The organism is Pseudomonadota bacterium (assembly GCA_016195085.1).
Lineage (GTDB): Bacteria > Pseudomonadota > Alphaproteobacteria > SHVZ01 > SHVZ01 > JACQAG01.
On sequence record JACQAG010000003.1, the window covers coordinates 56,483 to 112,281 of the forward strand.

Sequence of the window (55,799 nt, forward strand, 5' to 3'; positions counted from 1 at the left end):
CCGGCTGCCGCGGGCCACACCGGCCCGCGGCAGAGCCCCGAACAAGGCGGCGGTGTAAGGGTGGCCGCGCCGCTCGTAGAGCTCGACCGTGGGGCCGCTCTCGACGACGCGGCCGGCATACATGACCAGCACCCGGTCGGTCACGTCATAGATGACGCCGAGATCGTGGCTGATGAGGATGAGGGCCATGCCCGAATCCTCAACGAGGTCGTGAATGAGGTCGAGGATCTGCGCCTGCACGGTCACATCAAGGGCCGTGGTCGGCTCATCGGCGATGAGGATGTCCGGAGCGCAGGCGAGGGCGATCGCGATCATCACCCGCTGGCGCTGTCCGCCGGAGAGCTGGTGCGGGTATTGGGCGAGCCTGGAGCGCGGCTCCGGCAGGCGCACGCGGTCGATGAGGCGCTCGGCTTCGGCCAAGGCCGCACTCTCGGCCATGCCGCGATGCAGGACCAGGCTCTCGGCGATCTGCGCGCCCACGGTCTGCACCGGATTGAGCGCCGTCATCGGCTCCTGGAAGACCATGGCGATGCGGTCGCCGCGGAGGCGGCAGAGCCGCTCCTCGCTGGCGGCCAGCAAATCCTCGCCTTCGAAACGGACACGACCGGAGGCAACCGCGCGCTCCGGCAGCAAGCCCATGATGGCGAGCGCGGTCAGGCTCTTGCCGCTGCCGGACTCGCCGACGATGCCCAGGATGTCGCCGCGCTCGAGCGTGAAGTCGACCTCCCGCACCAGCGACACGAGCCCACGGCTCGCGGGGATGCGGACCGCCAGCGTCTCGACCGTGAGCAGGGGATTCGCGGCCATCAGCGTCGCCGCATCAGCCTGGGATCGAGGGCATCGCGGAGCCCGTCGCCCAGGAGGTTGAGGCCGAGCACGACCGTTACGATGGCGAGGCCTGGATAAACCGCCAGCATCGGCGCACGGAACATGAAGCTCTGGGCCTCGTTCAGCATCCGCCCCCAGCTCGCCTCGGGAGGCTGGGTCCCAAGCCCGAGATAGCTCAAGCCGGCTTCGGCCAGCACCGCCAGCGCGAACTGGATGGTCGCCTGCACGATCAGCACATTGGCGATGTTCGGCAAGACATGCTCGAGGGTGATCTTGAGCTTGCCCTTGCCGGCGGCGCGCGCCGCCAGGATGAAATCCCGGGCCCAGATCGCATTGGCCGCACCGCGGGTGACGAAGGCGAAGACCGGGATGTTGAAGATGCCGATCGCCAGCATGGAATTGATCATGCCGGGGCCGAGGATGGCGGTGATCAGGATCGCCGACAGAATCGCGGGAAAGGCGAAGGTGAAGTCGGAGGCGCGCATGATCGCGTCCTCGATCCAGCCGCGGATGGCCGAGGCGGCGAGGCCCAGCATGACGCCGGCGGCGATGCCGATGCCGACCGCGACCACGCCGACCAGGATCGAGTTGCGCGAGCCAATGAGGATCATCGAAAAGACGTCGCGGCCGAAATGATCCGTGCCGAACCAGTGAGCCGCCGAGGAAGCGGCCAGGCGCTGGGTCACGTTGACGGCGAGCGGCGGGTAGGGAGTCCAGAGGAGCGAGAGCGCGGCCGCCGCCAGCACCAGCCCGCTCAGCACGGCGCCGATGAGGAAGTTGCGCTGGCCGAGGCAGCGCCGCATCAGGCTCGGCTGGCTCACGACCGGCCCCTGAGCCTGGGGTCGATCGCGGCATAGAGGAGGTCGACCACGAAATTGATGGTCACCACCATGGTGGCCAGCAGCACCACCACGTCCTTGACCACGATGAGATCGCGCTGGTTGATCGACTGGAAGATGAGCCGGCCGAGCCCGGGAAGCGTGAACACGTTCTCGATGACGATGGTGCCGGCGAGAAGATTGGCGAATTGCAGGCCCATGATGGTGACGACCGGAATGAAGGCGTTGCGGAGCACGTGGCGCCTCAAGGTCTGGCTCTTGGAGAGGCCCTTGGCCCGGGCGGTGCGCACGAAGTCCTCGCGCAGGATCTCCAGGACCGCCGATCGCGTCACCCGCGCCAGGATCGCCGCCTGCACCACGGCCAAGGCCACGGCCGGCAGGACCAGCGATTTCAGCGCCGGCAAGAGGCCGGCAGACCAGCCCGGAAAGCCGCCGGCCGGCAGCCATCCCAGGCCGACGGCGAAGAACAGGATCATGAGGATGGCGAACCAGAAGTTCGGCACGGCGATGCCGATCTGGGTCGCGACCATGATGCCGTAGTCGCCGATGGTGTTGTGGCGGGCGGCGGCGTAGAGGCCGAGGCTGAGCGCGATCGCGGTGGTGAGCGCCATGGCAATCAGCGCCAAGGGCAAGGTCACGACCAGCCGCTCGCCGATGAGCTCGGCCACGGCCGAGCCATAGGTGTAGCTGGTGCCGAGCTTGAAGGTGACGAGGCTGCCGACCCAGTCGAGGTAGCGCTCGACCGGCGGACGATCGAGACCGAGGCGGTCGCGGAGCGCGTGCAAGGCATCGGCCGGCGCGTCGGGGCCGAGCATCACCAAGGCCGGATCCCCCGGCAGCACCTCGAGCACGAGGAAGACCACGAGCGAGGCTGCGACCAAGGTGGCGAAGAACGTCAGCAGGCGGCGAATGAGGAAGGCGGTCATATCGAAGTAATTTGGGTATGGCGCCGGCTGGCCTGCAATTGCCTAGCGCAGGCCCCCACCCCGACCCTCCCCCGCGGTCGCGGGGGAGGGGGGATGACTTGGCTCATTGCTCCCTCCCCCACGTCTCCGTGGGGGAGGGGTGGGGTGGGGGCCTCTGGAACATTGAGGGCTCGGCTAAAGCTGCCGTACTTCGAAGCGGGCGGATCCGCTACTGCGTCCACGCCACCTCGGTCAGATCGTTGGCCTGGACCGGGCTGTTTTCCCATAGGCCGGTCAGATTGGCGTTCCACACGCCGATCTTCGGCAGCATGAACAGGAACACGCAGACGGAATCGTCGGCCAGCATGCGCTGGGCGTCCTGGAGCGCCTTGTTGCGCCCTTCGTCGGTCGGCGCCACCAGCGCCTGGTCGATCAGCGCCTTGAATTCCGGCTTGCCGTACTGGAAGTAGTAGTTCGGGTCGGCGTAGATGTTGATGTCGAAGGCCTCGGTGTGGGAGATGATGGTCAGGTCGTATTGCTTGCCCTTGAAGACCTGCTCCAGCCATTGCGGGAACTGGATCGACTCGATCGTGGTCTTGACGCCGACCTGGCTCAGCATCGCCTGGATGAGCTCGCCCGAGCGCTGGGCATAGGCCGGCGGCGGCAGCCGGAGGCTCAGGGACAGGTTGCTCTGCCCGGCCTCCTTCAAGAGCGCCTTCGCCTTCTCCGGGTTGTAGGGATATGTCCCGGTCAGATCGATGTAGGCCGGGTGGTTCGGGGAAAAATGGCTGCCGATCGGCGTGCCGAATCCCGACATAGCGCCCTGGATGACCGCGTTGCGGTCGATGGCGTGGGCCAAGGCGCGCCGCACGCGGACGTCGTCGAAGGGCGGCTTCTTGTTGTTGATGGAGACGATGGTCTTACCTTCGGTGTTGCCGATGGCCACCTTCAGCTTCGGCTCGCGCTTCAGCCGGTCGATGGCATCGGTGCCGCCGATATTGGGAAAGGCATCGATGTCGCCGGCGAGCATCGCGGCGATCGCCGCCTGCTGATCAGGCACGAAGCGGAACGTCGCCTTGTTGAGCTTGATGTTGGCCGCGTTCCAATGCGCGGGGTTCTTCTCCACCTCGATCCTGTCGCCCTTGTTCCAGCGGACGAACTTGAACGGGCCGGTGCCCACCGCCTGGTTCTTGGCTTCCGGAATGATGCCGGGCGCCATCACCACGGTCTCGCCGAGGCCGAGGAGATAGGGCACCAGGCCCAGGGGGTGAGCGAGCTTGACGACGACGGTGTTGGGATCGGGTGTCTCCACCTTCATCCCGGCGTCGGTCAGCATCGATTTCTTGGGATTACTGCTCTCGGCGGAGACGGCGCGGGCAAGCGAGGTCGCGACCGCGGCCGAGGTGAGCTCGGTGCCGTCATGGAACTTGACCCCGCGGCGGAGCTTGAAGGTGTAGGCGAGGCCGTCGGCCGACAGGTTCCACTCGCTCGCCAGGCTCGGCACCACGCGGCTGGCGCGGTCGATCCGGGTCAGCCCCTCATAGACATTGGTGTAGAGAACTTCCTTGATCGCGGCGGCCGGGCTCAGCATGAGGTCGAGATGCGGCGGCTCGAGCACCATGCCGAGCACGATCGCGTCCTTCTCAGCCCGGGCGCCCACGGCGGTCATGACCGTCGTCGCCAGCGCCGCCGTGAACAGCATCGTCCGCTTCATCATTGTCTCCGCTCCTCGTCAGACCGACGGCACGCTTGCGGCCGGGGCGGCGGCAAGGTGCAAAAGAAGGTGGGACGCGATGGTCGCCGATCCATCCGGTCCTGTCTAGCGGCCGCGATTCGAGCCAGGAGCAAGCTTGCCCGGACGGGATGGCAGAGGGCGTCGCCATCGCGTAACCTCTGGTCGTCAAGAGACGTGTCATCGACCTTACCAGCCCCTTGAGCGAGCCCCCTTTGACTCTGCTTCACGACCTCGCCGCCCGCGATCTCCTGGAAGCCTATCGCCAGAAAACGCTCTCGCCTTTCGAGGCGGTCCGGGCCGTGCTGGACCGGATCCAGCGATGGGAGCCGTCGCTGAACGCCACCTACAAGCTCGATCCCGATCAGGCGCTATCCGGCGCCAAGGCGGCCGAAGCGCGCTGGCAGAAGGGTGAAGCCGTGGGGCCGCTCGACGGCGTGCCGGTGATGATCAAGGAGAACATCGCAACCAAAGGCGTGCCGGTGCCGCTTGGAACCGCCGCCAGCGAGCTCAAGCCCGCAGCCCAGGATGCGCCGCCTGCCGCCCGGCTGAGAGAGGCCGGCGCCATCATCCTCGGCAAGACGACGATGCCCGATTACGGCATGTTGTCGTCGGGCCTGTCGAGCTTTCATCCGCTGACCCGCAATCCCTGGGACTTAACCCGGAACCCCGGCGGCTCCAGCGCCGGTGCGGGTGCAGGTGCCGCCGCCGGCTACGGCCCCTTGCATCTCGGCACCGATATCGGCGGCTCGGTTCGGCTCCCGGCCGGCTGGTGCGGCATCTTCACCTTGAAGCCGAGCCTCGGCCGGATTCCGATCGATCCGCCCTATATCGGCCGCGTCGCCGGACCGATGACGCGGAGTGTGGGCGATTCCGCGCTGATGATGAGCGTGCTGTCGCTGCCCGACGCAAGCGACCATATGAGCCTCCCCTATCAGAAGCAGGACTGGCTGAAGCTCGACCGGGATCTCAGCGGGCTCAAGCTCGGCCTCCTCATGGATGCGGGCTGCGGCTTTCCCCCCGAGCCGGAGGTGCGCCAGGCGGTCGAAGCCGCCGCCAGGAGCTTCGAGGCGGCGGGTGCGGTGGTCGAGCCGATGCGGCCCTTCCTCTCCAAGGCGATGCTGGACGGGCTCGACAATTTCTGGCGCATGCGCGCCTGGTTGGATCTGTCGGCGCTGGCACCGGATCGGCGGGCGAAGGTCCTGCCGTTCATCGCCGATTGGGCGGGAGCGGCGGCATCGCTCACCGGCGTCGAGGTATTCACGGGCTTCAGCCAGATCATGGTCATGCGCCAAGCCGCCAACGCCGCCTGCCGGCCTTACGATTACGTGCTGTCGCCGACCGCGCCGATGCCTGCCTATGCAGCCGAGCTGCCGTCGCCCACCAACGACTCCAAGCGGCCCTTCGAGCACATCGGCTTCACCGTTTCCTTCAACATGTCCGAGCAGCCGGCCGCGTCGATCAATTGCGGCTACACCGAGTCGGGACTGCCGATCGGGCTGCAGATCGTGGGCAGGCGCTTCGATGATCTGGGCGTTCTGCAGATCGCGCGGGCCTACGAGAAGATCCGCTCCGAGCAGCGCCCCTGGCCGGAACCGCCGAACGCCAGACATGGTTGAGACGGCGATGAAGCGCGAAGAGCTGATCATGGTCTGCACCTGCGACATCGCCGGGCAGGTCCGCGGCAAAGGCTTTCCGGCGAAGGCCTTGCCGGGGCGGCGCGCGCGAGGCGTCGGTTGGGTTCCCACCAACAGCATGATCAGCACTTTCGGCCCGATCGGCGATACGCCCTTCGGCGCCTTGGGCGATCTCATGCTGGTGCCGGACCCGGCCACCGAGGTCAGGGTCGATTTCGGCGACGAGAGCGCCGTCGAGCATTTCTTCCTGGGCGACATCAACGAGACCGACGGCCGGCCCTGGTCGTGCTGCCCGAGGCACTTCCTCAAACGCGGGTTGGATGCCTTGGACCGGGCGGTGGGCGTGCGCCTCTTCGCCGCGTTCGAGCAGGAGTTCGCCTACACCGGGGTCGAGGACCGTCCAGGATCGGCCTATAGCCTCGATGCCGTGCGTCGCCAGGGCCGGTTCGGGGAGGTGTTCCTCAGGGCGCTCCGCGCCGCCGGGGTCGAGCCGGATACGTTCATGGCCGAATACGGGCCGCGGCAATTCGAGGTGACCTGCGAGCCTTCGACTGGCGTCACCGCGGCCGATCACGCCGTCGTGGTGAGAGAGATGGCGCGCGCCACTGCGCACCGCCTGGGCCACCGGGCGAGCTTCACCCCGATCGCGCACCCCGAAGCGGTCGGCAACGGCGTCCACATCCACATGAGCCTTCGCGACCGCCTCGGGCGGCCGGTCACCTATGACCCGAAGCGCGCCTATGGCCTGACACAAACGGCCGAGCATTTCATGGCCGGCGTTATCCATCATATGGCCGCACTTTGCGCGGTGACCGCACCCAGCCTCATCTCCTACATCCGCCTCACGCCCAACCGCTGGGCTCCGACCTTCGCCAACATCGCGATCGGCGACCGGGAAGCGAGCATCCGGGTCTGCCCGATCTTCGCCGGCGGGTCGGAGGCGGCGAAGCAGTTCAATCTCGAATTTCGTCCCGCCGATGCCGCCGCCAGCCCGTACCTGGCCTTGGGTGCGGTGGTGCATGCCGGGGTCGATGGCATCGCCAAGAAGCGGAGGCTGCCGAAGCCAGCGGCGAAGGGACCCGCCAAGATGACGAAGCGCCAGCTCAAGGCCGCCGGCATCAAGCCGTTGCCGGGCTCGCTCGCCGCCGCTCTCGATGCGCTCGAGGCAACACCGGAGGCGGCCGATTGGTTCGGACCGGTGTTCCTCGATCTGTATCTCAGGCATAAGCGCTCGGAGATCAAGCTCCTGGACGGCACCGATGCGGCCGAGCAGTGCCGCCGCTACGCCGAGGTCTACTGAGGAGGCGATGGCTCAAGGCATCGCCGAAGGGAGCGATCGGCTCCTCGCCGCCGACGAACCGCCCGCAGTGACCATCCTGCGCGAGGACGGAGGCTCGCCCTTCTTCCTTACCGCCGATCATGCCGGCAAGACTCTGCCGCGGCGCATGGGCGGGCTCGGGCTGCCGGAAGGCGAGCTCGAGCGGCACATCGCCTGGGATATCGGCATTGCCGGCACCTCGCGCCTTCTGGCCGATAGGCTCGACGCCTTCCTCATCCTGCAGACCTATTCGCGGCTGGTGATCGACTGCAACCGCGCGCCGGGCGTGCCGACCTCGATCCCGGTGCTGAGCGAGCTTACCCGGATCCCGGGCAACGAGCAGCTGACCGCCGCCGACGCGGCGGCGCGGGTGCGGGAGATCTTCGAGCCCTACCACGGGCGCATCGTCCGGGAGCTGGATGCGCGCCGCGATACCGGGCGGCCGACCGTGCTCATCGCCATGCACAGCTTCACGCCGGTGTTCAAGGATTTTGCCCGACCGTGGCACGTGGGCGTGCTCTACAACCGCGACCCCCGGCTCGCGCGCATCATGCTTAAGCTGCTCGGGACGGAAGGGGATCTGGTAGTCGGCGACAATGAGCCCTATGCGATCAGCGATGAGAGCGACTACACGATCCCGGTGCATGGCGAGAGACGCGGCATCCCCCATGTCGAAATCGAGATCCGCCAGGACCTGATCGCCGATGCGAAGGGCCAAGCCGCCTGGGCGGATCGGCTCGCCCGGCTCTTGGAGGAAGCTTACCGCCAGTTGGGAGAGGTTCGGCCATGACGGAGTCCCTGAGCCGCGAGGTGCCGGTCAAGCCGGCGGAGACCGCGCTCCTGTTGATCGATGTGCAGAATTACTGCGCCTCGCGCCAGGGCGGTGAATTCAAGGATGTTCCGCCGGCTTCATTCGAGGAAAAGCTCGGCTACTACTTCTCTTCGCTGGAGCAGATGGCGGTGCCCAACATGCAGCGCCTGCAGCTTGCCTGCCGCGCCGCCAGGATCGAGGTCATGTACACCATGATCCAGAGCCTGACCCAGGACGGCCGCGATCGGAGCCTGGATTACAAGATCACCGGCTTCAATGTGCCGCCCGGCTCCTGGGACGCCCGGATGCTGGATGCCATCAAGCCGGCGGAGGACGAGATCGTCATTCCGAAGACCTCCTCCAGCGTCTTCGTCTCCACCAACATAGACTATGTGCTGCGCAATCTCGGTGTGCGCTATCTGGTGATCGCCGGGATCGTGACCGATCAATGCATCGAGTCCGCGGTGAGAGATGCCTGCGATCTGGGTTATCTGGTGACGCTCGTGACGGACGCCTGCACCACCTACACCAAGGAGCGCCATGACTGGGCGCTGAGGGCGATCAAGGGCTATTGCCGACAACGGAGCACGCGCGAGTTCCTGAAGGAGCTCGAGGCGCTGAATTGAAGTTTGCCCGGGGGCGCGGAAGATGAGCCAGAGATGGTTGCGCCGTGTGCGGCGGTGGCTCAGGGCCAAGCGGCGCTCGGCGATCCCGCAGGGGCTCATGGAGACCATCCAGCAAGGCACCATTCACTACGCCTACAAAGGCATCCCCGCGCTCAAGAGCCCGTTCGACATGGCGCTCTATCAGCTGCTGCTGTGGGAGCTGAAGCCGGCAACGGTCCTGGAGATCGGCTCGCACCGCGGCGGCAGCGCGCTGTGGCTCGCCGATACGCTCCGCGCCATGGACCTCGATTGCCCGGTGCATTCCGTCGATCTCAACCCCGTCGAGGGTGTGGCGGCACCGGGCTTGACCTTTCATGTGGGTGACGCCCGCGCGCTGGCGGAGGTCTTCACCGCGGATTTCTTGCGATCGCTCCCGCACCCCTTGCTGGTCATCGAAGACGCCGATCACCAGGCCGATACCACGCTGGCCGTGCTGCGGTTCTTCGCGCCCTGGCTGACACCGGGCGACTACATGGTGATCGAGGACGGCATGGTGGGCGATATCGGCCTCGGCCATCGCTATGGCGGCGGACCGTGCGTCGCCATCGAGCGGTTTCTGGCCGAGGAGGACGGACGCTACGAGGTCGATCGCCGCTACTGCGACTGGTACGGACGCAACGTCACCTGGAACGTCAACGGCTATCTCCGCCGCACCGGCGCGGCGCCAAAGGTCGCCTAGGCAGGCCCGCTCCGAGCCGGTGTCCCAGGGTGCGCGAGTGCCCGGGACTGGGACGGCGGGACAAAACACCGGTTTTCATGTAACATATTGTTTTATAACTGTAATTCCAGCCCAGGGCGTTTGCGCCGACTGGGTTCAGGTGGCGCTTGGTTGGGACGCTTGCGGAGCGCGGATTTCGCGGGAAATCGAGCCCGACCGCAATCTGATTTTGCTATGACCCTCACCCCCGCCCTCTCCCGCGGTGCGGGAGAGGGGGGAAAGAACTCTGCGACGGCTCTCTCTCCCGCACCGCGGGAGAGGGCGGGGGTGAGGGTATCGCAATTCTCTAGCAGGGAAGTTCGAGCCTGACCCCATTTAGCGCATTTGGCGGCCGCACGCGCTCAGGCGAGCGAGCGGTACCCGGGAAAACGGCCGAGGGTCTCGGCCTCATAGACGCCGCGGCAGATGGCGCGCGCCAGGCAGTCGGCGGCGAGGCTGCCGATCCTGGCCAACATCAGCGCATCGACCAGCGGCACGCGGCCGGTTGCGATCGCAAAGACCGTATCGCCGTCGAAGGGCGTGTGCGCCGGTCGGATCGCCCGGGCGAGCCCGTCCTGGGCCATGATCGCCACGCGCTCCGCCTCGGCCTTGCCGAGGGTGGCGTTGGTGGCGATGACCGCGATCGTCGTGTTGACGGCGGGCGAGGCGACCGAGGCCGCGGGCAAGGGCATCTCCAGGGCCAGCGGAATTGCACTCTTGGGCGGGCCGATTCCGCCGAACTCGCCGTCCTGCTCCAGGGCCCAGGCCCAGAAGTGCTTGCTGTCGCCGATGGTGACCGGCCCGTAGCTGTTGACGGCGACCAGCGCGCCGACTTCGATTCCATCCGACGTCACCGCCGAGGCGCTGCCGAGCCCGCCCTTCAGCCGATGCGCCTTGGCGCCGTAACCAGCGCCGACATTGCCCAGGAGAAAATCCTGAGCGGCGGCGGCAACCGCGTCCATCCCGAGCCGGCGATAGGGCGGCGTCTCGCCCCAGCTCTTGTCGCCGCCATTCACCAGATCAAAGAGGATCGCCGCGGGCACGATCGGAATCACGGCACTCCTAAGCACGAAGCCGCGGCCGTCGGCGGCGAGCCGGGCGACCACGCCCGAGGCCGCCTCCAGTCCGAACACCGAGCCGCCGCTCAAGACCACCGCGTCGGCGCGATCAACGAGGCAGCTCGGATCCAGCGCATGGATCTCTCTCGTGCCAGGCGCGCCGCCGCGGACATCGGCCGCCATCACCGCGCGCTGATCGGGCAAGACCACGCTGACCCCGGTCCAGGCGCGCGCATCCACCGCATTGCCGACGCGGATGCCGGCGACGTCGGTGATCAAATTGCGCGGGCCCGGACGCGCCGAGGGCTGCGAGGCGTCCGGCACGGGCTAGGGCTTCTTGTCGCGGCTTGCCCCCACCCCGACCCTCCCCCGCTTCCGCGGAGGAGGGGGCAGGAGGCGATGCGTTCCGTTCCCTCCCCCACCTCGGGTGGGGGAGGGTGAGGGTGGGGGCATCGTGGGATCGGAATTCCTATGGCGATGTCCGCGCATCAGCGGGTCAGGCTCGGCCGCGGCATGCGGCCGCGGACGGGCGGCAGCGGCGCCGGCGCCCGGTCCTCGGGCTCGTCGTCCTTCAGCTCCATCTCCGCGGTGACTTTCGCGGCTTCGGCGTCGGCGACCTCGTCATTGCCGTAGCTCATGCCCACCAGCATGAAGGCGACGGCGAGGCCGGAGGCGGACAGGGCCGCCACCCCGCCCCAGATCCAGCCGAAATTGTAGCCGACATTGGCGATGCCGATCCAAAAGGCGGCAAAGGCCAGCGCGGTGGACATCAGGAGAAAGGCGATGCGCCCCATGATCCTGAGGAGCCGGCTGGTCTTGACCAGCTCGCGCATGGAGGTCTTGACCTCGGCCTCGCGGATCGCCGCCGCGATCTCCTTGCGCGCCAGCTTCTGCCAGTCGCTGAGCCGCATGCCCGACACGCCTTCCAGGCGCTCGAACACATCCTCCGGCTCCGGATTCTCGATCGCCTCGCGCAGTTCGGCGACGATCTCGTTGGCGCGTTCCTCAGCGGTCTTGCGCTTCGCCACGGTTCAGCGATTTCCCGAGCCGTCGTTGAGCCAGCGTCGCATGGCCTCACCCACCGCTTCCGGGTGGCGCTCCAACAGCTCGGCGAATTTCTTGAGCGAGGCGGCCTTGATCCGTCCTTCGACCCGGCGGACGTCGATGAGCGCATCGACCATGTCGTCGGGTTCCGGCGGCGGCGGCGGCGGCGGCGCCATGCCCAAGGCCCGCGCCGCCGGACGGCGCGCCGACAATCCCGGTCCCTGGGTCAAACGCCGGGGCTCCGTCGCGGTCGGCAGGAAGGCAAGAGGGCCAAACGCGGGGGGCGCCCCGGTCGGGTGTCCGGGCGCGTGGGCCTGCCCGCCGCCGAAGCCGCGGGCCAGCACCGGCAGCACCACCAGCCCGCCGATGAAGAGGATTGCAATGAGGATGACGGCAAACCCGCCCACGGCCGTTCCTTGAGCCCCCAGTGTCTCTATCCTATCTAAGCCCGATTGCGGCGCGGCTCAACCCGTCCGGCACGGCCGATCACCCCCAGCGCTTTCGGCTGGCGAATTCGCCCATCAGCCGCCTGGGCTCATCGCTGTCCCAGGCGCCGGCGAACACCTTGATTCCGGCTTCGATCGCCTGGGAGACCGGCAGCTCCTCCCAGGCGCTTATGAGCGCTTTTTGCAGGCGAATGGCCCGGGGGCCGGCCTTGAGGAGAGCGTCGATCGCGCTCTCGACCGCGACCTCGAGGTCGCTCGCCCGCACGACGCGCTCGACCAGCCCCCAGCCGAGGGCGGTTTCGGCGAAAATGGTCTCGCCGAAGAGCAGGAGCTCGCGGGTGCGCCCCCAACCGATGAGTTGCGGCAATAAAGCGGCCTCGACGACCGAGGGGATGCCGACGCGGACCTCGGGCATGCCGAAGCTCGAGCGCGAGGAGGCGATGCGAATGTCCGCTGCCGCCGCGATCTCGAGCCCGGCTCCCAGCGCATAGCCGTCGATCCGCGCGATGACCGGAACCGGGAGTGCCCGCAACGAGCGGCAGGTCTCATGAACGAGGCTGATGAAGCGCCGCGCGCCCGCGGCGTCCAGCCGGGCCATCTCCAGGATGTCGGCGCCGCCGATGAAGGCCTTCTCCCCGGCGCCGGTCAGCACCAGGCCGCGAAGTGCCTCCATGGGCGCCAGGCGATCGACCGTGGCGATGAACTCCGTCATCAGCGCGCTGCCCAATGTGTTGAGCTTGGCGCGGTTGTCGACGGTCACAGTGGCGATGGTTCCCTCTTTGCGGACATCGAGGCGAAGATCGATGCGCGGCGTCTGCGTGTCGGGCATGGACGGACTCCTCGTCGGCGGGCTTGGGCATCGGCGCGGCTTCCGCGATTGCGGTCCCGGCGCCGCCAGTCCACTCTAGCCTGATCAACGCAAGGCCCCGAGACAGGGGTCGGGAAGAGGAGGCGCCGATGATCGGTCTTGGCCGTCGAATTGCATTCGCGACCCTGGCGATCGGGGTCATCGCCGGGCTCGAAGGGGCCTGGGCTGAGGAGCCGAAGCGCGGCGGCATCCTCAACGTCGCCGTCACCGCCGAGCCGCCGACCACGGACTGCCATGCTTCGGGCACCTTCGCCACCATCCATCACGTGGCGCCGCACTATTCGACCCTGCTCAAGGTCGATGCCGAGCGCTATCCCGAAATCGTCGGCGACGTGGCGCAGTCCTGGGAGGTTGCAGCCGACGGCCTCACCTACGTCTTCAAGCTCCGGCCGAATGTGGTGTTCCATGATGGGACCCCATTCACCTCGGCCGACGTCAGGGCGAGCTGGGAGCGGCTCAAGAACCCGCCGGAAGGGATCGCCTCGCTCCGCAAGGAGACCTTCTCCAACATTCGCGCCATCGAGGTGCCGGATGCCGGCACCGTCGTCATCCGGGTCACGGAGAAGGACCAGTCCATGCCGGCGATCTTCGCCAGCCCGTGGAACTGCCTTTACAGCGCTGCCAAGCTCAAATCCGACCCGCGCTATCCCGAGAAGACGGTGATGGGCACTGGTCCGTTCCGCTTCGTCGAGCGGGTGCCGGGCTCGCATTGGGTGGGCGAGCGCTTCGAGAAATACTTCGTGCCCGGCCAACCCTATCTCGACGGCTTCCGCAATGTGCTGTTGAGCTCGTCTGCGCTCATCAACTCGCTCCAGGGCGGGCAGGTCGACGTGGAGTTCCGCGGCGTGACCCCGGCCGAGCGGGATCGGCTGGTGCAGGCTCTTGGGCCTAAGATCAAGGCCGAGGAGAGCCCGTTCCTGATCATGCTGCTGCTCGCCTTCAACACCGAGCGGCCGCCTTTCAACGATGCCCGCGTGCGCCGCGCGCTGTCGCTTGCCATCGACCGCTGGAGCGGCGGCGAGGCGTTGGGGCGCACCACGATCCTCAAACATGTGGGCGGCATGCTCAGGCCCGGCTACGCGCTGGCGCCGGAGCCGGCCGAGCTGGAAAAGCTGCCGGGCTGGGGCCGCTCTCCGGCGGCGAGCCGGGAGGAGGCGCGGCGTCTCTTGAAGGAAGCCGGGATCGGCAATTTGAGCTTCAAGCTCGCCAATCGCAGCATCGCCCAGCCCTATGGGCCGCTCGCGGTCTATCTCATCGATCAATGGCGGCAGATCGGCGTCACCGTCGAACAGGTGTCCTTGGAGACTGCGGCCTATTTCAACACGCTCGCCAATGGCACCTTCGATGTCGCGGTCGAGTTCCAAACCGACTACATCGACGATCCCAGCGTGCAATGGACCAAATACCTTTCCCATGACCGTTCGAATGCCAATTCGGCGCGCTATATCGACCGCGAGGTCGATAGCCTGTTCGACCGCCAACGCCGCGCCGGCGATGCGGCCGAGCGGCGCCAATTGCTGCGGCAGCTCGAGGCGAGAGTGATCGAGCAGGGCTACTGGGCGCCGCTCTTCTGGTATCAGCGCATCGTGATGCATGGCGAGGCGGTCAAGGGCTGGCGGGTGACGCCCAGCTACCTCATCAACCAGGATTACGCGACGATTTGGCTGGCACGGTAGGCACCCTCAGATGAGCGCGCGGCGATTCCTTGCTGCGATCCAACGCCGCGACGATGTCGCTCCTTCCGGGGCGTTTCCCTGGTCGGTGCCGCTCATCCGCGATCTTCAGGCGATTGAGTTTTCAACGCCGGTGACGTTCCTCGTCGGCGAGAACGGCTCGGGCAAATCGACGGTGCTCGAAGGGATCGCGGCGGGCATGTCGGCGGCGGCGGCCGGCAGCCGCGATCTGCAGCGGGACGAGACCCTTGTCGCCGCGCGCGAATTCGCCAAAGGCTTCCGCTTCGTGCGGCAGCGGCATGCGAAGACCCGGATGTTCATGCGCGCCGAGGACGCCTTCGGCTTTGTCCGGCGCTTTGCCGACGAGGTCCGGGTGCAGGAAAGAATGCCGGACAGTCCGGACAAGCAGTCCGAGATTTTATGGGCGAAGGTAAACCAAGCGGCGTTCGAGGTGCGATACGGCGGTGACCTCGATGCGCAATCGCATGGCGAGACGTTTCTGAAGATATTGGCCGAACGGCTGGCGCCGGAAGGGCTCTATTTCCTTGATGAGCCGGAGACGCCCCTCTCGCCGCAGCGCCTCCTGGCTCTCATGGGCCTGATCAAGGACCGGGTCGAGCGGGGATGCCAATTCGTCATCGCCACGCACTCGCCCATTTTGATGGGGCAACCCGATGCGACCATCCTATCGTTTCATGATGGCCGCATCGAACCTGTCGCCTATGACGACATCGAGCACGTCCGCATCACCAGGGCATTCCTGAACGACCGCGAGCGCTTTCTGCGACGCTTGTAGCATCTCGCCTCACCGATACGCCTTCGCCTCGGCAGCGATCGCGGCTGCGTCGAACTTGTTGATGTCGCCGACGAGGTCGTTGGTGACGAGATCGGTCGCCGCCACCTTCTCCTTGATCACGCCCCATTTCAGCATGAACTCGGCATAGGCGGCGTAGTTCTCGACCGAGCTTTCGCCCCAGCGGGTGACGCCGCCGCGCTCCAGACGCCAGTTGCGCGCCCGGGCTTCCAGCGTCTTCACATCGTCGCGGATCGCGGTCGCCTCGTCCTTGCCGGTTGGCTTGGTCTGCGGGAATACCTCGTAGAGGATGCGCACCGCAGCCTCGGGATTGGCCATGGCGAAGACGGTGCCGCGGGCATAGCCCTGGGCGAGCGCCACCGCCTCGGGCCGGCGCTTCTGCAAGGTCGCTTCGAGGGCAATGAAGCCGTTCGAGGGATAGCGGTCGATGTCCTTGGTATCGAGCATGCGCAACTTGACGCCGGCATTCTCGACCATCGCATATTGCGTGTCGAATTGGCTCAAGGCGTCGACCTGCTTCGAGCGCAGCAAAGCTGCGGTCTGCGCCCCCTCGCCGGCGACGACGAGATTCACGTCCTTGTCCGGATCCATGCCGTTGGTCGCCGCCAGCGCGCGGGCGATGATGAGCCCGCCCGAGGCCATCGAGATCAAGCCGATATTCTTGCCCTTGAGATCGGCAAAGCTTTTGACCGGGCTCTCCTCCGGCACGGCGATACCGTAGATGTTGCCTTGATAGGCCGTATAGAAGACCTTGGCCTTGACCCCTTGCGGCCGGATGATGGCCAAGGGCTCGACCGAGGGCAGCGAATAGGGCAGATCGCCGGTCGCCACCAGCTTCACGCAATCGGTCGAGCCCGGCAGCGGCGCCAGCTCGATCTTGAGGCCGTCCTTGGCGAACCAGCCGAGCTTGGTGGCGATCGCGAAGGGGGCCGCGGCCGCGCTCACCGTCCTGGCGCACCAGCCGACCTTGACCAAGGTCTCAGCCTCGGCCGGAACGGGGACGGCGCCGGCAAACGCGGCCGCAAGCACGATGGCAACAGCGTGTTTCACAGTCGTCCTCCCTTTTCCGGCCCTGTCGCGCCGGCGAATTTCTCCGATGGGTCCCAGAATAGAATGCGCCGCCGCAAGAGCTGGATGCAGCGGTTCAGCAGGAGCCCGACGATCGAGAGCACGAACAAGACCGAGAACTGTCCGGCCACGTCCATGGTGAAGTTCATGGCGCTGATGAGCATGCCGAGCCCGGCTTGGGCGCCGATGAATTCCGCGACGATGGCGCCGATGAGGGCGAAGATCATCGAGATCTCGAGACCGGCCATGATGAAGGGCAGCGCATTCGGCAGCCGCAGCATCCAGAAGATCTGGGCATCGCTGGCGGCGAGCGAGCGCATGAGGTTGACCCGGTCCTCGTCCGCCGAGCGCAGGCCCACGATGGTGTTGACCATGAGCGGGAAGAAGGCGACCAAGGCGGCGTTCACCACCTTCGAGGTGAGCCCGAGCCCGAACCAGATGATGATGAGCGGCGCCAGCGCCACCTTCGGCATGGACTGGAACATGACGACATAGGGGTAGAGGAAATACTCGATGGGACGGCTCATCGCAATCACGGTGCCGAGCGCGAAGGCGAGCACCGTGCCCACCGCGAAGCCGAGCAAGGTGGCGCTCAAGGTCGCCCAGAGATGCGGCCAATAGAGCCCGCCGACGAAGCCGCGATAAAGGGCTAGAAACACGTTCGACGGCGCCGGCAGGACGAACATCGGTATTGCCAAGCTACGCACCATCAGCTCCCAGAGCGCCAGACCGACTACCAGGAACAGCGCACTAAGCGCGAGATTGCGGGGCGTGTTCACGCGTCCAGGCCTTTGCTGTTGAAGCAGGCGCGAATGCGTCGCACATGCTCGCCGAATTCGGGCGAGGTCATCACGTCGAGGGCGCGGGGCCGCGGGATCTCGACACGGCAGGTATCCATGATGCGGCCGGGCCTGGGCGTCATCACCAGCACGCGGTCGCCCAGGAACACCGCCTCGGCGATGGAGTGGGTGATGAACAGCACGGTCTTCCGCCGCTCGAGCCAGATGCGCTGCAGCTCGAGGTTCATCTGCTCGCGGGTCATCGCATCGAGCGCGCCGAAGGGCTCGTCCATGAGCAGCATGGCGGGGTCGTGGACCAGCGCCCGGACGATGGCGACCCGCTGCTGCATGCCGCCGGAGAGCTCCCAGGGATAGCGGTCCTCGAAGCCGGCAAGCCCCACCAGATTGAGCAGCTCGGTGGCGACGGTGGTCATCCGCTCGCGTCCGAGGCGCTGAACGTCGGCCGGCAACAAGACGTTGTCGAGGACGTTCCGCCAGGGAAACAGCACCGGCGACTGAAACACCACGCCGATGTCGCGCCGGGGTCCCACGATCGGCGTGCCGCGCAGTGCTGCCTCGCCGGAGGAGGCGGGGATGAGCCCGGCCAAGATCTTGAGCAGCGTCGACTTGCCACAGCCGGACGGGCCGACGATGGAGATGAACTCGCGCTCCTGCACGGCGAAGTCGATGTCGTCCAAGGCCAGGACCGCTCCGCGGCCGGTCTCGTAGCGCTTGCTCAAGCGCCGGACCGCGATCGCCTCACCCAAGGATGTGTCGGGCGCATTCACGCTCGTCGGGCTCCTCCCTAGTGTCCCGCCCCTGAAATTCGTCCGCGAATTTCAGGGATAAGCGGGCCACTAATCTATTGAGTCTAGTGTGATTCAGATTCCGAAGTTCGCGGACGAACTTCGGAATCATCACACTAGCCTGTCGTCCTTCGCGGGCGCCTAGGAATCCCCTTCACCCAGCTTCGGCTCGGCTCGGCTTCGCCTCGCCAAGCCTTAGCAACCCTCTCCCCCACTGGGGGAGAGGGCGATGCCGTGCTCCTGATTGACCCTCGTGACGGTGAGCGCCCCCAGACTGCCGCCGCCGCCAGCATCCAGCACCGTTCCGAAGCCGGCGTCGTGGAGGGTGGCTTCGGTCGAGCGGTCCTTGGACAAAGCCAAGGCGCCGGCATCGATGAGGAGGCGGTTGTCGGCAGGGCGGTGACCGATGACGGAGGCGAGCACCGAAACGGCAATATCGTCTCGGGCGCAGGAGCCGATCTCGGCCTGGAACAGATCGCCGAACATGTAGACGCCGCACCTGACCTCGGTGACCCCGTCATAGCCAGTGCCATGGAGTGCCGTCGGCGTCGAGCCCATGGTCACCACCGGGGCGGGCAGGCCTTCCGCCCTGAGGTGCTCGGCCGCCCGCACCGCGGCCCGGCGCTCCTCTTCGGCCACGCGCTGGGCATCGGCCGGCGATCGGCAGGCATAGGAATGGCCGGCATGGGTCAAGACGCCCATGAGCTTGGCGCCGGGGGAGTTGTGAAGCACGGCGCCGATGTCGAGGAGCGCACGCGACTCGGGCATGACGCCGCTCCGCCGTTCGCCGCAATCGACCTCGATCAGCACCTCGAAGCGGGCGCCGAGCGCCACACCGCAGGCTCCGATCGCCCGCGCGGCCTCGAGATCGTCGGTGAGCACGGTCATGCGTACGCCCCGGCGCATGAGGCCGGCCACCTGCTCCAGCTTCGCCGGAGTGATGCACACGGCATATTGGATGTCGCTGATGCCGTTGCCGGCGAAGTACTCGGCTTCCTTGAGGGTGGAGACGGTGATGCCGCCGAAATTGCCGGCGGTGGCGATGCGGGCGACGTCGATGGACTTGGCGGTCTTCATGTGCGGACGAAGCGCCACGCCGAAGCGCTTGAGACGCTCGGTCACCGCCGCCGTGTTGCGGGCAAGGCGCCGACGGTCGAGGACGAGCGACGGCGTCGAGAGATCGGCGAGCCTCATGGCGCCCCTCCATCGCGCTCGCGGAAGGGCGGCGGCGACCAGACGACGTTTTCGTCGATCGGCAGGACCGGGCGGGGCAGGCGTTGCCAGTCGAAGCGCGACAGCACGGGCGAGGTCAGGCCCGGTAGATCCACTTCGATCACCTGCTCGGGTTTGAAGAACTCATCGAAGCCGGCGCGGAAGTGACCGCGGCTCTTCACCACCACGCTCCGCGCCTTGGCGATATCGAGCCCGAACATCTCGAAGAAGATCGGATCGCAGCACTGAGTCCGTTGCGTGATCACGACGACCGTGATGCCGCCGACCATGATCGCGGCCGAAGGGCCGAGCTCCAGCTTCAGGCCGGCGTTGGTGCCCCGCCGGCCGATGCAGCTGCCGTCGGAGAGCTTCAGCACGCGGGCGTCGGCCGCGAACGGCTTGGAGAATTCGTTGGTTTCATCGCGGTTGAAGCGGGCGCGGAACGCCGCACCTTCCCCGAGCCGGTGCGCCTCGGCGGCAAGTGCCGGGTCGTTGAACACGCCCAGGAGCACGCTCTTGGCCCCAGCCTGGTGCAACGCTTCCAGGAGATAGGTGGTATTGCCGCGGGCACCGCCGCCGGGGTTGTCGGCCACATCGGCGAAAATGAGCGCCGGTCTCGTGGGCTCGCGGCCGGCGGCAAGCGCCATGGCGAGCGCGTCCGCGAGGGCGGTCAGCCGGGTGCGGAAGCGCTCGCGGTTCTTCCAGCCGAGATGCGCGATGTCGACGGCGAGGTCATGGGCGGCCCGCGCATCCTCGCGCGCGGTCACCACTACCGCCAGGCCGTTCTTCGAGGTATCGCCGAAGGCGAAGCCGCCCATGACCGAGACATTCATGATGCGGGCGGTCTTATGCGCCGCGCCATAGTTGATGAGATCGGCATAGGGGCCGCCCGCGGTCAGCATGGTGACGGTGGGCGGAACGATCGGCAGGCGAATGAATGCGCGCTTGGGGCGGGTGCCGGCAAAAAGCTCGCGCATCGCCTCGGCCGCCTCGACGCCGCATTCGCGCATGTCGACATGGGGGTTGGTGCGGTAGCCGATGAAGACGTCGATGAAGTCGACCATCGCGTCGGAGATGTTGGCGTGCAGATCGAGGGTGGCGACGATCGGCACCGTAGGGCCGACGATACGGCGCACCAGACGGAACAGCGTGCCGTCGGGATCCTCGGACTCCGTGGTGATCGCCGCGCCATGGGAGCAGATATAGACGCCGTCCACCGGCAGCGCTGCGCGCAAGCCCGTTTCGATCTCGCCCAGGAACTCCTCGAAGAAGCCATGCTCGATCGGGCCGCCCGGCTCGGTCATCGCAAGCAGGATCGGCACCGGCGTCCAGGGTCCGGATGCATCCATGTCGCTGACGAAGCCGGGCGTCTCCGGCTGCATCACCGGCGCTGCGGCACGGGCATCCTCCATGAGCGCCTCCCCCGACAGATAGGTGCGGGAGAGGAAGTCCGCTTTGGTGGAAGGCGGCGCCCATTTGTTGCACTCGATCGACAGACCGAGGAGTGCGATGCGCTTGCCGGGGGCGGCCATGGGCGGCTCCATCAGACGATATTCGGGCTCGGACCCGCTTGTGTCCGGCCCCTGAAATTCGTCCGCGAATTTCAGGGACAAGCGGGCCACTAGTCAATTAAGTCTAGTGTGATGATTCCGAAGTTCGACGACGAACTTCGGAATCATCACACTAATATCGCTTCCGGCGCTTGGCGCACAAGATCGACCGCACGGAGCTTCGTGCTAAGATCCTGGCAAGCTCCGAGGCAATCGATTTGAGGGTCATGATGAGAAACCGGCTCCGTCTCCTTTTCATCCTCGCGCTGCTGCCGCTGGGGACGATGCGTCCGGTCGCGGCCGCGGATCCGCAGCTCCTGTTCTCCTATGAGGTGACGAGCGCGGTCGGGCTCGAGCTGCCGAAGCTCGCCGGCGCCACCTATGCCGAGCGCGCAACCTTCGCCGGCCAGGTCCTGGACTCCCTGGTGCCCGACGTGCTTCGCGCCGTGGGACTCGATCCGCGCAAAGTCGAGACCCAGATCACGCCAGGCGGCTACAACCTCAAGACCAATGCCTCGCTGCAGTCGAAGGTGGCGCTGGCCGAGGCGGATGCCAATCGGCTGGCCGCCGCTCTCGGCTATGTCTTCCGGCAGTTCAGCGTTCTGGTTTCCGATCTTGCCGACGCCGGCGGCAATACCGGCTATGTCACCGTCAGCATGCCCAAAGGCACGATGAACGCCAGCCTGGCCCAGGCGTTCTTCCTCTATGCGGCGGGGGTCGATCCCGGGCTCGGCGGCGGCTATACCGCTTTCGGCGACGACATGATCTTCCTCAATGTGCGCGACGGCCAGGGCCAGCCTTACAGCAAGCTGGAGGATGAGGCGTTCGCCGCCGCGATGCGCCGAGCCGCCGATGGCTTCACATCGGCCAAGGCCACCGTCAGCGCCACTGGCAAAGCGAAGGCGCGCTTCGTCGGCAATAGCTGGCGAAACAAGCCCGGCGGGGACGATTACGTGGCGCTCTTGGGAGGTGCGGGCACGCCGCTGGTCAATCGCCTCGATGGCTTGCGCCAGCGCCAGGTGACGCTGATCCTGGCCGCGGCCGATCGGTTCCATTGGCGGTGATGCTCCGCGCCTTCCTCATCGCCGCTTCGCTATGGGCCATGCTGGCGCATGGCGGAGCCCGGGCGGAGATCGTCCCCGCCATCGTCTACGCCGTCGGCCAGAAGTTCGATAAGAGCTTCAATGAAGCGGCTTATGCCGGCAGCCAGGCCTTCAAGTCGGAGACCGGCATCGCCGTGCTCGAATTCGAGCCCAGGGCCGCAGCACAGTTCGAGCAGGGGATCGCCGCCTTGGTCCGTCGGGGGGCGACCGACATCGTAGCGGTCGGCTTCTATTACGCAACGCCGCTGGCCGGCCTGGCGCCGCGCTTTCCCAAGCTACGCTTCACTCTCATCGATGCGGTGGCGAAGCAGCCGAACGTGCAGTCGATCGTGTTCAAGGAGCATGAGGGCGCCTACCTTGCCGGCATGCTGGCGGCGATGGTGTCCAAGACCGGCACGGTCGGCTTCATCGGCGCCATGGACATCCCGCTCATCCGCAAATTCGCCGTCGGCTATGGCGAGGGCGTGCAAGCGGGCAAGCCCGATACCCGTCTCATCCTCAACTATATCGGCAACACGCCGGCGGCGTTCAGCGATCCGACGGCCGGCGGCGAGCTCGCTTCCAGCCAGTTCGACCGCGGCGCCGATGTGATCTTCGCCGGCGCCGGCGCCTCCAATTTCGGGGTCTTTCAAAAGGCGGTGGATCGCGGCCGGCTTGCCATCGGCGTCGATGCCAATCAGAACGGGCTCCATCCCGGCACCATCCTGACCTCGCAGCTGAAGCGGGTGGATCTGGCGGTCAAGCGGGCGTTCGCCGGCGCCCGCGACGGATCCTGGCGCGCGGGTGTGATCGAGCTGGGCCTGGAACAGGACGGGGTGGCGCTCGCGTTCGACGACAACAACGCGGCCCTGGTCACGGCCGAGATGCGCCAGCGGCTGGATGGCGCCCGGCGCGACATCATCGCCGGCCGCATCAAGGTCACGGACGCGACGAAGCAGCCTTAGCTGCGGCGATCAAGCGGTCGGCGATATCCTCGGGCTCGAGCCGAAGCCAGGTCTGATTGACCCTGGCCCAGAAGCCGCCATCCTCGTTCTTGGGCAGAACGAGCCCGGCCGCTTCCGCCTCGTTGCGGAACCGCTCCAGCGACTCCGAATCCGCGCCCGGAACGGTCAAGCGGAAGATGTTGGTGCCGTCGGGCACGCGCTCGATGGCAAAGAGTCCGCTGGCGCTCAAGCGCGACAGGGCCGCCTCGCCGATGGCAATGGCACGGCGCCAGCCGTCGAGGTGCCCTTCGAGAAAGTGCCCGGCGATCAGCGCCGACTGCCAGAACTGCATGAGGGCCCCGCCGAAGCGCATGCGCTGCTGGCGGAGATCGTCGATGAGCTGGGCGGGGCCCGCCACCAGGGCGCCGAAAGGCGCATTGAAATACTTGTAGAGTGACACATAGACGGTGTCGAAGGGCTCGGCATAGTCGCGTGGATCCCGCCCGGTAAAGGCAGAGGCGATGAACAGCCGGGCGCCGTCGAGATGGAGACCGATCCCGGCCTCGCGGGCATAGGCGGTGACATCCGCCAGATCGCCGTCGGCGACGCGCCGGCCATGCCAGCGGCGCACCGGGGTCTCAATGGCGATGGCGCCGATCGGGGTGGCGATCCGGTAGCCCTTGCCGCGGGCCACTTCGGCCTCGACCGCCTCGCGGGAGAAGCCGGCCTCGCGGTCCTGGAGCGGCACCAAGGTCAGGCCGGCAATGAGGGCCGCACCGTCGCCGGTATCGGAGAAGATATGGCTGTCGCGCTGCACCAGGACCCGCCTGCCCCGGTCGCGGCAGAGCCCGGCCAAGGCCAGCATCTGGGCCAGGGTGCCGGTCGGCATGACGATGGCCTTCTCCTTGCCCATGCGCAGCGCAAAGCGCTCTTCGAACTCCGGCAGCGGCCCCTCGGTGCCGTAGCGGTCGGGCTTCAAGTCCCGGCCGCGCGTGAGCTCGACCAGGAGCTCGGCGTATTCGGCGGGTCGTAGTTGCAGCCCGTCGGCGGCGAGCGAGACGCGGGGCTGGTTCATCAGTCGATTCCCATGGTCACACGCGAAAGGAGTCTTAGAATGGCAGCCAATGCGCATTTGACCAAATCCGCACCACACGCCGTCCGAGCCTCGAGCCACCCGAAACCCGCCCCAAGGAGATCCGCGCATGGCTTATGAGAACATCGTTGCCGAGACCAACGGCCGGATTGGCATCATCACGCTCAACCGTCCGAAGGCGCTGAATGCCCTGTCGGCTGCGTTGGTGGCCGAGATGGAGAAGGCGCTGGATGCGTTCGAGGCGGATGACGCCGTCAGGGTGATCGTCATCACCGGCAGCGAGAAGGCGTTTGCCGCCGGCGCCGATATCAAGGAAATGAAGGACCGCAGCTTCGTCGATGTCTATAGCAAGGACTTCATCACCGTCTCCTGGGAGCGGGTGACCAAATGCCGCAAGCCGGTCATCGCCGCGGTCGCGGGCTATGCGCTCGGCGGCGGTGCCGAGCTGTCGCTCATGTGCGATCTCATCATCGCCGCCGATACCGCCAAGTTCGGCCAGCCGGAGATCACCATCGGCACCATCCCAGGCGCCGGCGGGACCCAGCGCTGGGCCCGCTGGGTTGGCAAGGCGAAGGCGATGGACATCGTGCTGACCGGGCGCCAGATGGACGCGGCAGAAGCCGAGCGCTCGGGCCTGGTGAGCCGCGTGGTGCCGGCGGCCCAGCTGATGGAAGAGACCCTCAAGGTGGCGAACCGCATCGCCGACATGTCGATGCCGGTGGTGATGATCGCCAAGGAGGCGGTGAACCGCGCCTATGAGACGACCCTGGCCGAGGGCGTCAAGGTCGAGCGTCGGCTGTTCCATTCGACCTTCGCCACCGAGGACCAGAAGGAAGGCATGAACGCCTTCGTCGAGAAGCGGCCGGCGAAGTTCAAGGATCGGTGAGGCCAGGAGCCTGTCTGAGAAATAGACGGGGTCGCGACGCTGCCGATTTTGCCCGAACGCGCGGAGCCGGTGCGACGGCGATGTAGCGCCCGGGGAGGGTTGGGCAGGGGGTGCGCGTCGAGCCGGGTCCCTTCCCGGCTCCGACCCCCTCCCAAAGTCCACCCCTGGCCGAGTGCCGGCGACCAAGTGGATAGAATCAAACGCTTGGTACCCTGTTGAATGCCCGCTCTCGACCCACACCGGACTCTCGCACCAGACCCGTGGTGTTACCCCGCTTCCTTCATGGTAGGCATGCTTCGTTTCGGCATGCCGAACCAGAAGGAGTCAGCCGCAATGAAGTGCCTGCGCATCCATGCCACCCCGGATGGCGAGTCGCATTTCGACGAGGTCGAATTGCCGACGACGAAGAGGTCGGTGCACCCCGATGCCGTGCCGTTCGAGGTTTCGGCCAGTTATCAGGCGTCTCGCGTCCGCCTCACCCGCATCCCAGCGGGCATGCGCGAGGTTGCTTGGCATACGGTCCCAGAGCCGGTGCTTACGGTCAGGCTGGATGGTTCGGTTGAATACGAGACGAGCGACGGAGAGGTGCGCCACGTTCAGGCGGGTAGCTTCGTGTTAGTGGAGGACACACACGGCAAGGGCCATCTGTCACGCCATTCCGCAGAGGCGCAAACTGTCATCTGGATCTCACTACCGAACGGCCTCGATTTGCCGCCCGCATAGTCCGTCTGGGCACGCTGTCGGCGCCGCTGCCGAGAGTCTGCTTTCCACCCTCAGCGGACCTACGCTGGGGGTATCCAGCGTTTGATGTGAACCACTAGCTCAGACTCCGTAGAAGCGGGCGGCGTTGCCGCCGAACAGCTTTGCCTGGTCCTCCGGCGGAAATTGCGCTGCCCAAGCGGAAGCGGCCCCATGCCAGCGCGCATAGCCGCCGGCCCGGTCGACGACGGGCCAGTCGCTGCCCCAGATGAGGCGGTCCCAGCCGAAGGCCTCAAGCAGGTGATCGAGATAGGGACGGAGCTCATCCGGGCGCCACTCCGGCCTCGCCTCGGTCACCAGGCCGGATATCTTGCAATAGGCCGGGCTGTCGCTGCCAAGCGCCGTCATATGGCCCGCCCAGGCGCGGAATCGGGCGTCGCCCGGCTGCCAATGGCCGATATCGGGCTTGGCGCCGTGATCGATGACGGTCGGAAGCTCGGGATAGCGCTCGAGCAGCGTCCTCAAGCGCGGCAGGTGCACGGGCCGGAGCAGGGCATCGAAGGTGAACCCGGCTTCAAGCACGCTCCGGTATGCCGGTGCCAGGCCCGGGCCCAGCATCCAATCGGGGTCGGGGATGTCGTGGATCATCGGGCGGATGCCGCGCACCTTGGGATCGGCCTTGAGTACCTGGATGCGCTCCGGGGCATCATGAGCCGCCATGTCGATCCAGCCGACGATGCCGGCGATGAACGGCGTCTCGCGGGCAAGAAAGCGCATGAAGCGGGTCTCGGCCTCGGTGGGGGCCGCCTGCACCAGGATCGTTGCCGCGATCCCGGTCGTGGCCAGGATCGGGGCGAGATCGTCCGGACCGAAATCGCGGTAGAGCACGGTCAGCTCCGGGGTGAGCCAGCCATAGTCCCGGCGGTCGAGGCGCCAGAAATGCTGATGTGCGTCGATCCTGCGAGTGGTCATTGGCCTGCGAATGGTCATTGGACCGGCGTCGGCGCATCCCGGCGAACGAGCCCGGCGCTTTTGAGATCCCGCCAGAGCGCATCGGGGATCGGCCGGCGCATCAAGGCGAGATTGGCCTTGACCTCCTCCGGCGACCGGGCACCGGGAATGACCGAGACGACCGCGGGATGGAACAGCGGAAATTGCAGCGCCGCCGCCGCGAGCTCGGTGCCATGCGCCTTGCTGATCTCGGCCAGAAGCCGCACGCGTTCGAGCACGGCGGGCGGTGCGGGCGCATAGTTGTAGGTGGCGCCGGCGACCGGACCCATGGCGAGGATGCCGGAGTTGAACGGTCCGCCGATGATGATGCCGATGCCGCGGCGCTCACAGAGCGGCAGGAAGGATTCGAGGGCTTCCTGCTCCAGGAGCGTGTAGCGCCCAGCCAGGAGGAAGCAGTCGAAATCCGCTGCCTCGGCGGCCTGCTGGCAGACTTGCCATTCGTTGACGCCGAGGCCGATCGCGCCGACCGTGCCTTCTTTCCGCAAGCGCGCCAGCGCCGGATAGGCTCCCTCGATCGCCTCGCGGAAACGAGACGGCTGCGCCTCGGCGCCATGGGTGAAGCGATCGATATCGTGGATGAGGAGGATGTCGATCCGGTCGAGGCCAAGACGCGTCAGGCTCGCCTCGACGGAGCGGAGCGCGCCGTCATAGCTGTAGTCGTAGGCGATCGAGAGCGGCGGCACGTCGATGAAGTTGCCGCCCTCCGCCTTGCCGGCGGGCGCGGGAACGAGGAGCCGGCCGACCTTGGTCGAGACAAGGAAGCGCTCCCGGGGCACGGCGGCCAGCACCTTGCCCATGCGCTCCTCGCTGAGACCATGGCCGTAAAGCGGTGCCGTGTCGAAATAGCCGAGCCCGGCGGCGAGCGCCCGCTCCAAGGCCGCGGCCGCCGCTGCGGCGGGAACCCGCTCGAAGAGATTGCCCAAAGGCGCGCCGCCGAAGCCCATTTGCGTCAACGACAAAGACGTCCTGCCGAGCCGGCGTCGAAGCGTCGGATCCATGTCTGCCACTCTTCCTAGTGTCCCGCCCCTGAAATTCGTCCGCGAATTTCAGGGATAAGCGGGCCACTAATCAATTGAATCTAGTGTGATTCAGATTCCGAAGTTCGCCGACGAACTTCGGAATCATCACACTAGTCGGTCGCGATGACGCCCTTGGCGAGGATGATGTTGCCGTATTTGCGCCCCTCGCCGGTGGCCACGATGGCGTAGCAGGCGCGCGCCCGCTCGTAGAAGGCATGGCGCTCGAGGGGATTGGGCTCGATCGGGCGACCGGCTGCGCGCTCCACGATCGGGCGAAAGTCGCGGACCGCGGGTGGCACCGCCTTCGGATCGCCGACGACCTGCATGACATGGACGGGCGTTGCCACGAAGCTGTCGAGAGGCAGCACGGTCAAGATCGCCGCCAGCGCGCGGGGCGCATCGACCCCGTCCAGCCGGATCAGCCGGCGCGCCACGCTGGCCGCCGGGAAGTTCGCGTCGACCACGGCGATCTCGTCACCATGGCCCATGGAAGCCAGCGCGTAGAGCAGGTCGGCATTGAGCAAGAGATCGATACCTTTGAGCATGGTCATTCCAATCGGACGGGGCTCGACGGACACAACTGCTTGTGCCTACTGTACGCCACGGGCGTTGTCCATGGCCTCGAGCGCGGCCCGCTGGCGGTCGTGACCGGAACGGGCCCGAGGGGGAACGCCGCGGCGTGGCCGCGGGCGGAGCGGCGACGATGATCATCCGATCCGAGGGGGAGCGTTTTGCATGGACGCTGGTCGCGCCGACCGCCGCCATGATGCTGGCGATCCTCGGGCTGCCGCTGATGTTCTCGCTCTTCGTCAGCTTCCATGATTGGGATCTGACGCGGATTCCAAATCGGCTCGAATGGGCTGGGCTGCAGAACTATGTCGAGCTCGTCGCCGGCATCGAGACCTGGCGGGCCTTGCAGTTCACCTTGATCTACACGGTTGCCTGCGTCGGCGGCGAGTTCGTCCTCGGCCTCGTTCTCGCCCTCTTGCTGCACCATGCGCCGGTCGGCCGGCAAATGTTCACCGCGATCCTCGTGCTGCCGATGATGATGACGCCGATCGTGAGCGGCCTTGTCTGGCGGCTCATGTACAACCCGACCTATGGCGTGATCAATCAGAGCCTCGGCCTCGGCAATGTGCTGTGGCTGGGCGAGGTCGACTCTGCCGTGCTGGCGGTGATCATCGCGACGATCTGGCAGAACACCGGCTTCGTGATGATCCTGTTGCTGGCGGGTTTGCAATCCCTGTCCAAGGAGCCCTTCGAGGCGGCGCGCATCGACGGCGCCTCGGCCTGGCAATCGTTTCGCTACGTCATGCTGCCGCTGCTCGCACCGACGATTCTGGTCGTGCTCCTCATCCGGACCATCTTCGAGTTTCGCGCATTCGACGTCATCTGGATCTTGACCCAGGGCGGACCCGCAGGCGCCACGGAGGCCCTCAGCCTCCTCAATTTCCGCATGGGTTTTCGATATTTCGCAATCGGCCCTGCCGCGGCCTTGTCGTGGATCATGCTGGCGGCGACGGCGGTTCTGTCCGTGGGCTACATCCGGGCGCTCGGTCGTGCCCGCTAGAGGGAGACAACCCGGGCCCGGGAAGCCGGGCTCGCGGGCAGCGTCGATGATGGTGCGAGGACCGATGCTGTTCGGGCGGCGATGGAACCTCAAGGACATCTTGATCCTTGTTGCGCTGGTGTTTGCATCGGCGATCTTCCTGTTTCCGATCCTGCTCGTGGTCTCGGTCTCATTTAAGGCGCCGATCGACATCATGGCGATGCCGCCGAAATGGTTGTTCCAGCCGACGCTGGAGAACTATCGAGCGCTCTTGGGGCTGGTGCCGAGCGAGTTCAAGTTCGATCTTTGGCTGCACTTCCGCAACAGCATCCTCGCCGCCAGCGGCGCCACCTTCCTATCCCTGCTGCTGGGCACGCCGGCTGCTTACGCCTTCGCGCGCGTGTCCTTTCGGGGCAGCCAGACCATGCTCTTGTCGCTGCTCGCGGTGCGCATGCTGCCGCCGATCGCCACGGTGATCCCGCTGTTCCTGATCATGCGCGAGCTGCATCTCGTAGACTCTGTCATCGGCCTCGTCATCGCCTACACGACATTCAATCTGCCGTTCATCACTTGGATCATGCGCAGCTTCTTCCTCGATCTGCCGCGCGAGCTGGAGGAATCCGGTTGGATCGATGGCGCCACGCGCTGGCAGGCGTTCCGGCTGCTGATACTGCCCTTGAGCCTGCCCGGCCTCGTCGCCTCGGCGATCTTCGGATTGATGCTGGCATGGAACGATTTCCTGTTCGCGGTCATTCTGACGAGCCGAGACGCGCCGACGCTGCCGATGATGACGGCGGGCTTCGTCACCGACCAAGGTGTCTCCTGGGGCATCATGATGGCGGCGGGTGCAGTCATCATCGTGCCGGTGCTGGTCTTCACTCTGTTCGTGCAGCGCTTCCTCGTCTCCGGACTGACCTCGGGCGCGATGAAGGGATGAAAAGTGCTGCGAGGGGCGGCGGGCATGATGCTGCATGATCGGCTGCTGGGTGTTTATCGGCCCCCTCGCGGGGCGCAACGAAGGAAGGAGGAAAAGGCGATGGATATGAAATGGATGCGGATCGCCGCTGCGGCGGCGGTGACGGTCTTCTCGGCGGCCTGGGCGATGGGTCCAGCGCCGCTCATGGCGCAGCAGACGCTGAGGATCATCGGACCGACCGGCGGCGCCGTGAAAGCCTTGACCGAGGATCTGATCCCGGCCTTTCAAACGGCAACCGGCGTGAAGGTCGAGGGCATCTTCCTGCCGCAAGACGGCTTGACCCAGAAGGCGATGACGGAATTCGTCTCCCGAGCGCCGTCCTTCGATGCGATCATGTTCGAGACCAGCTGGGGCGGCCGCTACGCGCCGTTCCTCGATGATCTGCAGCCCTATGTCATCAAGGCCGGAGCTGCCTATGACGAGGCGGACATCCTAGCGGCGGCCCGCGGCATGGGCATCGCCGACGGCAAGACCGTCGGCCTTCCCTACCGCACGCTCGGGCGCATGCTCTACTACCGCAAGGACCTGTTCCAGGAAGCCGGCCTGAGCGAGCCGCCGAAGACCCTGCCGCAGATGCTGGAATACGCCCAGAAGCTGACCAAGGGCGACGTCTATGGCTTGGCGATCCTGGGCAAGCAGGGTTTCGGCAATGCCTATGAGTTCGGCAGCTACCTCTTCAGCAGCGGCGGCACCTGGTGGGACCGCAAGAGCTATGAGGTGCGCATCAACGATCCGATCGGGGTCAAGGCCTTGGGCTTCTACGCCGATCTTCGCAACAAGCAGAAGGTCGTCCCGCCGGAAGTGACCACCTGGGCCTGGGACGAATGGATCGCCGGCGCGCAAAACGGCCGCTACGCCATGACGATCATGCACGTTCCCTACGCCACCCAGATCGAGGATCCCAAGCTCAGCAAGACCGCCGGGAAATGGGGCTGGGCCGACGCGCCCGGATGGGACAGCCTGGCGCAGGGTGCCCCGCCGGTGGGCGGCTGGCTCTGGGGCCTGCCTGCCGAGAGCCGGCAGAAAGCGCTGGCTTGGCAGTTCATCGCCTATGTGACCGGCAAGGAGGCGCAGCTCAAGAGCGCGCTCAACGCCAACGCACCCTCGCGCCGCAGCGCGTTCATGAGCCCGGAGCTCAAGGCAAAATGGCCCTGGGCCGAGGTGGCGCTGCGCTCGCTCGATCGTGGTACGCCCATGTACAACAATCCCGAAGAGCTCGAAGCCGAAGCCGCGTTGGCGGTCAACGTGTCGGAGGCCTTGCTTGGCGCGAAGACGGCGCAGCAGGCGGCGGACGAGAGCGCGGCCAAGCTGAAGCAGATCCTGGAGAAGGCCGGCCGCTACAAGAAGTAGCCCCGGGAGACGCATGCCGGGGATGGGTGCCCTCCCGTCTCCGGCTTGCCCTACATCGTCGAGGCATCATTTCGGTCGGAGGCAGAGGCATGGGGACGGAGGACGGCAGCATCGGCGGGCCGCTGCGTGGACTGGCGCGGCTTCGCGATGTGCGGAGCCGCAGGGCTTCGAGCCACGACCGCAGCGGCGGCAACGAGGATTTCGTCTGGATCAAGCCGGGCGAGGCAGCGAGGCTTTTGGATGCCGAGGGTGCCGGCTGCATCACCCACATATGGATGACGGCGGCGTGCAAGGAGCGCCACTATCTGCGCAAGCTGGTGCTGCGCATGTGGTGGGATGGCGAAGAGACTCCGAGCGTGGAAGTGCCGCTCGGCGATTTCTTCGGCATCGGCCACGCCGAGACGCGGAACTTCGCCTCGCTGCCGCTCGCGATGTCGCCGCAGGCCGGACGCGGTCTCACCTGCTACTTCCCCATGCCCTTTGCCAAAGCGGCGCGCATCGAGGTCGAGAACCAGTGTTCGGAGACATCCGCGCGGCTTTACTTCTACGTCGACTATGAAAGCTACACTGCGCTCGCCGACGATATGGCACGGTTCCACGCGACCTGGCATCGCGAGAATCCCTGCGACGGCATGTCTCCCCAAGGCATGAATTTCGAGACCTACCAATATGAGGGAACCAACCGCACCGGCGAAGGCAACTACGTCATTCTCGAGGCGGAAGGAAGCGGCCACTATGTCGGCTGCCACCTCGACATCCATAATCTAACGGAGACCAAGGGGCGCAACTGGTATGGCGAGGGCGACGACATGATCTTTGTGGATGGGGAGTCCTTGCCAAGCATCCATGGCACCGGGACCGAGGACTACTTCAACACCGCTTGGTGCCCGCAGGAGCCGTTCACCAGCCCCTATTTCGGCATCACCATGCCCGGCGGTCCGAATTGGTCCGGCAAGATCTCGCTCTACCGTTATCACGTCGAGGATCCGATCCATTTCCGGAAATCGATCCGCGTCACCATCGAGCACGGCCACGCCAACCGCCGGTGCGACGACTACGCGAGCACCGCCTACTGGTACCAGGCTGAGCCGCACAAGAAGCAGCGCCCGCTCATGCCGGTTGCCGAGCGGCTGCCGCGCGAGGATCCCGTCTAGCGCCGGCCTTGGTCAGTAGCCTCGCGCCCGGTCCACCTCAAGGATCGGTCTGAGCCCGCGGCGAACGCGGTGCAGGTTTTCCACGACCTGCTGGGCGGCTGGCGAGCAGGCATTCGATCTCGCCAGGATCGCCGATCGCGGGCCAGCGGCGCACCTCGAGCCCGGGATCGGCGGCCTTGAGGCCGTCGGCCCAGGCATCGAGATCGGGCGCGCGTGAGTAGAGGAGGATGGTCATGGGGTTACGGTGGCGGCTGAAATGGGCTCTGTCTTTCCAGTTCGACAAGGCTCGACGGGCAAGGCTGCTTGTGCCTACTGTACGCGACTGGCCGTTGTCCATGGGCTTAAGCGGCCGCCGCCGGCAGCCATGACCGGAAAGTGCCCAATAGGGGAACGCGGCGGCGGCCCCGGTTTTCCTGGCGGAAAATCCGGGCGCAGGCCAGGCGGGGCGTCAACCGAAGGACCACAACGGGGAGGCGCGTCATGCATCCTATTTTGCACTCGAGAGGCCGCATGTCGGTGGCGGCAGCGGCACTGGCCGCCGCGTTCCTGGCGGCACCCGCCGCAGCGAGGGCGGAATCCGTTCTGCGCTTCGTGCCCGATGCGGATTTGAAGGTGCTGGACGCGACCTTCACCACCATCGGCACGACGATCGACCACGGTTACATGGTCTTCGACGTGCTCTACGCCCCGGACGGCAAATGGGAAACAAAGCCGCAGATGGCGGAGTCGCATACCGCCAGCGCCGACGGGCTCACCTGGACGTTCAAATTGCGCCCGGGCCTCACCTTTCATGACGGGAGCCCGGTCACCGGCGCGGACGTGGCGGAGTCGATCCGGCGCTGGGAGGCCAAGAATACGCTCGGGCGTACCATCGCAACATTCGTAGCCGAGGTGACCGCCGCGGGCGTCGACGGCGTCACGATCAAACTCAAGGCACCCTTCGCGCCAATGATCTGGGCGCTCGGCGCTTCGTCCAACCCGCTGTTCATCCTGCGCCAGCAGGAGGCGAGGACCGATCCGAACGTCCCCATCACCACCATGATCGGTTCCGGCCCGTTCACCTTCGAGGTGAAGGACTGGCAGCCCGGCAACAAGGTCGTCTACCGGAAATTCCAGGGCTACAAGCCGAGGCCCGAGCCGGCCGACGGTGTTGCCGGCGGCAAGGTCGTGAAGGTCGACCGCGTCGACTGGATGTACATTCCCGATGCCAATACCGCGGTCCAGGCGCTGATCAACAACGAGGTGGACGCGATGGTCGTGATCCCACCCGATCTGCTGCCGATATTGAAGAAGAACCCGAACGTGGTGACGGCGACGCCGGACAAGCTCGGCAATCAGACCATGCTGAGGCCGAACAGCCTGGTCCCGCCCTTCGACAATCCGAAGGTGCGCCAGGCACTGCTCTATGCCGTCGACCAAAACATGTACCTCCAGGTCATGCAGAACGATCCGTCGATGCGCACGCTTTGCTGGTCGGTGTTCATGTGCGGCACGCCCTTGGAGACCAAGGCCGGGCAGGGCGATTTCGCTACACCGGGCGCCAAGAAGGAGAAGGCGCGGCAGCTTTTGCAGGAGGCCGGCTACAAGGGCGAGCCCGTGGTCATGATGAACCCGACGGATCAGTCGGTGATCTCCGCCCTGACCCTGGTCTCGGCGCAGCTTTTGAAGGATGTCGGGTTTACCGTCGACGTGCAGAACATGGATTGGGCGACGCTGGTCTCGCGCCGCCCGGTCAAGGAGTCGCCGGCGGTCAACAAGGGCGGCTGGAGCGTGTTCCACACCTGGGGTACCGGGCCGTTCATGTCGAGCCCGCTGATGAATTCCGGCGCGCAGACACCTTGCGACGGCAAGAACTGGTTCGGTTGGCCCTGCGACGAGACCCTGGAGAAGACCAGGCTGGAGTTCATCACCGCGGATACCCCGGAGAAGATCCGCGACGTCAACGAGCGCTACCACAAGCGCTTCTACGAGGTCGTGCCCTATGTGCCCTTGGGGCAGTTCGTGGGGCCGGTCGCCTATCGCAAGGAATTGAAGGGCGTGCTCCAGGATGTCCGCTTCTCGCAGTGGAACATCGAGAAGTGATGCAGAGCCGGAGGGATCGCATGTTGTCAATGATGGTTGGCCGGCGCATTGCCGCCGGCTTGGCGTTCGCCGGCCTCGCCGGCCTCGCCGGCCTCATGGGTTCGAGCTGGACGGCGCTCGGCGCCACCACGCTCAAGGTCGTCGCCGAAGCCGAAATGCGCTCGGTCGATCCGATCTGGACCACGGCCGGCGTCGTCTATGCCCATGGCATGATGATCTACGACATGCTCTATGGCGAGGACGAGCTGGGCGTGCCGCATCCGCAAATGGTGGAGAGCCAGACCGCCAGCGCCGACGGCCTCACCTGGACCTTCACGCTCCGGCCGGGCTTGAAGTGGCAGGACGGCACGCCGGTGACGGCGCGCGACGTCGTGCCCTCGATCCGCCGCTGGGCGGCGCGCATGGCGGTCGGCGCGGTGATGATGGACCGGACGGCCGAGATGAAGGCGCTCGACGATCGGCGCTGGGAGATCCGCTTCAAGGATCGGTTCGGCCCGGTGACCAACGTGCTCGCCAATTCCGGCACCCCGCTCTTCGTCATGCGCGAGAAGGATGCGCTGACCGACCCCTTCCAGCAGGTGCTGGAAACCGTCGGTTCCGGCCCGTTCATCTTCAACAAGGACGAGTGGGTCCCCGGCAGCACCTGGACCTATCGCCGCAACCCCGACTACCTCGCCCGCAGCGGGCCGCCCGCCGGCCATTCCGGCAGCAAGGCAACCAAGCTCGACCGGGTGGAATACACCTACCTGCCCGACCAAGCCGTGGCGGTGCAGAGCGTGATCCGCGGCGAGATGGACATCGTCCAGTTTCCGCCGACCGATCTCGTGAAGCTCTTGAAGAACAGCCCCAACGTGAAGGTCGAGATCACCAACAAGCTCGGTCGTCTGGGCATTCTCCGGCCGAACTTCCTGGCGGCGCCGATGGACAACCCGAAGATCCGCCAGGTGCTGCTCTACGCCATGGATCAGAGCCAGATGCTGAATGCCGTGGTGGGCAATCCCGAGCAGGAGATCGTCTGCTGGTCGGGGCTCGCCTGCCGGGTGCCGCTCGACACCAAGGTCGGCCTCGGCGACTTCGCGCAGCCGACGGCGAACAAGGAGAAGGCCCGGGCGCTGCTCAAGGAGTCGGGCTACAAGAACGAGACGATCGTGCTCATGAACCCGACCGACCAGCCGCAGATCACCATCTTCGCCCAGCTCGCCGCCCAGCAGCTGAAGGAGGTCGGCTTCAACATCGACATGCAGAGCATGGATTGGGCAACCCTGGTCTCGCGCCGCTCGGTCAAGGACAATCCCAGCGCCAACCGCTCCGGCTGGCACGTCTTCATCACCACGTCCACGACCGGCTTCCAGGGCGAGCCCTTGGCGAACAACGCCCTCAATACCACCTGCGACGGCAAGAACTGGTTCGGCTGGCCCTGCGATGAGGAGCTGAACAAGATCCGCTTGGAGTTCGTCACCGCGGGTACTTCCGAGCAGCGCCTGGAGATCGCCGGGCGTCTCAACAAGCGCTTCTACGAGGTGGTGCCCTACGTCAACACCGGACAGTTCGTGACGCCGGCGGCCTACCGCACCAACATCTCCGGGATCATCGATCTCGGCTACCAGGTGCTTTGGGCGGTGGAGAAGAAATAGGAGCACTGATAGTACCCCCCACCCTAACCCTCCCCCGCAAGGGGGGAGGGGATACGAAAATACTTCGTCTCCTAACTCCCTCCCCCCTTGCGGGGGAGGGTAGGGGGGGGGTGATCCGATGGGCACGGATTAGGTTCAACCCAGCTTCGGCGTGAGGAGACGCAGTCAGCCGCCATGACCACCCGTCCGACCCGCCTTTCCACCGATATCGACTTCGATCGCGACGGCAAGCAGGTCTCCAATATCTTCATGGCGTGGTCGCGCAACGCCTCGGCCTATGGCGAGGTGCAGATCCCGATCGCCTGCATCAGGAATGGGCCGGGCAAGACCATGCTCTACACCGCCGGGACCCACGGCGATGAATATGAAGGGCAGGTGGCGCTGCTCGATCTCATCCGCGCGCTCGAGCCGGGAGAGATCCGCGGCCGCGTCATCATCGTGCCGGCGGCGAACTTTCCCGCGGCGATGAACGGCTCCCGGCTCTCGCCCTACGACAACGGCAACCTCAACCGGGCGCATCCGGGCGACCCGGATGGCGGGCCGACGGCGCAGATCGCCTATTACATCGGCCAGACTTTGGTGCCCATGGCGGACGCCTATCATGACCTGCACGCCGGCGGGTCCTCGCTCGATTATCTGCCCTTCGTCTCCAGCCACCTTTCCGGCAATGCCGAGCTGGATCAGCGTCAGCTCGCCGCGGCGAAGGCGTTTGCGCCGCCGATGGTGGTGATCGGCAAGTCCTCCGACGACCGCCTGGCGCAGCGCGCCGCGCATAAGCGCGGCATCATCGCCTTCGGCGGCGAATTCGGCGGCCGCGGCGCGGTCACCATTTCAGGGGTCAAGCTGGTCGCGACCGGTATCCGCAACATGCTGCACTTTCTCGGCATTCTGCCGGATTGGCAGCCGCCCAAGCCGAAGGCGCCGACCCGGCTCATGCAGATCGCCGGGCGCCGCTATTTCGTCTACGCCCCGGCCAATGGCCTCTTCGAGCCCGCGGTCGAGCTGGGAGATGAGGTCATAGCCGGGCAGAAGGCGGGAAGACTGCACTTCATCGAAGATCCCATGCGGCCGCCGATCGAGCCCACCTTCGCCATCGCGGGGACGGTCGTCTGCAAGCGGGTGCAGGGGCGCTGCGAGCGCGGCGACTGTCTGGCCCATCTCGCCACCCCGTATGCGGGTTGAGCCGATGCCGCCTCTCCCCGTCCATATCCTCGGCCGCGAGCGCATCGAATACGCCTTCGATCGGAGCCACGAGCCGCTCATCACCGTGACCGCACCCTGCGAGCTCTTGATCGACACGCATAATTCGCGCCGCGGCCGGCTGAACAAGCCGGAAGACGAGGAGGCTTGCCGGCCAGACCCCAAGGATCGCTTTCCCCAATCCAATCCGATGACCGGCCCGGTCGGCATCCTCGGTGCGGAGCCGGGCGACGCGCTCGCCGTCGACATTCTCGACATCCAGGTGGACGAGCAAGGCTATGTCGGCGTCTTCCCCGAGGTCGGAATCGTCCAGGACGTCACCAACCGCCGCACCGTCGTCATGCTGCCGGTCAAGGACGGGCAGGTGCATTTCAAGGATCTGAGGTTGCCCTTGAAGCCGATGATCGGCGCCATGGCCTGCGCGCCGGCGGGAGAGCCGATCTCGGTCGGCCTCATCGGGCGGCATGGCGGCAATATGGACAACAACCGGGTGACGGTCGGAACCAAGGTGCATCTGCCGATCCGGGTCGGCTCGGCGCTTTTCTACGTGGGCGACGTGCACGCGACCATGGGCGATGCGGAGATGAGCGGCTCTGGTGCGGAGATCGGCGCGCGCGTGCACCTGAAGCTCGAGCTGGTGAAGGGGGCGGCCAGGGAGTGGCCGTGGATGGAGACCGCGGACCGCATCATCACCACGGCCTCGGCGCCGAAATTCGAGGCGGCCGCCGAGCTCGCCACAAGCTCGATGATGATCCTTTTGCAGGAGCGCTTGCAGGTGAGCGCGGTCGATGCCTTCGCGCTTCTGTCGATCGCCGGCGATCTCCGGGTCAATCAGTATTGCTCATCGGAGCGGCTCGGCACCTCGGTCAGGATGGAGTTCCCCAAGCTCAACGCCGGGATGACGCGGGCTTAGTACCGGGTATCGCAAGCGCGCGAGACACCCCCTCCCCAACCTTCGTGTTCGAGCGTTACCGGAAGAGGCTGACCAGGGCCTTTGGTGCCGCGTTGGCGATGTTCAGGGTCTGGATCGAGAGCTGCTGCTGCACCTGCAGAGCCTGCAGCTGCGAGGAAGCCCGCGCAGATCCGCATCGACGATGCTGCCGAGGCCGACATTGCTCGCGTCCGACAGCTGCGAGATGAACGAGTCCTGGAAGTTGATCGCCTTGGTGTCGGCGCCGAGATTGCCGAGCACGGTGGCGATCGAGGCTTGCGCCAGCTGCAAGGCCGACAAAGCCTGTGCGGCCTGCACCGTCGAGCTGATGTTCTGGTTCCCGAGGTTGATGGAGTCGAGCGAGAACGAGGAGTTCGAGCGGATGGCCAAGGTCGAGCCGTCGATGTTGGCGATGACGTTGATCGACGATGACCCGGCCGACAAGAGGTTGCGGCCATTGTAGGTCGCGTTGGCGATGAAGGTATTGATCTGGGCGACCAGATTCTGGAAGTCGGCATTGAGGATCGACTGCTGGGCGGTCGAGTTGCCGGCGTTCTCGCCCTGGGTGATCTTCGCTTGGATGTCGCCCAGGATATCGGAGATCGCATTCGCGCCGGCGAGGCTGACCGTCGCCACGCCACGTCCATTGGCGATGCCTTGGCTCACCGCCGCATAGGCCTTGATCGACCCGCGAATGCCTTGCGCAATCGCAAAGCTGGAGGCGTCGTCCACCGCGCTCGCGACCTTGAGACCGGTGGCGACCTGGTTCTGGACGGCGTTCAAGCGCGCATTGATGATGTTGAGGTTCTGCAGCGCGACGAACGCACCGACATTGGTATTGATCGAGCTGGTCATGGGCTCACTCCTTCTGTAGCAGCCCGGGACACCGCTGTTTTAGCGGCCCATCGATGCGTGTCCGTCGTTACTTGGGGTGTGCGCTGATCCTAGGGATGGAAGGTGGACGACCGGTCGGCGGGGCGCCTAGGCCGATATGTTGAGCGTCTGCCCGAGATTGGATTTGCTGGAGCTCTGGGTCGGGGACGACCCGGCCGGGCTGGAGCTCGGGCCCTGCTGGGCGGCTTGCTGGGCCTGGGCCGTCTGGGCCGCCTGAACCGCCACCTGCAGCGGACTGGTCCAGGCCTGGCCGGCCTGTCCCGGCGCCGCACCGGGTGTCGGCGTCGGTGGGAGATTGGGGGTGTGGATCGGGGAGGAGATTCCGGAGACGCTCATGGCATTGTACCTCTTGCGCTGGGGGGCCTCGTGCCGGGCATGGACGTGTTTTGTCGAGCGCCCGGACGGCGAAACCCTAGCCGCGCGCCAGGGGGTCGTCTTTCCTCCGAAAGGTGGAACGACGGTCCGGACGAGACCGACCGCCACCGGGGTTGCGCCTCAATTTCGCCCCGTTGGTCAATAACCTTGCGAATCACCACCGGAACGCATTAGGACGGGACAATGGCCGACGCACCGCAAGACCCAAGCCGCTCGCCCTCCCTGCAACCGGCCGCCGCCGGGAGGGGATTCTGGGCCCTCAGCCGCCGGGATGCGATGACCGGCCTGCTGGCGCTACCCCTGGCAGGACTCGCGGCCGGACCGGCCCGGGCCGAGCTCCATATCGACATCACCCGCGGTAAGATCGAGCCGGTCCCGATCGCCATCACCACCTTCACCTCGACCAGGCCCGAGGAGACCCGGGTCGGCCGCGACATCTCCGAAGTGATCTCCGCCAATCTCGAGCGCTCCGGCCTGTTCAAGCCGATCGACCCGAAATCCTTCGTGCAGACGCCGGAATCCTTGAAGGTGCAGCCGCGCTTCGCCGATTGGCGGGTGATCAGCGCCCAGGCGCTGGTGCAGGGCAATGTCGAGAACCAGGCGGACGGCCGGCTCAAGGTCGAGTTCCGGCTCTGGGACGTGTTCGCCCAGCAGCAGATGACCGGGCTTGCCTATTTCACCGTGCCGGGGAACTGGCGGCGGGTGGCGCACATCGTCTCCGATGCGATCTACAAGCGGATGACCGGCGAGGACGGCTATTTCGACACTCGCATCGTCTATGTCTCGGAGAGCGGCCCCAAGACGAAGCCGGTCAAGCGGCTGGCGATCATGGACCAGGACGGCGCCAACCATAAGTTCCTGACCGACGGCGCCTATCTCGTGCTGACGCCGCGCTTCTCGCCGACCGCCCAGGAGATCACCTATCTCTCCTATTACCGCGATCAGCCCCGGGTCTATCTCTTCAACATCGACACCGGCCGCCAGGAGCTGGTCGGCAACTTTCCCGGCATGACCTTCGCGCCCCGGTTCTCGCCCGACGGCCAGAAGGTGGTCTTCAGCCTGTCGAAAGACGGCAAGTCCGAAATCTATGCCATGGACTTGCGCACGCGACAGGTCACCCGACTGACCAACGGCAGCTCGATCGACACATCGCCGTCATATTCGCCCGATGGTCAGCGCATCACCTTCAATTCCGATCGCGGCGGCAATCCGTACCTCTATACGATGAACGCGGACGGCGGCAACGTACAGCGGATCAGCTTCGGCGAGGGGTTGTACTACACGCCGGTCTGGAGCCCGCGCGGCGATCTGATCGCCTTCACCAAGCAGCGGGCAGGGGTGTTCGCTATCGGCGTCATGCGGCCGGACGGCAAGGGCGAGCGCATTCTAAGCGAGAGCTATCTCGACGAGGGACCGACCTGGGCGCCCAATGGCCGCGTCCTCATGTTCTTTCGCCAGCAGAAATCCGATCCGCAAGGCAGGGGCGGCTCGGTCAGGCTGCACTCGGTCGACCTCACCGGATTCAATCAGCGGGAAGTCATCACGCCCTTGGACGCATCCGACCCCGCCTGGTCGCCGCTGCTGCCGTAGCGCCGTGCGAATGCCCCCACCCTAACCCTCCCCTGCCTAAGGCGAGGGAGGGGACACGAGGCGTGAGTTCTGCTCCCTCCCCCGCGCCCTACGCGGGGGAGGGTAGGGGTGGGGGCAGCATCTCAGCCCTGCTTCTCGACGTTCCAGTAGACCTGCCAGGGAACCTCGAGCACGCCCTTTAGCGTGTTGCGGTAGGCGACGGGCTGGAAGAACTGGCCCAAGGGCACGTAGTGCACGAACTCTGCCGCCCGGCGCTGCAGCTGCTCGGCGATCGCCTTGCGCTTGGCCATGTCGGGCTCGCCGGCAAAGGCGTCGCGCAGCTTCTCGGTCTCCGGGTCGCAGGGCCAGCCGAACCAGCTCTTGCGCTCGCAGGCGCCGGAGATATTGAAGTTGCTGACCGGCGGCCCCAGCTCGAGCCCGGTCGAATAGGTGTGGTACATGCTCCAGCCGCCCTGGCCGATCGGGTCCTGCTTGCCGCGCCTCAGCACCAATTGGCCCCAATCCATGGCCTCGATGTCGATGTTCAATCCGAGCTCGCGCAGCCGCTGGATCGTCACCTCGGTCAGATCGCGGATCACCTTGAAGTCGGTTGGCTGCAGGATGACGATCTTTTCGCCCTTGTAGCCCGCTTCCTTGAGCAGAGCCTTGGCCTTCTCCAGATTGGGCTTCTTGAAGTCGTCGGTGCCGGCCTCGCTCGCATAGGGCGTGCCGCAGGTGAGCCAGGCGTGGCAGGCCTTCCAGTAGGTCGGATCGCCGCCGATCGCGGCTGCCATGTAGTCTTCCTGATTGACCGCGTAGAGCAGCGCCTGGCGCGCCTTCATGTTGTCGAAGGGCGGCAAGATGAAGTTCGGCCGGAGATAGGCAAGGAAGCCGGATTTGTTGTGGATGGCGAGAACGATGTCCTTGTTCTTCTTCAAGACCGGCACGAGGTCGTTCGCCGGCGTCTCCAGGAGATCGACCTCGCCCGCCTGCAGCGCCGCCACGGCCGTGTTCGAATCCGGAATGATGATCCATTCCACGCGCTCGGTCTTGGCGATCTTGCCGCCGGCATAGAAGTTCGCCGGCTCGGCGCGCGCCACGTAGTCGGGGTTCTTGACGAACACCACCTTGCTGCCGGGGACCCACTCGTCCTTCTTGAAGAGGTAGGGGCCGGAGCCGACGATGTCGGTGACCGCGGTGTTGACGTCGACCAGCGCCTCCTTCTCGCGCATGATGTAGCTCGCCATGCCGATCGTCTTGGCGAAGGAATCGATCACCAGGCCCCAGGGCTGCTTCAAGGTGAGCGTGAAGGTGCGGTCGTCGACGGCGGCCAAGGTCATGCCGAGCTCGACCATCTTCTTGCCATTGAGGTCGCGGCCGGCCCAGCGCTTGACCGACGCGACCGCATCGGCGGACTTGACCGGCTGGCCGTCGGAGAATTTGAGGTTGGGCCTGAGCTTGAAGGTGTAGGTGAGGCCGTCGGCGCCGACCGAATAGCTCTCCGCCATCTGCGGCTTCGGCTGCCCTTCGGTGTCCTGGGCCAAGAGCGTGTCGTAGATCATGTAGGCGAATTCGCCGGTGATCCCCGCATTGTTGACGAAGGGATCGAGGATCCTGACATCGGCTTGCGGCACCACCTTCAGCGGCTTCGGCTGGGCCGCCGCATCGCCCGCCGCCAACGCTCCTAAGGTCATGGCTGCGGCCGCGGCCGCCACCGATGCCAATCGACGCCCGCTAGTCCCCGCCATTTTTCGCCTCCCGTGGTCGAGGTTTCCTTTTGGAAAGTGTGCTCCCGCCGTCGACCCGTTGCAACGGCGACTTTGGCGGGCGCGCTTGCGGCCGGACGGTCAAGCCCGCTCCTCGATCGCCGCCACGAGCCAATCCACCCGGTCCTTGCCGAAATAGCGGGCACCGTCGAGGACGAAGGTCGGCACCCCCGGGCACTGGAGCCGGTCGAATTCTTCCAGCGCTGCCCAGACCTCGCGGCCCGGCACCTCGCGCATGGCCTCGGCGAGGAGGCGGTCGCCCTCGAGACCGGCGCGCTCCGCCGCCCAGGCGATGGTCTCGGGGAGATTCACATCCATTCCTTCGACCCATGCCGCTTCAAACAGCGCCTGGTCGAGCGCGTGCTCGCGGCCGGATTCCCGTGCCGCATAGTAGGCCCTGGCCGGCAGCTCCTCGCGCTGCCAATCCGTCTTGGCCCAGTGCTGCGCACGCTGGAGCAGCGTACCCGGAGGAGGATAAACCAAGGGAATGGCGTGGCGCTTGGCCCACCTTGCCGCGTCCTCGCGGTGGTAAGAGCCCATCGCCGGTGTTTCTCTGCCGCCGACGAGATCGGCGACGAGCAGGCCGCGCTCGCGCGGTATCAAGAATGGCCGGCGGACGAGTTGGACCGTCGGCCGCTCTGCCAAGGCGCGCCGCAGCAGCACCGAGCCGATATAGGCATTGGGCGAATGATAGATGGTGTAGGCGTGGACCTGCAGCATGGCATGGGTGGCGCTGGTGGGCGCGGCGGATTCTAGCCGAAGTCGCGAAGGCGGTCGCGCCCCGGGAGCCCTGAGCTCGAGGGCGCTACATGACCCCCGCGCTCAGAATTGGGTGAAGCGCATCAGCTGCAGCTGACGGCCGCCGGGCAGGGTCACCGTGGCGGTTGTCTGCGAGGTGAACTGCACGGTGACCTGGCCTTGCGCCAGCGCGGTCAAGCTGGGACGCGGCCCACTGGTGAGCGTCTCGCCGCCGGCGTATTCGCTGAGCGTGGCCATCAGCACGAGGCTGGTGCCGGAGCCGAACACCCCGGTGCTGGTGCTCGGCGTCCCCTGGGCCACATACCAGCGGGCAGTCCCGTCGCTGGCGTACATATAGGTCGCAAGGAAGATCTGGCTTCCTTGCATTTCGATGAACCAGCCCGTGCCGCTCTCGGCGGCATTCCAATACCACCCGGTCTGCGGCGCCGAAGTCAGCGCCGGCGGCGTGACGCCGCCGCTGGTGAAGGGATAGCGCGTGATCAAGGTGCTGGGCGCGGTGGTGCCGAAGGCACTGCCGCTCCAGCGGATTGTGGCTTGGGTGGTGCTGGCGAAGGAGATCGCCACGGTGGCGACCTGGCCCAACTGGCTTGCCGGCTGCGGATTGCCGGCGAGCGTGCCGCCGCCCGCATATTCGTAGAGCGGGGCTGAAAACTCGGTGCCGGTGAGAGTGCCGGTGGCGATATACCAGACGCTGGTCCCGTCGACGCGATACATGTAGGCGGCGAGCATCAGATGCCCGTTTTCGACCTCGAGCGCATAGCCGCGTCCGGGCTCCGCCGACGACCACCACCAGCCGGATTGCGGTGTGATTCCGGTCGCGGTGCCCGCGCCGATCGTGGCCAAGGTTTGCCAATTCGCATATTGCCGGAAGCTGCTGGCGCTGCCGTTGGCGACGGCGATGATCTGGATCGCCGTTCCGGATGGCTGGTTGGCGAGATTGAAGAGCCTGAAGCCGGAGAAATGCAGGATGGCGTTGGCAGGGAGATCGCTCGAGATCTGATAGTTGACCACGCCCGTGGACGCGCCATTCTCGGTGACGATGGCTCCGCTCGCCGTTGCGCTGATCGCGGCACCGCTGGCATCGGTGATGCTGAGGCTCGGCACGGCGACATACTGGCCGTGGCTGAGGTAAAGCGACAAGGTGGCGTTGGTCCAGCTCTGACCGGACGCAAGCGCCCCCACATCGAGGTCGTAGCCGGTGTTGGTGAGGTTCTCGACGGCAGTGGCATTGCTGGCCGCGGTCAGCGACGCCGGGTTGCTGACCGTGCCGACCATCGTGATGCTGCCGATGGCGAGGGCGCTCCTGGGAAGCGGCAAGAGGAGGAGCGCAAGCAGAGCGAACCTGAAGAAGCGGGCCATCGGCTGTTTCCCTTCTGGAAATGCGGCCTCGTCCGACGATCGATCGATCCACTCGCCGGCGATGTGACGGCGGTCACACCTGGCGAAGGAAGCGCGTCCGACACCCGATCCGCGCGCAAGAAGCGGGCCGTAGGCTAGATCTCTGCAAAACCTCGCCTCCCTCGACCTCGAGCGGTGCCATGATGGGGTGTCGCTCGGCAAATTCTGCCGAACCGGCCGTTCCGAAGTTCGACGGTGATGCCGGCGAACTTCGAAACCGGCACTCTAGCGATCGGCGTGGCAGAGGCAGATCTGGTGCCGGCTCCGGCTTTCGAAGGGTTCTCGGGAAAAGTCGCCGAAGCGCTGCTCCAGGTGCAACCCGGCGCGCTTCAGGACGAGCGGCAGCTCCTGCGGGAAGATATTTCGCAAATGCAATGGCACGGTGACGAAGTCCGGCCGCTCCGGGGTCGAGAAGAACCACGTGCTGCGGCTGATCTGTTGGGCCGCGTCGTAATTCGTGGTCTCCTCCAGCAGAATCCGGCCGTGTTTGGGGTGGGTATAGCGCCCGACCTCGAAGCGCTGCTCGGGATCGCGGCCGAGGATGCGGAGCGCGGGATTGAAGACATCGAGAGCGAAGATGCCGCCCTTCGCCAGATGCCGCGCGGCCGCGGCAAGGCAAGCGGTCAGATCCTCGGCGCTGGTGAGATGGAGGAGAGAATTGGTGGCGATGAAGATGAAGCCGAAGTGCCGGCCGAGATCGAAGCGCCGCATATCGGCTTCGACCCAGGTGACCTCGGCGCCCGCTCCCTTCGCCCGGTCCTTGGCGGATGCGAGCATGGTCGGCGAGGAGTCGAGGCCGACGATGTCGAGGCCCGAGCCGGCCAGCGCTATGGTCAAGCGGCCGGTGCCGCAGGCAAGCTCGAGCACGCCGCCCTCGTGCCGGAGCGCCTCTTCGCGGTAGAACCCTTCCGCGAGGCCTGGAGCGATGACCAGGTCATAGAGGTCGGGATGGTCGTAGAGCGATGGTTCGTTCATGGCAGCAAGGAGCGTGGCTTGGCTGACCACCATCATAGAGCGGGTCCTTCGGGCCGGCCGCCGCAACCTCGGTGGCTTGGCGGGTTCCTCGTCGCTCTCTTTCTCATTGCCGGCCCCGTGCCGGCGTCTGCCGGGACGCCCTACGCGCTCATCTCGCCGGAGCGCGTCGCCGCTCTTGCTTCCCGCCCGGATACGCCAGAGGGCAAGACGGAGATCCGGTTTGCGAACAGAGTGCTCGACCAGGCCCCGAAGGCGCTCACGCGCATCCATGTCGAGGGCACCCTGCCGCATCAGGCAATCTATGACGAGAGCAACGAAGCCAAGCGCGACTGGCCGGTCATGCTCGATCTGGCACTTGCCTACCGGCTGACCGGCGATGAGCGCTACCGGGCGCAGGCCGAGCGGTTCCTCTTCGCCTGGGTCGATGTCTATGTCGTAAGCTTCAACCCCATCGACGAGAGCGAGCTTGACCATCTCATCCTCGTCTACGATCTCCTGCGCGGCAGCCTGGCGGCGCCGGGGGACACCAAGATGCATGCGTTCCTTGCGACCATGGCGAGGGGCTATATCGGCCGCATCGCGGCTGCGAAAAAGCTCGATACCGGCAATTGGCAAAGCCATCGGATCAAGCTGGTGACGCTTGCCGCCTATGCCTTGGGCGATCCGGAGCTCATCGGCCAGGCCCGCGCGCTCTTTCAGGCGCATGTCGGTCGCAATATCGGCGCCGACGGGGCGGTCTGGGATTTCTCGGAGCGCGACGCCTTGCATTACGTGACCTACGACCTCGAGCCCTTGTCGGTCGCAGCACTTGCCGCGAAGGCCCATGGCGAGGATTGGTCCACCTTCGAAGCGCCGAACCGCGGCTCGCTGGCGAAGGCGCTGGCCTGGCTCGTGCCTTACGCCGAAGGGCGGCAGACCCATGCGGAGTTCGTGAATTCCCGGGTCAAATTCGACGCGGTCCGGCGCGATGCCGGTGTCGCCGGCTTCGCCGGATTCTGGGAGCCGAAGAGTGCGACCTATCTCTATGGGCTCGCCAGCCGCTTGGACCAACGCTATGCGCCGCTCGCGGCCAAGCTTGCGGGCTGGCACCGGCCCTGGCTGGCGCTGTGCTTGGACTAGGGTGGGCTCGCAAACGCGCGGCCGCATTTGAAATGGTATTGTTGCCGCGTTTATGCTGATCCGAGGGGATCAAATGACGCGGCGAGATTTCATCTTGCTTGTCGGGAGCGCGGCGGCGTGGCCGCGCATGGCGGGTGCGCAGCCGGCAAAGATGCTGCGCGTCGGTACGGCCAACGTGCAATCGAGATCGGCGCCGCAATGGGTGGCTTTCGAGCGACGCATGGCAGAGCTTGGGTATCAAGAAGGCAGGAATTTCACGTTCGACTTCATGCAAATCTCGGGCACTGAAGCATGGGAAGCTAGCTACCGAGAAGCAGTCGCGCGCAAGGCGGACATCATCGTTGCGGCCGGCCCGGAGCTCAGTCTGAAGTCGGCGCTCGCAGCCACAGACAAGCTGCCGATTGTGATGATTGCGGTCGACTACGATCCGGTCGAACGCGGATACGTCGCGAGCCTTGCGAGACCGACAGGCACCGTCACCGGCGTCTATTTTCAGAGCACAGAGCTGGCGGGCAAGCACCTGCAGTTGATGAAGGAGTCATTCCCGGATTTGGCAACGGTGGCGGTGTTCTGGGATCGGCCGTCGGCCGACTATTGGGCGGCCTTGCAAGCCGTCGCGCCCCGGCTCGGAGTGCGGCTCGCCGGCGTCGAGTTCCGCGAGCGGCCCTACGACTACGAGCGGGCAATCGCTGAGGTGGCGCCGGACAATCGCCAATTCCTCTTGGCGCACGCGTCGCCATTCTTCTTTCTCGATCGGGTGCGTCTGGCCGAATTCGCGCTTCAGCACCGCATGGTTTCGATGCTCGGCACGCGCGAATCGGTCCTCGCAGGGGGCCTGATATCCTACGGGCCGAGCCTGACGGGAATGTTCGCGCTTGCTGCAAACTACGTCGATCGCATTGCGACGGGGACCAAGCCAACGAATATGCCGATCGAGCAGCCAACGAAATTCGAGCTGGTCATCAATTTGAAGACCGCCAAGGCGCTTGGCGTCAACATGCCAGCGATGGTGCTGGCGCGTGCCGACGAAGTGATCGAGTAACAATGCTGTTTGCTGCGGCGGACGAGTCCGGAGCTGGCATTTCTGCGACATGGCGGGACACGCGAACGACGGCCGCACACAACTCTGAGGCGGTCATTTGCGCGACGCGACGACCATTGCCCTCTTATGAGTTCATGCGCTAGCCGGACGTGACCGTAAGCCATGACCCGCGCGCCCGGTAGCTCGCGGCCTTGACCTGGAATAGCGCGCCTTGATCGTTGATGGTGTTTGGTCTCGGTAAGCCGGCATAGAACTCTGCGAGGCCGTAGGGCGCATACACCTCATGAGAGTGCTCTGAGGAGACATGAATGCCGACGCACGTGCAGGGGATGCGAAATCGGTCGATGCCGTCGCGGCTACAGCGCAAGCGAGGTCAGGAACGCTTTGACGGCCGCCCAGTTCTCCTCCGCGCCCTTCGGGTTGCGGTCTAGGCTTAACGTCGATGAGCCATGGACGCCGGCGATGCGCGGCACGAATTGGATTTTCTGGCGCCCCGGCGCGGAATCGAGGATCGCCTTTGCCTGTGCCACCTCGGCACCTTCCTTTGCCGAGGTGACGTATATCGGAATGGAGAGTTGCGCGGCCGCCCGTCGCACGCTCGTCGCACCATCGAGATATTCACCAGGCGAAAAAGCCAGAAGCGCCTTCACCTCGTCGGGATGCTTGGCCGCAAGCAGAAAGACGAGCGCTGCGGAGTAGCTGCTGCCCCAGACGATTGCCGGTCCGGAGCGGCCTGTCGATCTTGCCCATAGGAGAGCGGCTTCAAGATCGCCGTAGGCTTTGCCATAGCCCTCGCTGTGCCCGAGGCGCTGCACCGTCTCGTTGTCATGCCCGAAGAGCGATCCACCGGAGCGCTGATCGATCGCTAGTGCATCGAAGCCAAGCGTCAACAAGTTCGGCGCGATCGTCGCGTATTCAGCGCGGTTCGATCCGGCCTGGTGGAAGAGCAGTATGAGCGGCCGGCCCGGGGCGCCCATCGTGTAGTAGTCGGCGAATACGGTGACGTTGTCGCTTGCTTTGAATGACACAGCAGTCTGCGCGGCACTTGCCGCCGATGCGGACAGCCCTATAGCCAGACACCAGACGAGCTGTAAGCGGCGTACAAAGCTCGTTCTCGTCCCCCAAGCATCCTCATAATAGAAACGTGCCGTATAACTCTAATCGAGTCGCCTTAGGTTCCATCCGCGCTCCACGACATGGTCGATGGCGGCCGGTCGAAATCGGGGGCGATAGGCCCTCATAAAACGCCCTCTCGAGGCGACGCGCCGCCTCGGGAAGGGTGGAGCTAGAGGCGGCGAAGGATTGCCAGGGTCTCCTCAGGATCGGGTCGCGTCGTGTAGTCCGGATCGGCTTCGACCGCCGCAACGATGCCGCCCATGCGGATTACGATCCTCGCCGGAATCGATAGCCGCCAGCTCGCATCACCATTGAAGCGTTGCAGGTCGAGGCCGAAGCCGGAGTAGATCGTCTTCAGACTCGCGGGCAGCTCGAAGGCAAGGCCATAGGCCTCGCCGACGGCATTACCCGGGTCGGTGAGGATGGGAAATGTCAGCTTGTGCGTCTCCGCGCCGGCCTTAGTGAACTCGGGCAACTGCGGGGTCAACGCCACCAGCTCGGCGCCGAGGTTCTTGATATCCGCCAATACGAGTTGCAGAGCCTCCAGCTCATGCCTGCAATAGGGTCACCAAAAGCCTCGAAAGACCGTCAACACCACGGCACCGCCCGCAAGCAGGCCCGCGAGGCCTACCGTTGTGCCGTTCTGGTCCTTGAGCGAGAAGTCGGGTGCTTTCATTCCGGGCTTGATGACACGCTCCAAAATTCCGGAAGCACGAAGCTCCGCCGTTGCGGCATCCATCTTCGCTTTCACGTGTTCCGGCGTCTTCGAGGCGGCCTTCATGGCCGCAAGAGATTGACGAAGGCTCATCATTCGAGTCCTTGAAAGTGGTTGAAGATTGCTGTCGCAGCATCCGGAGCGTACACGGCTCCTCGCATCTCGGCTATTGTTTTTTAGATCGTTCGATATAAAATACAACGTGTCTTGAACCCGCGATGGAGACCAATGGGAAGGCCACGAGAATTCGACGATGCGGCTGTGCTCGATGCGGCGACGGACTGCTTTTGGCAGCGCGGGTACAAGGCGACGTCTATTCGTGATCTCGCCATGCAGATGGGGATAACGGGTCCGAGCCTCTACAACGCGTTCGGGGGAAAGCGCGCGCTTTTTCGCCTGATTCTCGAGCGCTACGTGGAGCGCTCCATGCGCGCGCGCATTCAGCGGTTGGAGTCGAGCCTTCGGCCTAAACAGGCCATTCGGGCCTTCCTTGCCGAAATCGTCGAGCGCTCGCTCGACGATCGCCACCGACGCGGCTGCCTGCTCGTGAACTCGGCTCTCGACGTCGCACCGCACGACCGGGAAATCGGCGCGGAGATCGCGGATCGGTTGGGGGAGATCGAGACTTTCTTTCGGCGACGAATCGTGGCCGCACAGGTCGAAGGAACCGTGCCGCCGGATCGCGATGCCAAGGATACCGCACGTGTGCTGTTGGGGGTGACCCTGGGAATCCGCGTGCTTGCCCGATCGAAACCCGACCGCCAGTTGCTGGAAGGTATGGCACGGCCCGCTCTGGCGCTGCTCAACTGGCCGCGTCGCTCCAGGAAGACGAAGCACCGATGATCGATCTCTATTACGGGACGACGCCGAACGGCCACAAGATTACGATTTTCCTCGAGGAGGGCGGACTTCCTCAGGGTAGCAATCGAACCCACGAGACCCTTTCGAGTTTGCCCGCCTTCAAGAGCAAATGTCCTCTGGCACGAAGCCGCAGTACCGTCAGAGCGCAGGTTATTCCGCTTTTGGGAGTGAAGCGGACAGACCCGCAATTTCAGGAGATCGACGCGTGATGGCGAGCTCCGAAGCTAAGCGGCGCTCGGCTCAATTCCGGTACCCCGACGTGTCGAGCGCCTCCAAGACGGCGTCCCGCAAGGCACGGTCAGTAAATGGCTTGGCGAGGATCGCTGCGGGGCCAGTCGTCGCCGCCAACTTGAGGAGGTCTGCACTCCCGCCGGAGATGGCGATGATGGGTACGGAGGGGTCGAGCCCGCGGAGCACGCTGATCGTCTGGATGCCATCGATGCGCGGCATGATCAGGTCGGTAATGACCAGGTCCGGACGGCACCGCGTGAAGCGGTCGATCCCTTCGAGGCCATCGGACGCAGTCCGAACCGCATGGCCTTCGCCCTCCAGCATGGCCCGCACCAGCTTGCGAAAGCGCGGATCGTCCTCGATCACGAGCACGGTCGCCACGGTACGATCACCTCCCCATGAGAACCTATTGCATACGGCGATATGTTGCAATCTAAAGTAATTTCCCGTAAAAGATGAATTCGGCACCGGTGAGGTTTGAATTTACATAGAAATTCGGACCAGAACTCGCGCGTTCCCGCCTTGAGGCCGCCGGGTAACGGTGTTTCTAGCTGGAAACGACGAAGGGAGCGGCAGCCATCGCTAATAAGGAATTAGCTACGAGGATGAAGGTCGGCAGGACTTCGCCCAACCTCGACTGGGGGCGCATCGCAGAATGGACAGCCTGCATTGTCGAGGGTGACCTCGCGCCGATCGGGAAAATCTTTAACCAGGCTGGTGCCGATGCGCCTGAGGCCCTCTGGAATCCTACGGCCGACCAGATGACGGCACCGCCGTTGCGTTTCCTGATCAACCATTGGCACGGTCTCGCACGCGGCGGTGTCCTCCCTTATCTCCGAGAGATTGACCCACTCGCGCTACGCCCAGCGCTCGGCTACCTCATGCTGCTCGATGCCGTCGATGGCGGCCTCGACTTCCGCTATCGCCTGTATGGCAGCATCATCGCGGAGATCTCAAAACTCGAAATGACGGGAAAGCTCCTCTCGGAACACCCGGCGAGCTCCTACACCACCGAGTTCGGGATCGCCGCATCGCGCGCCGCGCTCTGCCGACGCGCGGCGCTCTACACCACGCGCAAGCCGATGATGGCCGAAGTCACCTCGCAATGGCAGAGAGTGGCTCTGCCGCTCGTCGATGACAGCGGTGTCGCGGTACGCCTTCTCGCCGGAACGGTGGCGATCGGGCTCGACGGACGGATGATCAGCGGCTGATCCTCTTCGAGGTGACCTTCTATCCCGACGTCTCGATCTATCTGGTCCGACTTCTGCTGCCTGCGAGCTGCGCTACCGTGCGCCGCCATTCGAATGCTGGAGACCTATGCGATGGCAGAAGAGGACGTCGACCGCAAGAATCTGCTCGCGCTCACAACCGACATTGTAGCCGCGCATGTCGCTCACAACACCGTCACCGTCGCGGATCTGCCCATTTTGATCAGACAGGTACATGCCTCGCTCGCATCTCTCGGTTCAGCGTCCGAAGAGAATCCAGCACGACCCACACCGGCCGTTGCCATCAAGCGCTCGATAACACCCGACTTGCCGACTTGCCTGGAGGACAGGAAGAAATTCAAGATGCTCAAGCGCCATCTGAAGACGACGTTCAATCTAACCCCGCAGCAGTACCGGGAGCGCTGGGGCCTGCCATCTGACTATCCGATGGTCGCGCCGAATTATTCGGCCGAGCGTTCGCAGATGGCCAAGGACATCGGGCTGGGAACGCGAAAGCGGGCCAAAGGAAAATAGCGCCGCTTGCGGATTTGAAAGCGATTACCCAGGGCGCGGACTCTTAACAGTGTAACTAACTGCGACTGGTTTCAACCTCAATGCGGACGTAGCATGGAGGGTGCCGACACTTCGCTATTTGTTGACCCGTTGCTGACCTCGGATGTCGGTTGCAAGCAACACATCGACATGTCCGTGATATGCGTAGCCCCGAGCGCCACCCCCTGTCGGTGCATGTGACCCACGCCCTCAATCGAGATTGGGTCGCCGTGCCGCTGGCACGCGACCGGGCGATCTACGGCCTCGCGGCCCGAATCGTTCGCGCTCGGATCCCGCGACGAGCTGTTCTAGCCCCGTGTGTATGAAAGGAGCGACCAGCGCGCGCGGGTCCGACGTCAGATCGGGATCCTGTCGGAAGCGCTCGAGCATGAACTTCACGAAGCTTCGTACGCGCGCTGGCAAGTGGCGACGGTTCGGGTAGTGCATGAAGAGATGCGCGGGCTGCGAAATCCAGTCCGTGAGCAAGGGCATCAGGGCACCCGAGCGAAACAACGGCAGCACCAGCGGAAGCGGCGCAAACGCCAACCCGTGTCCGTGCACGGCCGCGGTCACCAGCGTGGTCACGTCGTTCGCTAGAAAATTGCCGCCGATCGGCGGTGAGACCGGCGCCTGTTCCGGGCCCAAGCGCCAGCCGAGCGCGCCTGCGGGCGCGCTTCGCCGCAGCCGCAGGCAGTTATGGCGCGCGAGATCCGCAGGCGTCTGCGGCATTCCGCGTTGCGCCAGATAGGACGGCGCCCCGCACACCACGAAATGCAGCGGCGCGATCTCGCGAACCACCATGGTTCCATCCTTGATTTGGCCGGCGCGGATACCGATGTCGTAGCCTTCGGCGATCATGTCGCTGATCGCATCGTCGAGGTGCAGTTCGACTTCGATCTCCGGATAGAGGCGGCTGAACGCCGGGAGCAGCGGCAAGACATAAGTGCGGCCGAAGGGCGAAATCGACGTGACGCGCAGCCTCCCGGCCGGCGCACGCGCCTTGTCCTTCACGACCGACTGCGCGCTCTCGAGCTCTCGCAAAGGTTCAGCACAGCGCTGGTAGAACACGCGCCCTTCCTCGGTCAGGCTGAGTTTTCGGGTGGAACGCTGCAGCAGCCGCACGCCGAGCCGGCGCTCGAGGCGTTGCACATTCTTGCTCACCGCGACCGGCGAGACGCCAAGCTCCTTGGCGGCGGCCGCAAAGCTGCCAGCCGCGACGGTGCGCACGAACCCGATCACGCCACGAATGCTTTCAACGCCGACCATGATTGCAAACCTTAGGTTAGGACTGATTGTAGCAGCGTCGATCTAAACTGCCAGACCTCGATCATGCAAGATCCGCGGCACGGCACGCGCCGTCCCATTCGATGCGTGCTCATTTCTCGAGGACAATCGGGTGGCATGGCTGTTTCTGGTCTTCACTGGTCTCGTCGTTGCCGGAATTGCGGCAGCGATCGTGCGGTACCTCGACAAAGGTCGGCGCAAGATCGCCCTCCTCGTTCTTGCCGCGTGGGTCCTCTACACGGGATCGCTCGGATTTTCGGGGATGCTGGCGAACCCGACTGCGGTGCCGCCGCGGATCGCCTTGATCCTGATCCCGGTCCTACTGGGCGCGCTGTTCCTGGCGGGCAGCGACGCCGGACGCGACCTGGCGCTGAGCATTCCCGTAAGCCTGCTGATCGGGGCACAGATGTTTCGTGTCATCGTCGAACTCTTCATCCATCAATTCTGGAGCGCCGGGCTGCTGCCCAAAATGCTCACCTACGAAGGGGCAAATTTCGACATCGTCGCCGGCTTGTCCGCGCCGGTTGTTGCCTGGCTCATCGCCAGCAGGCGACTCTCGAGCAGGCTCGCGCTGGCCTGGAACGTGTTTGGTCTGGTGCTGCTCGCCAATATTGTGGTCAGGGCGATTCTGACGACACCGGCATTGCAAGCGCTCGTCACCGAGGTGCCAAACCGCGCGCTGGGAATGTTTCCGTTCACGTTCATTCCCGGCCTCATGGCTCCGCTGGCGCTCACCCTTCATGTGCTCGCGATCCGCGCGCTGCTTGCAGGCGCTCGCGCAGAGCGTGCTCCGCAACCCTTATGAGTCGATCCCTCAAGATCACCCACGAATGGAGAAACATCATGCTGACGGCACGCTTCACCGTTGGTCGCGCACTCGCCGGAGTGGCCCTTGTCGGCGGACTTTGGTTGAGCCTTGTTGCCGATAGTACGGCGGGCGGCGCGAAGCTGGGAATCGAGACGGTGCCGCTCAAGGATGCACGCGGCCGAGACGTCACCACGGAAGTCTGGTACCCGGCGAGCGACACCGCAGTCGAGAGCGCCTTTACGGCGCGTCCGTTCTTCCAGCCAATACCGCTCTCGCGCGGCGCGCCGTATTGCTGCGGGAACGAAAAGAGCCGTCCCCTGGTCGTCATCTCGCACGGAATCTTCGGGAACCGATTCTCGCAAGGCTGGCTTGCCCGCGAGCTAGTTTCCCATGGCTACATCGTCGCGACCGTCACGCATCCGAACACGACTGCGGACGACATCACACCAGCCGGGATCTATCGCCTCTGGGATCGCGCCGAGGATGTCAGTGTTGTCCTCGATCATCTTCTCTCGCATCCGAATTGGTCGGCGCGGGTCGATCCAGCACGCATTGGATTTGTCGGGCATTCGTTCGGCGGCGGGACGGGAGTGATGCTGGCAGGAGGCATGCACGACGCGGAAGCGCTGATCCGCTTCTGCAAGACACCTGCCGCGGCCAAGGATACCTATTGCGAGCCGCTGGCGAAACTCGACCCGCAACGCCTCGATTTGCGGCTAGCCAAGACCTCGTACCGAGACCAACGCATCCGCGCGTTCTACATCATG

At 65.4% G+C, this 55,799-nt stretch carries 57 protein-coding genes and 1 pseudogene (2 of these 58 running past the window's edge); 28 read left to right on the top strand and 30 right to left on the bottom strand.

Annotated features, from left to right (window positions below):
• From HY058_00840 to HY058_00855, 4 genes are all read right to left on the bottom strand, one after another.
• Positions 1–807, bottom strand: the 5' portion of a protein-coding gene (locus tag HY058_00840; GenBank protein ID MBI3495833.1) for an ABC transporter ATP-binding protein. It extends 174 nt beyond the left edge of the window; the window shows 807 of its 981 coding nt (coding positions 1–807); the start codon lies at positions 805–807; its stop codon lies off the left edge, out of view.
• Positions 807–1,631, bottom strand: a complete 825-nt coding sequence (locus tag HY058_00845; protein ID MBI3495834.1) for an ABC transporter permease — start codon at positions 1,629–1,631, stop codon at positions 807–809. The genes HY058_00840 and HY058_00845 overlap by 1 nt, the downstream gene beginning before the upstream one ends.
• Positions 1,632–1,645: 14 nt before the next feature.
• A complete protein-coding gene (locus HY058_00850) occupies positions 1,646–2,593 on the bottom strand; it encodes an ABC transporter permease (protein MBI3495835.1) in 948 nt (315 codons plus the stop codon).
• A gap of 208 nt (positions 2,594–2,801) precedes the next feature.
• The gene (locus tag HY058_00855; GenBank protein MBI3495836.1) at positions 2,802–4,289 is read right to left on the bottom strand and encodes an ABC transporter substrate-binding protein; all 1,488 of its coding nucleotides are present in this window, start codon (positions 4,287–4,289) and stop codon (positions 2,802–2,804) included.
• 230 nt (positions 4,290–4,519) lie between these two features.
• Here HY058_00855 and HY058_00860 point away from each other — a divergent pair, with 230 nt between their 5' ends.
• The 5 genes from HY058_00860 to HY058_00880 all read left to right on the top strand — a co-directional run bounded on the left by HY058_00860 (position 4,520) and on the right by HY058_00880 (position 9,414).
• The gene (locus HY058_00860) at positions 4,520–5,923 is read left to right on the top strand and encodes an amidase (protein ID MBI3495837.1); all 1,404 of its coding nucleotides are present in this window, start codon (positions 4,520–4,522) and stop codon (positions 5,921–5,923) included.
• Entirely contained in the window at positions 5,916–7,241 is a 1,326-nt protein-coding gene (locus HY058_00865) for a glutamine synthetase (GenBank protein ID MBI3495838.1), read from the top strand. The genes HY058_00860 and HY058_00865 overlap by 8 nt, the downstream gene beginning before the upstream one ends.
• A 7-nt stretch (positions 7,242–7,248) precedes the next feature.
• Positions 7,249–8,049, top strand: a complete 801-nt coding sequence (locus HY058_00870; GenBank protein MBI3495839.1) for an N-formylglutamate amidohydrolase — start codon at positions 7,249–7,251, stop codon at positions 8,047–8,049.
• Positions 8,046–8,696 (top strand): cysteine hydrolase, encoded by a 651-nt coding sequence (locus tag HY058_00875; protein MBI3495840.1) that lies wholly within the window; start codon positions 8,046–8,048, stop codon positions 8,694–8,696. The genes HY058_00870 and HY058_00875 overlap by 4 nt, the downstream gene beginning before the upstream one ends.
• 121 nt (positions 8,697–8,817) lie before the next feature.
• Complete coding sequence (locus HY058_00880; GenBank protein MBI3495841.1) at positions 8,818–9,414, top strand: class I SAM-dependent methyltransferase; 597 nt, start codon at positions 8,818–8,820, stop codon at positions 9,412–9,414.
• Positions 9,415–9,794: 380 nt separating this feature from the next.
• Here HY058_00880 and HY058_00885 read toward each other — a convergent pair whose 3' ends face one another.
• The 4 genes from HY058_00885 to HY058_00900 all read right to left on the bottom strand — a co-directional run bounded on the left by HY058_00885 (position 9,795) and on the right by HY058_00900 (position 12,809).
• Complete coding sequence (locus HY058_00885; GenBank protein ID MBI3495842.1) at positions 9,795–10,814, bottom strand: P1 family peptidase; 1,020 nt, start codon at positions 10,812–10,814, stop codon at positions 9,795–9,797.
• Positions 10,815–10,978: 164 nt separating this feature from the next.
• Positions 10,979–11,518 carry a hypothetical protein gene (locus HY058_00890; GenBank protein ID MBI3495843.1) on the bottom strand — a complete coding sequence of 180 codons (540 nt, stop codon included), beginning with the start codon at positions 11,516–11,518 and terminating at the stop codon, positions 10,979–10,981.
• 3 nt (positions 11,519–11,521) lie between these two features.
• Positions 11,522–11,941 carry a hypothetical protein gene (locus HY058_00895; GenBank protein MBI3495844.1) on the bottom strand — a complete coding sequence of 140 codons (420 nt, stop codon included), beginning with the start codon at positions 11,939–11,941 and terminating at the stop codon, positions 11,522–11,524.
• A 79-nt stretch (positions 11,942–12,020) separates the two neighbouring features.
• Positions 12,021–12,809, bottom strand: coding sequence for an enoyl-CoA hydratase/isomerase family protein (locus HY058_00900; protein MBI3495845.1), 789 nt, complete (start codon positions 12,807–12,809; stop codon positions 12,021–12,023).
• Between the two features lie 128 nt (positions 12,810–12,937).
• On the opposite strand from HY058_00900, the gene HY058_00905 reads away from it, so the two are divergent.
• Both HY058_00905 and HY058_00910 read left to right on the top strand, forming a co-directional pair.
• Complete coding sequence (locus HY058_00905) at positions 12,938–14,524, top strand: ABC transporter substrate-binding protein (protein ID MBI3495846.1); 1,587 nt, start codon at positions 12,938–12,940, stop codon at positions 14,522–14,524.
• 10 nt (positions 14,525–14,534) lie between these two features.
• Entirely contained in the window at positions 14,535–15,317 is a 783-nt protein-coding gene (locus HY058_00910) for an AAA family ATPase (GenBank protein ID MBI3495847.1), read from the top strand.
• Positions 15,318–15,326: 9 nt separating this feature from the next.
• On the opposite strand, the gene HY058_00915 is transcribed toward HY058_00910, so the two are convergent.
• The 5 genes from HY058_00915 to HY058_00935 form a co-directional block, all read right to left on the bottom strand.
• Complete coding sequence (locus tag HY058_00915) at positions 15,327–16,367, bottom strand: ABC transporter substrate-binding protein (GenBank protein MBI3495848.1); 1,041 nt, start codon at positions 16,365–16,367, stop codon at positions 15,327–15,329.
• A gap of 14 nt (positions 16,368–16,381) precedes the next feature.
• On the bottom strand, positions 16,382–17,113 hold the full coding sequence (locus tag HY058_00920; GenBank protein ID MBI3495849.1) for an ABC transporter permease: 732 nt from the start codon (positions 17,111–17,113) through the stop codon (positions 16,382–16,384).
• A gap of 65 nt (positions 17,114–17,178) precedes the next feature.
• Entirely contained in the window at positions 17,179–17,970 is a 792-nt protein-coding gene (locus HY058_00925) for an ABC transporter ATP-binding protein (GenBank protein ID MBI3495850.1), read from the bottom strand.
• 213 nt (positions 17,971–18,183) lie between these two features.
• Complete coding sequence (locus HY058_00930; GenBank protein ID MBI3495851.1) at positions 18,184–19,182, bottom strand: alanine racemase; 999 nt, start codon at positions 19,180–19,182, stop codon at positions 18,184–18,186.
• Positions 19,179–20,732, bottom strand: coding sequence for a M81 family metallopeptidase (locus HY058_00935; GenBank protein ID MBI3495852.1), 1,554 nt, complete (start codon positions 20,730–20,732; stop codon positions 19,179–19,181). The genes HY058_00930 and HY058_00935 overlap by 4 nt, the downstream gene beginning before the upstream one ends.
• 302 nt (positions 20,733–21,034) lie before the next feature.
• Between HY058_00935 and HY058_00940 the strand changes: the two genes are divergently transcribed.
• A complete protein-coding gene (locus HY058_00940) occupies positions 21,035–21,814 on the top strand; it encodes a hypothetical protein (protein ID MBI3495853.1) in 780 nt (259 codons plus the stop codon).
• Positions 21,814–22,797 carry a BMP family ABC transporter substrate-binding protein gene (locus tag HY058_00945; protein ID MBI3495854.1) on the top strand — a complete coding sequence of 328 codons (984 nt, stop codon included), beginning with the start codon at positions 21,814–21,816 and terminating at the stop codon, positions 22,795–22,797. Before HY058_00940 ends, HY058_00945 begins: the two co-directional genes overlap by 1 nt.
• On the opposite strand, the gene HY058_00950 is transcribed toward HY058_00945, so the two are convergent.
• Positions 22,772–23,851 (bottom strand): hypothetical protein, encoded by a 1,080-nt coding sequence (locus tag HY058_00950; protein MBI3495855.1) that lies wholly within the window; start codon positions 23,849–23,851, stop codon positions 22,772–22,774. The two genes, HY058_00945 and HY058_00950, sit on opposite strands and share 26 nt — an antisense overlap.
• A gap of 127 nt (positions 23,852–23,978) precedes the next feature.
• Between HY058_00950 and HY058_00955 the strand changes: the two genes are divergently transcribed.
• Together HY058_00955 and HY058_00960 are read left to right on the top strand one after the other, a co-directional pair.
• On the top strand, positions 23,979–24,755 hold the full coding sequence (locus tag HY058_00955; protein MBI3495856.1) for an enoyl-CoA hydratase: 777 nt from the start codon (positions 23,979–23,981) through the stop codon (positions 24,753–24,755).
• A gap of 333 nt (positions 24,756–25,088) precedes the next feature.
• Complete coding sequence (locus HY058_00960; protein ID MBI3495857.1) at positions 25,089–25,478, top strand: hypothetical protein; 390 nt, start codon at positions 25,089–25,091, stop codon at positions 25,476–25,478.
• A gap of 99 nt (positions 25,479–25,577) precedes the next feature.
• Here HY058_00960 and HY058_00965 read toward each other — a convergent pair whose 3' ends face one another.
• The 3 genes from HY058_00965 to HY058_00975 form a co-directional block, all read right to left on the bottom strand.
• Positions 25,578–26,426, bottom strand: coding sequence for an amidohydrolase family protein (locus HY058_00965; protein ID MBI3495858.1), 849 nt, complete (start codon positions 26,424–26,426; stop codon positions 25,578–25,580).
• Positions 26,427–26,440: 14 nt separating this feature from the next.
• Positions 26,441–27,463 carry an aldo/keto reductase gene (locus HY058_00970; protein ID MBI3495859.1) on the bottom strand — a complete coding sequence of 341 codons (1,023 nt, stop codon included), beginning with the start codon at positions 27,461–27,463 and terminating at the stop codon, positions 26,441–26,443.
• A 131-nt stretch (positions 27,464–27,594) separates the two neighbouring features.
• Complete coding sequence (locus tag HY058_00975) at positions 27,595–28,029, bottom strand: ribose ABC transporter (GenBank protein MBI3495860.1); 435 nt, start codon at positions 28,027–28,029, stop codon at positions 27,595–27,597.
• 158 nt (positions 28,030–28,187) lie between these two features.
• On the opposite strand from HY058_00975, the gene HY058_00980 reads away from it, so the two are divergent.
• The 4 genes from HY058_00980 (at position 28,188) to HY058_00995 (ending at position 32,513) form a co-directional block, all read left to right on the top strand.
• Positions 28,188–29,054: a sugar ABC transporter permease gene (locus tag HY058_00980; GenBank protein MBI3495861.1), complete on the top strand. Its 867-nt coding sequence runs from the start codon at positions 28,188–28,190 to the stop codon at positions 29,052–29,054.
• Between the two features lie 64 nt (positions 29,055–29,118).
• A complete protein-coding gene (locus tag HY058_00985) occupies positions 29,119–29,970 on the top strand; it encodes a carbohydrate ABC transporter permease (GenBank protein ID MBI3495862.1) in 852 nt (283 codons plus the stop codon).
• A 99-nt stretch (positions 29,971–30,069) separates the two neighbouring features.
• Positions 30,070–31,359 carry a sugar ABC transporter substrate-binding protein gene (locus HY058_00990; GenBank protein ID MBI3495863.1) on the top strand — a complete coding sequence of 430 codons (1,290 nt, stop codon included), beginning with the start codon at positions 30,070–30,072 and terminating at the stop codon, positions 31,357–31,359.
• Between the two features lie 89 nt (positions 31,360–31,448).
• Positions 31,449–32,513 (top strand): DUF2961 domain-containing protein, encoded by a 1,065-nt coding sequence (locus HY058_00995; protein ID MBI3495864.1) that lies wholly within the window; start codon positions 31,449–31,451, stop codon positions 32,511–32,513.
• A gap of 37 nt (positions 32,514–32,550) precedes the next feature.
• Here the strand turns inward: HY058_00995 and HY058_01000 are convergent, their stop codons facing one another.
• Positions 32,551–32,748 (bottom strand): hypothetical protein, encoded by a 198-nt coding sequence (locus HY058_01000; GenBank protein ID MBI3495865.1) that lies wholly within the window; start codon positions 32,746–32,748, stop codon positions 32,551–32,553.
• 275 nt (positions 32,749–33,023) lie between these two features.
• Between HY058_01000 and HY058_01005 the strand changes: the two genes are divergently transcribed.
• The 4 genes from HY058_01005 (at position 33,024) to HY058_01020 (ending at position 38,342) form a co-directional block, all read left to right on the top strand.
• Complete coding sequence (locus HY058_01005) at positions 33,024–34,595, top strand: ABC transporter substrate-binding protein (protein MBI3495866.1); 1,572 nt, start codon at positions 33,024–33,026, stop codon at positions 34,593–34,595.
• A 20-nt stretch (positions 34,596–34,615) separates the two neighbouring features.
• Positions 34,616–36,229, top strand: coding sequence for an ABC transporter substrate-binding protein (locus HY058_01010; GenBank protein ID MBI3495867.1), 1,614 nt, complete (start codon positions 34,616–34,618; stop codon positions 36,227–36,229).
• Between the two features lie 174 nt (positions 36,230–36,403).
• Positions 36,404–37,411, top strand: coding sequence for a succinylglutamate desuccinylase/aspartoacylase family protein (locus HY058_01015; protein MBI3495868.1), 1,008 nt, complete (start codon positions 36,404–36,406; stop codon positions 37,409–37,411).
• A 4-nt stretch (positions 37,412–37,415) separates the two neighbouring features.
• Positions 37,416–38,342, top strand: coding sequence for an acetamidase/formamidase family protein (locus HY058_01020; protein MBI3495869.1), 927 nt, complete (start codon positions 37,416–37,418; stop codon positions 38,340–38,342).
• Between the two features lie 102 nt (positions 38,343–38,444).
• Here HY058_01020 and HY058_01025 read toward each other — a convergent pair whose 3' ends face one another.
• Positions 38,445–39,215: a flagellin gene (locus HY058_01025; GenBank protein ID MBI3495870.1), complete on the bottom strand. Its 771-nt coding sequence runs from the start codon at positions 39,213–39,215 to the stop codon at positions 38,445–38,447.
• A gap of 126 nt (positions 39,216–39,341) precedes the next feature.
• Positions 39,342–39,590, bottom strand: coding sequence for a hypothetical protein (locus tag HY058_01030; GenBank protein MBI3495871.1), 249 nt, complete (start codon positions 39,588–39,590; stop codon positions 39,342–39,344).
• A gap of 315 nt (positions 39,591–39,905) precedes the next feature.
• Here HY058_01030 and tolB point away from each other — a divergent pair, with 315 nt between their 5' ends.
• Positions 39,906–41,219: a Tol-Pal system protein TolB gene (tolB, locus tag HY058_01035; GenBank protein MBI3495872.1), complete on the top strand. Its 1,314-nt coding sequence runs from the start codon at positions 39,906–39,908 to the stop codon at positions 41,217–41,219.
• Positions 41,220–41,341: 122 nt separating this feature from the next.
• On the opposite strand, the gene HY058_01040 is transcribed toward tolB, so the two are convergent.
• From HY058_01040 to HY058_01055, 4 genes are all read right to left on the bottom strand, one after another.
• A complete protein-coding gene (locus tag HY058_01040; GenBank protein ID MBI3495873.1) occupies positions 41,342–42,946 on the bottom strand; it encodes an ABC transporter substrate-binding protein in 1,605 nt (534 codons plus the stop codon).
• A 99-nt stretch (positions 42,947–43,045) separates the two neighbouring features.
• Positions 43,046–43,684 (bottom strand): DsbA family protein, encoded by a 639-nt coding sequence (locus tag HY058_01045; protein ID MBI3495874.1) that lies wholly within the window; start codon positions 43,682–43,684, stop codon positions 43,046–43,048.
• Positions 43,685–43,786: 102 nt separating this feature from the next.
• Positions 43,787–45,082: a hypothetical protein gene (locus tag HY058_01050; protein MBI3495875.1), complete on the bottom strand. Its 1,296-nt coding sequence runs from the start codon at positions 45,080–45,082 to the stop codon at positions 43,787–43,789.
• Between the two features lie 264 nt (positions 45,083–45,346).
• A complete protein-coding gene (locus tag HY058_01055; GenBank protein ID MBI3495876.1) occupies positions 45,347–46,132 on the bottom strand; it encodes a class I SAM-dependent methyltransferase in 786 nt (261 codons plus the stop codon).
• Here HY058_01055 and HY058_01060 point away from each other — a divergent pair.
• Both HY058_01060 and HY058_01065 read left to right on the top strand, forming a co-directional pair.
• Complete coding sequence (locus tag HY058_01060; protein ID MBI3495877.1) at positions 46,115–47,215, top strand: alginate lyase family protein; 1,101 nt, start codon at positions 46,115–46,117, stop codon at positions 47,213–47,215. The two genes, HY058_01055 and HY058_01060, sit on opposite strands and share 18 nt — an antisense overlap.
• A 73-nt stretch (positions 47,216–47,288) precedes the next feature.
• The gene (locus tag HY058_01065) at positions 47,289–48,257 is read left to right on the top strand and encodes an ABC transporter substrate-binding protein (protein MBI3495878.1); all 969 of its coding nucleotides are present in this window, start codon (positions 47,289–47,291) and stop codon (positions 48,255–48,257) included.
• A gap of 139 nt (positions 48,258–48,396) precedes the next feature.
• Here the strand turns inward: HY058_01065 and HY058_01070 are convergent, their stop codons facing one another.
• From HY058_01070 to HY058_01085, 4 genes are all read right to left on the bottom strand, one after another.
• Positions 48,397–48,624, bottom strand: a complete 228-nt coding sequence (locus HY058_01070; protein ID MBI3495879.1) for a nucleotidyltransferase family protein — start codon at positions 48,622–48,624, stop codon at positions 48,397–48,399.
• The gene (locus tag HY058_01075; GenBank protein MBI3495880.1) at positions 48,614–49,234 is read right to left on the bottom strand and encodes an alpha/beta fold hydrolase; all 621 of its coding nucleotides are present in this window, start codon (positions 49,232–49,234) and stop codon (positions 48,614–48,616) included. Before HY058_01075 ends, HY058_01070 begins: the two co-directional genes overlap by 11 nt.
• A gap of 308 nt (positions 49,235–49,542) precedes the next feature.
• Complete coding sequence (locus HY058_01080) at positions 49,543–49,899, bottom strand: redoxin domain-containing protein (GenBank protein MBI3495881.1); 357 nt, start codon at positions 49,897–49,899, stop codon at positions 49,543–49,545.
• Between the two features lie 39 nt (positions 49,900–49,938).
• Positions 49,939–50,184, bottom strand: coding sequence for a hypothetical protein (locus HY058_01085; protein ID MBI3495882.1), 246 nt, complete (start codon positions 50,182–50,184; stop codon positions 49,939–49,941).
• A gap of 132 nt (positions 50,185–50,316) precedes the next feature.
• Between HY058_01085 and HY058_01090 the strand changes: the two genes are divergently transcribed.
• The gene (locus HY058_01090) at positions 50,317–50,931 is read left to right on the top strand and encodes a TetR/AcrR family transcriptional regulator (GenBank protein MBI3495883.1); all 615 of its coding nucleotides are present in this window, start codon (positions 50,317–50,319) and stop codon (positions 50,929–50,931) included.
• A pseudogene (locus HY058_01095) lies at positions 50,928–51,002 on the top strand (thiol:disulfide oxidoreductase). Before HY058_01090 ends, HY058_01095 begins: the two are co-directional and overlap by 4 nt.
• Positions 51,003–51,189: 187 nt before the next feature.
• On the opposite strand, the gene HY058_01100 reads toward HY058_01095, so the two are convergent.
• Positions 51,190–51,561: a response regulator gene (locus HY058_01100; protein ID MBI3495884.1), complete on the bottom strand. Its 372-nt coding sequence runs from the start codon at positions 51,559–51,561 to the stop codon at positions 51,190–51,192.
• 224 nt (positions 51,562–51,785) lie between these two features.
• Between HY058_01100 and HY058_01105 the strand changes: the two genes are divergently transcribed.
• A complete protein-coding gene (locus HY058_01105; protein ID MBI3495885.1) occupies positions 51,786–52,391 on the top strand; it encodes a PAS domain-containing protein in 606 nt (201 codons plus the stop codon).
• Positions 52,392–52,502: 111 nt separating this feature from the next.
• Positions 52,503–52,922, top strand: a complete 420-nt coding sequence (locus tag HY058_01110) for a MucR family transcriptional regulator (protein ID MBI3495886.1) — start codon at positions 52,503–52,505, stop codon at positions 52,920–52,922.
• Between the two features lie 228 nt (positions 52,923–53,150).
• On the opposite strand, the gene HY058_01115 is transcribed toward HY058_01110, so the two are convergent.
• A complete protein-coding gene (locus HY058_01115; GenBank protein ID MBI3495887.1) occupies positions 53,151–54,206 on the bottom strand; it encodes a LysR family transcriptional regulator in 1,056 nt (351 codons plus the stop codon).
• 130 nt (positions 54,207–54,336) lie between these two features.
• Between HY058_01115 and HY058_01120 the strand changes: the two genes are divergently transcribed.
• Together HY058_01120 and HY058_01125 are read left to right on the top strand one after the other, a co-directional pair.
• Entirely contained in the window at positions 54,337–55,029 is a 693-nt protein-coding gene (locus tag HY058_01120) for a hypothetical protein (GenBank protein MBI3495888.1), read from the top strand.
• A gap of 38 nt (positions 55,030–55,067) precedes the next feature.
• Positions 55,068–55,799 carry the 5' portion of a hypothetical protein gene (locus tag HY058_01125; protein ID MBI3495889.1) on the top strand. The gene runs 312 nt beyond the window's last position, so the window shows 732 of its 1,044 coding nt (coding positions 1–732); its start codon is at positions 55,068–55,070; its stop codon lies off the right edge, out of view.

What these genes read in the sequence shown, in the direction of transcription:
- HY058_00845 (MBI3495834.1), bottom strand. Translation starts at nt 1,631, where the DNA reads ATGCGGCGCTGCCTCGGCCAGCGCAACTTCCTCATCGGCGCCGTGCTG.
- HY058_00940 (MBI3495853.1), top strand. Translation starts at nt 21,035, where the DNA reads ATGCGTCCGGTCGCGGCCGCGGATCCGCAGCTCCTGTTCTCCTATGAG.
- HY058_01030 (MBI3495871.1), bottom strand. Translation starts at nt 39,590, where the DNA reads ATGAGCGTCTCCGGAATCTCCTCCCCGATCCACACCCCCAATCTCCCA.
- HY058_00955 (MBI3495856.1), top strand. Translation starts at nt 23,979, where the DNA reads ATGGCTTATGAGAACATCGTTGCCGAGACCAACGGCCGGATTGGCATC.
- HY058_00985 (MBI3495862.1), top strand. Translation starts at nt 29,119, where the DNA reads ATGCTGTTCGGGCGGCGATGGAACCTCAAGGACATCTTGATCCTTGTT.
- HY058_00975 (MBI3495860.1), bottom strand. Translation starts at nt 28,029, where the DNA reads ATGCTCAAAGGTATCGATCTCTTGCTCAATGCCGACCTGCTCTACGCG.
- HY058_00875 (MBI3495840.1), top strand. Translation starts at nt 8,046, where the DNA reads ATGACGGAGTCCCTGAGCCGCGAGGTGCCGGTCAAGCCGGCGGAGACC.
- HY058_01005 (MBI3495866.1), top strand. Translation starts at nt 33,024, where the DNA reads ATGTCGGTGGCGGCAGCGGCACTGGCCGCCGCGTTCCTGGCGGCACCC.
- HY058_00945 (MBI3495854.1), top strand. Translation starts at nt 21,814, where the DNA reads ATGCTCCGCGCCTTCCTCATCGCCGCTTCGCTATGGGCCATGCTGGCG.
- HY058_00850 (MBI3495835.1), bottom strand. Translation starts at nt 2,593, where the DNA reads ATGACCGCCTTCCTCATTCGCCGCCTGCTGACGTTCTTCGCCACCTTG.
- HY058_01050 (MBI3495875.1), bottom strand. Translation starts at nt 45,082, where the DNA reads ATGGCCCGCTTCTTCAGGTTCGCTCTGCTTGCGCTCCTCCTCTTGCCG.
- HY058_00935 (MBI3495852.1), bottom strand. Translation starts at nt 20,732, where the DNA reads ATGGCCGCCCCCGGCAAGCGCATCGCACTCCTCGGTCTGTCGATCGAG.
- HY058_01115 (MBI3495887.1), bottom strand. Translation starts at nt 54,206, where the DNA reads ATGGTCGGCGTTGAAAGCATTCGTGGCGTGATCGGGTTCGTGCGCACC.
- HY058_00870 (MBI3495839.1), top strand. Translation starts at nt 7,249, where the DNA reads ATGGCTCAAGGCATCGCCGAAGGGAGCGATCGGCTCCTCGCCGCCGAC.
- HY058_00995 (MBI3495864.1), top strand. Translation starts at nt 31,449, where the DNA reads ATGGGGACGGAGGACGGCAGCATCGGCGGGCCGCTGCGTGGACTGGCG.
- HY058_01065 (MBI3495878.1), top strand. Translation starts at nt 47,289, where the DNA reads ATGACGCGGCGAGATTTCATCTTGCTTGTCGGGAGCGCGGCGGCGTGG.
- HY058_01090 (MBI3495883.1), top strand. Translation starts at nt 50,317, where the DNA reads ATGGGAAGGCCACGAGAATTCGACGATGCGGCTGTGCTCGATGCGGCG.
- HY058_00905 (MBI3495846.1), top strand. Translation starts at nt 12,938, where the DNA reads ATGATCGGTCTTGGCCGTCGAATTGCATTCGCGACCCTGGCGATCGGG.
- tolB (MBI3495872.1), top strand. Translation starts at nt 39,906, where the DNA reads ATGACCGGCCTGCTGGCGCTACCCCTGGCAGGACTCGCGGCCGGACCG.
- HY058_01105 (MBI3495885.1), top strand. Translation starts at nt 51,786, where the DNA reads ATGAAGGTCGGCAGGACTTCGCCCAACCTCGACTGGGGGCGCATCGCA.
- HY058_01045 (MBI3495874.1), bottom strand. Translation starts at nt 43,684, where the DNA reads ATGCTGCAGGTCCACGCCTACACCATCTATCATTCGCCCAATGCCTAT.
- HY058_00865 (MBI3495838.1), top strand. Translation starts at nt 5,916, where the DNA reads ATGGTTGAGACGGCGATGAAGCGCGAAGAGCTGATCATGGTCTGCACC.
- HY058_00980 (MBI3495861.1), top strand. Translation starts at nt 28,188, where the DNA reads ATGATCATCCGATCCGAGGGGGAGCGTTTTGCATGGACGCTGGTCGCG.
- HY058_00920 (MBI3495849.1), bottom strand. Translation starts at nt 17,113, where the DNA reads ATGGTGCGTAGCTTGGCAATACCGATGTTCGTCCTGCCGGCGCCGTCG.
- HY058_00970 (MBI3495859.1), bottom strand. Translation starts at nt 27,463, where the DNA reads ATGGATCCGACGCTTCGACGCCGGCTCGGCAGGACGTCTTTGTCGTTG.
- HY058_00990 (MBI3495863.1), top strand. Translation starts at nt 30,070, where the DNA reads ATGGATATGAAATGGATGCGGATCGCCGCTGCGGCGGCGGTGACGGTC.
- HY058_01075 (MBI3495880.1), bottom strand. Translation starts at nt 49,234, where the DNA reads ATGGGCGCCCCGGGCCGGCCGCTCATACTGCTCTTCCACCAGGCCGGA.
- HY058_00910 (MBI3495847.1), top strand. Translation starts at nt 14,535, where the DNA reads ATGAGCGCGCGGCGATTCCTTGCTGCGATCCAACGCCGCGACGATGTC.
- HY058_01020 (MBI3495869.1), top strand. Translation starts at nt 37,416, where the DNA reads ATGCCGCCTCTCCCCGTCCATATCCTCGGCCGCGAGCGCATCGAATAC.
- HY058_00965 (MBI3495858.1), bottom strand. Translation starts at nt 26,426, where the DNA reads ATGACCACTCGCAGGATCGACGCACATCAGCATTTCTGGCGCCTCGAC.
- HY058_01000 (MBI3495865.1), bottom strand. Translation starts at nt 32,748, where the DNA reads ATGACCATCCTCCTCTACTCACGCGCGCCCGATCTCGATGCCTGGGCC.
- HY058_00900 (MBI3495845.1), bottom strand. Translation starts at nt 12,809, where the DNA reads ATGCCCGACACGCAGACGCCGCGCATCGATCTTCGCCTCGATGTCCGC.
- HY058_00930 (MBI3495851.1), bottom strand. Translation starts at nt 19,182, where the DNA reads ATGAGGCTCGCCGATCTCTCGACGCCGTCGCTCGTCCTCGACCGTCGG.
- HY058_01110 (MBI3495886.1), top strand. Translation starts at nt 52,503, where the DNA reads ATGGCAGAAGAGGACGTCGACCGCAAGAATCTGCTCGCGCTCACAACC.
- HY058_01040 (MBI3495873.1), bottom strand. Translation starts at nt 42,946, where the DNA reads ATGGCGGGGACTAGCGGGCGTCGATTGGCATCGGTGGCGGCCGCGGCC.
- HY058_00960 (MBI3495857.1), top strand. Translation starts at nt 25,089, where the DNA reads ATGAAGTGCCTGCGCATCCATGCCACCCCGGATGGCGAGTCGCATTTC.
- HY058_01015 (MBI3495868.1), top strand. Translation starts at nt 36,404, where the DNA reads ATGACCACCCGTCCGACCCGCCTTTCCACCGATATCGACTTCGATCGC.
- HY058_01085 (MBI3495882.1), bottom strand. Translation starts at nt 50,184, where the DNA reads ATGATGAGCCTTCGTCAATCTCTTGCGGCCATGAAGGCCGCCTCGAAG.
- HY058_01025 (MBI3495870.1), bottom strand. Translation starts at nt 39,215, where the DNA reads ATGACCAGCTCGATCAATACCAATGTCGGTGCGTTCGTCGCGCTGCAG.
- HY058_01055 (MBI3495876.1), bottom strand. Translation starts at nt 46,132, where the DNA reads ATGATGGTGGTCAGCCAAGCCACGCTCCTTGCTGCCATGAACGAACCA.
- HY058_00855 (MBI3495836.1), bottom strand. Translation starts at nt 4,289, where the DNA reads ATGATGAAGCGGACGATGCTGTTCACGGCGGCGCTGGCGACGACGGTC.
- HY058_01010 (MBI3495867.1), top strand. Translation starts at nt 34,616, where the DNA reads ATGTTGTCAATGATGGTTGGCCGGCGCATTGCCGCCGGCTTGGCGTTC.
- HY058_00950 (MBI3495855.1), bottom strand. Translation starts at nt 23,851, where the DNA reads ATGAACCAGCCCCGCGTCTCGCTCGCCGCCGACGGGCTGCAACTACGA.